The 51,934-nt window shown below is 72.7% G+C and carries 45 protein-coding genes and 1 riboswitch (1 of these 46 cut by a window edge); of the genes, 27 read left to right on the forward strand and 18 right to left on the reverse strand.

The window, feature by feature from the left end; genetic code table 11:
- The 5 genes from ACFWM2_RS32375 to ACFWM2_RS32395 all read left to right on the forward strand — a co-directional run.
- Positions 1-1,051 carry the 3' portion of an MFS transporter gene (locus ACFWM2_RS32375; RefSeq protein WP_383287331.1) on the forward strand. The gene continues 695 nt to the left of window position 1, outside the view, so 1,051 of the gene's 1,746 nt are visible here — the last part of the coding sequence; the start codon falls outside the window, past its left edge; the stop codon is at positions 1,049-1,051.
- Positions 1,052-1,374: 323 nt separating this feature from the next.
- Complete coding sequence (locus ACFWM2_RS32380; protein WP_383287333.1) at positions 1,375-2,025, forward strand: class I SAM-dependent methyltransferase; 651 nt, start codon at positions 1,375-1,377, stop codon at positions 2,023-2,025.
- Positions 2,026-2,047: 22 nt separating this feature from the next.
- Positions 2,048-3,010, forward strand: a complete 963-nt coding sequence (locus ACFWM2_RS32385; RefSeq protein WP_383287335.1) for an N-acetylmuramoyl-L-alanine amidase — start codon at positions 2,048-2,050, stop codon at positions 3,008-3,010.
- A 158-nt stretch (positions 3,011-3,168) separates the two neighbouring features.
- The gene (locus ACFWM2_RS32390) at positions 3,169-4,035 is read left to right on the forward strand and encodes a hypothetical protein (RefSeq protein ID WP_383287337.1); all 867 of its coding nucleotides are present in this window, start codon (positions 3,169-3,171) and stop codon (positions 4,033-4,035) included.
- Positions 4,036-4,145: 110 nt separating this feature from the next.
- Positions 4,146-5,156 (forward strand): LLM class F420-dependent oxidoreductase, encoded by a 1,011-nt coding sequence (locus tag ACFWM2_RS32395; RefSeq protein ID WP_383287339.1) that lies wholly within the window; start codon positions 4,146-4,148, stop codon positions 5,154-5,156.
- Between the two features lie 282 nt (positions 5,157-5,438).
- Here the strand turns inward: ACFWM2_RS32395 and ACFWM2_RS32400 are convergent, their stop codons facing one another.
- Positions 5,439-6,062: a hypothetical protein gene (locus ACFWM2_RS32400; RefSeq protein ID WP_383287341.1), complete on the reverse strand. Its 624-nt coding sequence runs from the start codon at positions 6,060-6,062 to the stop codon at positions 5,439-5,441.
- A gap of 159 nt (positions 6,063-6,221) precedes the next feature.
- Here ACFWM2_RS32400 and ACFWM2_RS32405 point away from each other — a divergent pair, with 159 nt between their 5' ends.
- On the forward strand, positions 6,222-6,515 hold the full coding sequence (locus ACFWM2_RS32405; RefSeq protein ID WP_383287343.1) for a hypothetical protein: 294 nt from the start codon (positions 6,222-6,224) through the stop codon (positions 6,513-6,515).
- A gap of 84 nt (positions 6,516-6,599) precedes the next feature.
- On the opposite strand, the gene ACFWM2_RS32410 is transcribed toward ACFWM2_RS32405, so the two are convergent.
- Genes ACFWM2_RS32410 through ACFWM2_RS32420 form a run of 3 tightly spaced genes read right to left on the reverse strand, consistent with a single transcriptional unit; the run spans position 6,600 to position 9,813 of the window.
- Positions 6,600-7,670, reverse strand: a complete 1,071-nt coding sequence (locus tag ACFWM2_RS32410; protein WP_383287345.1) for a prenyltransferase — start codon at positions 7,668-7,670, stop codon at positions 6,600-6,602.
- A complete protein-coding gene (locus ACFWM2_RS32415; RefSeq protein ID WP_383287347.1) occupies positions 7,667-8,401 on the reverse strand; it encodes a class I SAM-dependent methyltransferase in 735 nt (244 codons plus the stop codon). The genes ACFWM2_RS32410 and ACFWM2_RS32415 overlap by 4 nt, the downstream gene beginning before the upstream one ends.
- Positions 8,395-9,813 carry a glycosyltransferase family 4 protein gene (locus ACFWM2_RS32420; protein WP_383287349.1) on the reverse strand — a complete coding sequence of 473 codons (1,419 nt, stop codon included), beginning with the start codon at positions 9,811-9,813 and terminating at the stop codon, positions 8,395-8,397. The genes ACFWM2_RS32415 and ACFWM2_RS32420 overlap by 7 nt, the downstream gene beginning before the upstream one ends.
- Before the next feature lie 277 nt (positions 9,814-10,090).
- Here ACFWM2_RS32420 and ACFWM2_RS32425 point away from each other — a divergent pair, with 277 nt between their 5' ends.
- On the forward strand, positions 10,091-10,840 hold the full coding sequence (locus ACFWM2_RS32425; protein ID WP_383287351.1) for a TetR family transcriptional regulator: 750 nt from the start codon (positions 10,091-10,093) through the stop codon (positions 10,838-10,840).
- Here ACFWM2_RS32425 and ACFWM2_RS32430 read toward each other — a convergent pair.
- From ACFWM2_RS32430 to ACFWM2_RS32440, 3 genes are read right to left on the reverse strand one after another with little or no spacing between them, the layout of a single operon-like run.
- The gene (locus tag ACFWM2_RS32430) at positions 10,818-11,393 is read right to left on the reverse strand and encodes a hypothetical protein (RefSeq protein ID WP_383287353.1); all 576 of its coding nucleotides are present in this window, start codon (positions 11,391-11,393) and stop codon (positions 10,818-10,820) included. The genes ACFWM2_RS32425 and ACFWM2_RS32430 overlap by 23 nt on opposite strands.
- Positions 11,394-11,426: 33 nt before the next feature.
- Positions 11,427-11,660 carry a ferredoxin gene (locus ACFWM2_RS32435; RefSeq protein ID WP_383287355.1) on the reverse strand — a complete coding sequence of 78 codons (234 nt, stop codon included), beginning with the start codon at positions 11,658-11,660 and terminating at the stop codon, positions 11,427-11,429.
- Between the two features lie 2 nt (positions 11,661-11,662).
- Positions 11,663-13,120 carry an aldehyde dehydrogenase gene (locus ACFWM2_RS32440; RefSeq protein ID WP_383287357.1) on the reverse strand — a complete coding sequence of 486 codons (1,458 nt, stop codon included), beginning with the start codon at positions 13,118-13,120 and terminating at the stop codon, positions 11,663-11,665.
- 172 nt (positions 13,121-13,292) lie between these two features.
- Here ACFWM2_RS32440 and ACFWM2_RS32445 point away from each other — a divergent pair, with 172 nt between their 5' ends.
- On the forward strand, positions 13,293-14,321 hold the full coding sequence (locus ACFWM2_RS32445) for an MBL fold metallo-hydrolase (protein ID WP_383287359.1): 1,029 nt from the start codon (positions 13,293-13,295) through the stop codon (positions 14,319-14,321).
- 130 nt (positions 14,322-14,451) lie between these two features.
- On the opposite strand, the gene ACFWM2_RS32450 is transcribed toward ACFWM2_RS32445, so the two are convergent.
- A complete protein-coding gene (locus ACFWM2_RS32450; RefSeq protein WP_383287361.1) occupies positions 14,452-16,872 on the reverse strand; it encodes an AAA family ATPase in 2,421 nt (806 codons plus the stop codon).
- A gap of 244 nt (positions 16,873-17,116) precedes the next feature.
- Positions 17,117-17,183: riboswitch (cobalamin riboswitch) on the forward strand.
- A gap of 129 nt (positions 17,184-17,312) precedes the next feature.
- Here ACFWM2_RS32450 and ACFWM2_RS32455 point away from each other — a divergent pair.
- The 6 genes from ACFWM2_RS32455 (at position 17,313) to ACFWM2_RS32480 (ending at position 23,794) form a co-directional block, all read left to right on the forward strand.
- Positions 17,313-18,542: a prenyltransferase/squalene oxidase repeat-containing protein gene (locus tag ACFWM2_RS32455; protein ID WP_383287363.1), complete on the forward strand. Its 1,230-nt coding sequence runs from the start codon at positions 17,313-17,315 to the stop codon at positions 18,540-18,542.
- Positions 18,539-19,189: an SCO2322 family protein gene (locus ACFWM2_RS32460; RefSeq protein WP_383287365.1), complete on the forward strand. Its 651-nt coding sequence runs from the start codon at positions 18,539-18,541 to the stop codon at positions 19,187-19,189. The genes ACFWM2_RS32455 and ACFWM2_RS32460 overlap by 4 nt, the downstream gene beginning before the upstream one ends.
- Before the next feature lie 135 nt (positions 19,190-19,324).
- Positions 19,325-20,449: an energy-coupling factor transporter transmembrane component T gene (locus tag ACFWM2_RS32465; RefSeq protein WP_383287367.1), complete on the forward strand. Its 1,125-nt coding sequence runs from the start codon at positions 19,325-19,327 to the stop codon at positions 20,447-20,449.
- On the forward strand, positions 20,446-22,149 hold the full coding sequence (locus tag ACFWM2_RS32470; RefSeq protein WP_383287369.1) for an ABC transporter ATP-binding protein: 1,704 nt from the start codon (positions 20,446-20,448) through the stop codon (positions 22,147-22,149). The genes ACFWM2_RS32465 and ACFWM2_RS32470 overlap by 4 nt, the downstream gene beginning before the upstream one ends.
- Positions 22,146-23,006: an ECF transporter S component gene (locus ACFWM2_RS32475; RefSeq protein WP_383287371.1), complete on the forward strand. Its 861-nt coding sequence runs from the start codon at positions 22,146-22,148 to the stop codon at positions 23,004-23,006. Before ACFWM2_RS32470 ends, ACFWM2_RS32475 begins: the two co-directional genes overlap by 4 nt.
- A 374-nt stretch (positions 23,007-23,380) precedes the next feature.
- Entirely contained in the window at positions 23,381-23,794 is a 414-nt protein-coding gene (locus tag ACFWM2_RS32480) for a transglycosylase SLT domain-containing protein (RefSeq protein ID WP_383287373.1), read from the forward strand.
- 112 nt (positions 23,795-23,906) lie between these two features.
- Here ACFWM2_RS32480 and ACFWM2_RS32485 read toward each other — a convergent pair whose 3' ends face one another.
- Complete coding sequence (locus ACFWM2_RS32485; protein WP_383287375.1) at positions 23,907-25,214, reverse strand: alpha/beta hydrolase family protein; 1,308 nt, start codon at positions 25,212-25,214, stop codon at positions 23,907-23,909.
- A gap of 104 nt (positions 25,215-25,318) precedes the next feature.
- Between ACFWM2_RS32485 and ACFWM2_RS32490 the strand changes: the two genes are divergently transcribed.
- Positions 25,319-26,002 carry a YoaK family protein gene (locus ACFWM2_RS32490; protein WP_383287377.1) on the forward strand — a complete coding sequence of 228 codons (684 nt, stop codon included), beginning with the start codon at positions 25,319-25,321 and terminating at the stop codon, positions 26,000-26,002.
- Between the two features lie 166 nt (positions 26,003-26,168).
- Here ACFWM2_RS32490 and ACFWM2_RS32495 read toward each other — a convergent pair whose 3' ends face one another.
- Positions 26,169-27,338, reverse strand: coding sequence for a steroid 3-ketoacyl-CoA thiolase (locus tag ACFWM2_RS32495; protein WP_383287379.1), 1,170 nt, complete (start codon positions 27,336-27,338; stop codon positions 26,169-26,171).
- Positions 27,339-27,845: 507 nt separating this feature from the next.
- Between ACFWM2_RS32495 and ACFWM2_RS32500 the strand changes: the two genes are divergently transcribed.
- Both ACFWM2_RS32500 and ACFWM2_RS32505 read left to right on the forward strand, forming a co-directional pair.
- The gene (locus ACFWM2_RS32500) at positions 27,846-29,090 is read left to right on the forward strand and encodes a cytochrome P450 (protein ID WP_383287381.1); all 1,245 of its coding nucleotides are present in this window, start codon (positions 27,846-27,848) and stop codon (positions 29,088-29,090) included.
- 184 nt (positions 29,091-29,274) lie between these two features.
- A complete protein-coding gene (locus ACFWM2_RS32505; protein WP_383287383.1) occupies positions 29,275-30,912 on the forward strand; it encodes a hypothetical protein in 1,638 nt (545 codons plus the stop codon).
- Here ACFWM2_RS32505 and ACFWM2_RS32510 read toward each other — a convergent pair.
- Complete coding sequence (locus tag ACFWM2_RS32510) at positions 30,872-32,920, reverse strand: bifunctional glycosyltransferase 87/phosphatase PAP2 family protein (protein WP_383287385.1); 2,049 nt, start codon at positions 32,918-32,920, stop codon at positions 30,872-30,874. The two genes, ACFWM2_RS32505 and ACFWM2_RS32510, sit on opposite strands and share 41 nt — an antisense overlap.
- Before the next feature lie 370 nt (positions 32,921-33,290).
- Here ACFWM2_RS32510 and proP point away from each other — a divergent pair, with 370 nt between their 5' ends.
- Together proP and ACFWM2_RS32520 are read left to right on the forward strand one after the other, a co-directional pair.
- Positions 33,291-34,694: a glycine betaine/L-proline transporter ProP gene (proP, locus tag ACFWM2_RS32515; RefSeq protein ID WP_383287387.1), complete on the forward strand. Its 1,404-nt coding sequence runs from the start codon at positions 33,291-33,293 to the stop codon at positions 34,692-34,694.
- 229 nt (positions 34,695-34,923) lie between these two features.
- On the forward strand, positions 34,924-35,595 hold the full coding sequence (locus tag ACFWM2_RS32520; RefSeq protein WP_383287389.1) for an O-methyltransferase: 672 nt from the start codon (positions 34,924-34,926) through the stop codon (positions 35,593-35,595).
- A gap of 22 nt (positions 35,596-35,617) precedes the next feature.
- On the opposite strand, the gene ACFWM2_RS32525 is transcribed toward ACFWM2_RS32520, so the two are convergent.
- Positions 35,618-36,013 (reverse strand): hypothetical protein, encoded by a 396-nt coding sequence (locus ACFWM2_RS32525; RefSeq protein ID WP_383287391.1) that lies wholly within the window; start codon positions 36,011-36,013, stop codon positions 35,618-35,620.
- A 128-nt stretch (positions 36,014-36,141) separates the two neighbouring features.
- On the opposite strand from ACFWM2_RS32525, the gene ACFWM2_RS32530 reads away from it, so the two are divergent.
- Complete coding sequence (locus tag ACFWM2_RS32530) at positions 36,142-36,546, forward strand: DUF1992 domain-containing protein (protein WP_383287393.1); 405 nt, start codon at positions 36,142-36,144, stop codon at positions 36,544-36,546.
- 491 nt (positions 36,547-37,037) lie between these two features.
- Here ACFWM2_RS32530 and ACFWM2_RS32535 read toward each other — a convergent pair whose 3' ends face one another.
- Together ACFWM2_RS32535 and ACFWM2_RS32540 are read right to left on the reverse strand one after the other, a co-directional pair.
- Entirely contained in the window at positions 37,038-37,904 is an 867-nt protein-coding gene (locus ACFWM2_RS32535; RefSeq protein WP_383287395.1) for a hypothetical protein, read from the reverse strand.
- A gap of 5 nt (positions 37,905-37,909) precedes the next feature.
- On the reverse strand, positions 37,910-38,626 hold the full coding sequence (locus ACFWM2_RS32540) for a hypothetical protein (protein ID WP_383287397.1): 717 nt from the start codon (positions 38,624-38,626) through the stop codon (positions 37,910-37,912).
- Positions 38,627-38,819: 193 nt separating this feature from the next.
- On the opposite strand from ACFWM2_RS32540, the gene ACFWM2_RS32545 reads away from it, so the two are divergent.
- Entirely contained in the window at positions 38,820-39,329 is a 510-nt protein-coding gene (locus ACFWM2_RS32545; RefSeq protein WP_383287399.1) for a GNAT family N-acetyltransferase, read from the forward strand.
- Between the two features lie 261 nt (positions 39,330-39,590).
- Here ACFWM2_RS32545 and ACFWM2_RS32550 read toward each other — a convergent pair whose 3' ends face one another.
- On the reverse strand, positions 39,591-41,657 hold the full coding sequence (locus ACFWM2_RS32550) for a DHA2 family efflux MFS transporter permease subunit (RefSeq protein WP_383287401.1): 2,067 nt from the start codon (positions 41,655-41,657) through the stop codon (positions 39,591-39,593).
- A 168-nt stretch (positions 41,658-41,825) separates the two neighbouring features.
- Between ACFWM2_RS32550 and ACFWM2_RS32555 the strand changes: the two genes are divergently transcribed.
- Complete coding sequence (locus ACFWM2_RS32555) at positions 41,826-42,893, forward strand: peptidoglycan-binding protein (RefSeq protein ID WP_383287403.1); 1,068 nt, start codon at positions 41,826-41,828, stop codon at positions 42,891-42,893.
- A 188-nt stretch (positions 42,894-43,081) separates the two neighbouring features.
- On the opposite strand, the gene ACFWM2_RS32560 is transcribed toward ACFWM2_RS32555, so the two are convergent.
- Positions 43,082-43,741: an HAD-IA family hydrolase gene (locus tag ACFWM2_RS32560; RefSeq protein WP_383287405.1), complete on the reverse strand. Its 660-nt coding sequence runs from the start codon at positions 43,739-43,741 to the stop codon at positions 43,082-43,084.
- A 293-nt stretch (positions 43,742-44,034) separates the two neighbouring features.
- On the reverse strand, positions 44,035-44,616 hold the full coding sequence (locus tag ACFWM2_RS32565) for a TMEM165/GDT1 family protein (RefSeq protein WP_383287407.1): 582 nt from the start codon (positions 44,614-44,616) through the stop codon (positions 44,035-44,037).
- 471 nt (positions 44,617-45,087) lie between these two features.
- On the opposite strand from ACFWM2_RS32565, the gene ACFWM2_RS32570 reads away from it, so the two are divergent.
- From ACFWM2_RS32570 to ACFWM2_RS32585, 4 genes are all read left to right on the forward strand, one after another.
- Positions 45,088-45,732, forward strand: a complete 645-nt coding sequence (locus ACFWM2_RS32570; RefSeq protein ID WP_383287408.1) for an HNH endonuclease family protein — start codon at positions 45,088-45,090, stop codon at positions 45,730-45,732.
- A gap of 80 nt (positions 45,733-45,812) precedes the next feature.
- A complete protein-coding gene (locus ACFWM2_RS32575; protein ID WP_383287410.1) occupies positions 45,813-47,453 on the forward strand; it encodes an alkaline phosphatase D family protein in 1,641 nt (546 codons plus the stop codon).
- A gap of 248 nt (positions 47,454-47,701) precedes the next feature.
- Positions 47,702-49,630 carry an FAD/NAD(P)-binding protein gene (locus tag ACFWM2_RS32580; RefSeq protein ID WP_383287412.1) on the forward strand — a complete coding sequence of 643 codons (1,929 nt, stop codon included), beginning with the start codon at positions 47,702-47,704 and terminating at the stop codon, positions 49,628-49,630.
- Between the two features lie 85 nt (positions 49,631-49,715).
- Positions 49,716-50,171, forward strand: coding sequence for a DoxX family protein (locus ACFWM2_RS32585; RefSeq protein WP_383287414.1), 456 nt, complete (start codon positions 49,716-49,718; stop codon positions 50,169-50,171).
- A 65-nt stretch (positions 50,172-50,236) separates the two neighbouring features.
- On the opposite strand, the gene ACFWM2_RS32590 is transcribed toward ACFWM2_RS32585, so the two are convergent.
- Positions 50,237-50,797 carry a superoxide dismutase family protein gene (locus tag ACFWM2_RS32590; RefSeq protein WP_383287416.1) on the reverse strand — a complete coding sequence of 187 codons (561 nt, stop codon included), beginning with the start codon at positions 50,795-50,797 and terminating at the stop codon, positions 50,237-50,239.
- 250 nt (positions 50,798-51,047) lie between these two features.
- Here ACFWM2_RS32590 and ACFWM2_RS32595 point away from each other — a divergent pair, with 250 nt between their 5' ends.
- A complete protein-coding gene (locus tag ACFWM2_RS32595) occupies positions 51,048-51,662 on the forward strand; it encodes a DedA family protein (protein ID WP_383287418.1) in 615 nt (204 codons plus the stop codon).
- The last annotated feature ends 272 nt before the right edge of the window (positions 51,663-51,934 follow it).

Consider the following 51,934-nt stretch of genomic DNA (forward strand, 5'->3'; position numbering starts at 1 on the left):
CACACTCGGCCTGTTCGGCGCGGCGGCCGTCGTCCTCCTGCTGTGGGGCGTGATGGAGCTGCGCATGAAGGCTCCGCTGGTCGACCTGCGCACCACGGCCCGCCGCTCGGTGCTCTTCACCAACCTCGCCTCGATCATGGTCGGTGTCGCGTTCTACGCTGTCTCCCTCGTCCTGCCGCAGCTGCTCCAGCTGCCCAGGTCCACCGGGTACGGCCTCGGCCAGTCGATGGTCGTCGCGGGTCTGTGCGTGGCGCCCCTCGGCCTGACGATGATGTTCACCGCCCCCGTCTACGCCCGCCTGTCGGCGAAGTACGGCCCCAAGGTCACGCTGATCCTCGGCATGCTGATCATCGCGATCGGCTACGGCGCGGGCCTCGGCCTGATGAGCGCCGCCTGGCAGACGATCGTGATCGCGGTGATCCTCGGCGCCGGCATCGGCCTCGCCTACTCCTCGCTCCCGGCGCTGATCGTCGGCTCCGTCCCGGCGTCGGAGACGGGCGCCGCCAACGGCCTCAACACCCTGATGCGCTCCATCGGTACGTCCGTGTCGAGCGCCGTCATCGGCATGGTGCTCGCCAACACGGCGAACCACGTCGGCGGCGTCGCGATCCCGACCATGCACGGCTTCCGGGTGTCCTTCCTGATCGCGACGGGCGCGGTGGCCGTCGGTCTGCTCATGGCGCTCTTCCTCCCCCGGCAGCGCCAGGCGGCCAAGCCGCAGCTGCGCGCGAGCAGCGAGGAGGACGCGGCACTGGAGCGGGCGCACGAGGTGCTCGGCGGCTTCCGCGGCCGGGTCGTGGACGTCGAGGGCGCTCCGGTTCCCCGCGCCAAGGTCACGCTGATCGACCGCCGCGGCCGGCAGGCGGGCGCCACGCTCTCCGCCGAGGACGGCAGCTACGCGCTGGCCGTGCCGGCCGAGGGGGCGTACGTCCTCGCCGCGAAGGCCGCAGGCCACGGTCCGCTCGCCTCGTCGGCGACCCACGCCGGCGACGACCGCCCGGTCGAACTGGACCTCGCGCTGCCGGCCCGGAGCGCGGGCGTCCCGGCCTGACCTGCCCGCCCCTCCCGCCGTCCCGAACACCCCCGTCGCCCACGCGACGGGGGTGTCGTGCGTCGTGGAGCGGCGACGGACCCGTGCACCACTATCGAGCGCGACGGGGTGGCACCGGCGGTCGCGTACCCGACGGGGCGCACGCGGTCGTGTTCCGGAGGTGGCGCACGACAGGGTGCCCGCGGTCGCGTACCGGACGTGGCGCACCACGGGGCGCCCGCGGTCGCGTACCGGACGTGGCGCACCACGGGGCGCCCGCGGTCGCGTACCGGTGGTGGGGCACCATGGGGCGTCCACAGGTTCGTACACGATGGAGGACCCCCATGCCCGCGGCACCCAAGCCGGAGATCCTCGCCGCCTTCGAGGCCGCGAAGGGGTTCATGCCCGTCGGCGAAGGGCTGGCGCTGTACGAGGCCGCCGTCGAGGCGGGCCGGCTGGGGCTGCCGCTGCTGGAGGTCGGCACCTACTGCGGGCGCTCCACGATCCTGCTCGCCGGCGCGGCCCGCGAGGCCGGGGTCACGGCCGTCACGGTCGACCACCACCGCGGCAGCGAGGAGCAGCAGCCCGGCTGGGAGTACCACGACCCCGAGACGGTCGACCCCGAGGTCGGCCGCATGGACACCCTGCCCGCCTTCCGCCGCACGCTCCACCGGGCGGGCCTCGAGGACCACGTGGTCGCGGTCGTCGGCCGCTCGCCGCAGATCGCCGCCCTCTGGCGCACGCCCGTCGGCCTCGTCTTCATCGACGGCGGCCACACCGACGAGCACGCGAACGGGGACTACGAGGGCTGGGCGCCCCATCTGGCCGAAGGCGGTCTGCTGGTGATCCACGACGTGTTCCCGGATCCGGCCGACGAGTTCACGGGGCAGGCGCCCTACCGCGTCTACCTCAGGGCCTTGGAGTCCGGTGCGTTCACCGAAATCACGGTGGCGGACTCGCTGCGCGTCCTGCGGCGAACGCGGGCGGGGATCTGAGGCCGCGGATAGAGTCACTGACGTGTCGTACGTAGGTCCTGACTTCGAACCTCCCCGGCCGCGCCGCTCGCGGCGGGGCCCGTTGACCGTCGCCGTCGCCGCGCTGGTCCCCGGCGCGCTGGCCGGCTGGCTGGTGTGGCAGGCGGTGGGCGACTCGGGAGACGGGGGCGGGTCGGACAAGACCGCGCCGCGGTCGCCCTCCTCGTCCTCCGCGCCCGCGACGGCGTCCCACAAGGCCGACGGCAAACCGAGCACGCCGGCCACATCGACGCCCACCAGGAAGCCCTCCGCGTCGCGCCCCGCCGGTTCCGGCCCCCTCACGGGCAAGGTCGTCGCCATCGACCCCGGCCACAATGCCGGCAACTTCCAGCACACGGCCGACATCAACCGCCAGGTGGATATCGGTACGAACTGGAAGGAGTGCGATACGACCGGCACCTCCACCAACGCCGGGTACACGGAAGCCGAGTTCACCCTCGACGTCGCGCGCCGGGCGCGCACTCTGCTTCAAGAGCAGGGAGCCACGGTCGTGTTCACCCATGACGGCGACCGGCCCTGGGGGCCCTGCGTCGACGAGCGGGCGCGGATCGGCAACAAGGCACACGCCGACGCCGCGGTCTCCGTGCACGCGGACGGCGTGGCGGCCGGCAACCGCGGATTCCATGTGATCCTGCCCGGTTCCGTGCACGCGGGCGCCGCGGACACCCGGCCGATCGTCGGCCCCTCCAAGGATCTGGGTGAGCGGATCGCGGGCAACTTCGTCCGCGTCACGGGCAGCGCGCCCGCCAACTACATCGGCGACGGCACCGGGCTGGTCACGCGTGAGGACCTGGGCGGTCTCAATCTGTCAACGGTTCCGAAGGTGTTCATCGAGTGCGGCAACATGCGCGATAGCAAGGACGCGGCGCTGCTGACCAGCGGCGCCTGGCGGGAGAAAGCGGCGCGGGGGATCTCTGAGGGAATCGTGAGTTTCCTGCACGGGTAGCGATCAGTGAGTTGCACCCGGCGGACAGCCCGGCAGAGCGGGCGATAGTGTCGTCCCTACGATGAGGGGCCACCCCCGCGCTTCGACCTGCCGCTTGAGGGCGGCAGGGAGACAGCGACGCCTCCACCGACGACGAGACGACTGACGAAGGACCTGAAGTGAATATCCGCTCCCTCACTCGAGGCGACGGCGTGGTGATCGGAGCAGCGGTATTGCTGTTCATCGCGTCGTTCCTCGACATCTACTCGGCCGACGGAGCCCCCAGCAGCTACGACTTCCCCAGCGCTTGGGGAAGCGGGGGAATCCTGCTGAGCGTCACCCTCGCGGGGATCATCGGCGCCGCGCTCATCGTCGTCTCCCGGCTGCTGCCGCAGGTCCCGAAGGTCGCCGGTCTTGACCTCGGCCAGTTCGGTGTCGCCTTCACGGTCTTCGCCGCCTGGAGCGGACTGGGCAACCTCGCCGACCCCTCGAGCGCGGTCGACAACATGCCGCAGTTCGGTGACTCGATCGACGCGGGCACGGGCCTGATCCTCAGCTTCATCGCCGCGCTCATCCTGGCGGCCGCGGCGATCACCAGCCCGCTGCTCCCCTTCCTGAAGGTCGCCCTCATCGGCGCCCCCAAGCCCGCCGCCCCCCAGCCCTACGGCGCCCAGCCGCAGGGCGGTTACGGCTACCCGGGCGCCCCCGGACAGCCGGGTCAGCCCTACGGGGCGCACCCGCAGCCGGGTCCGGGCCAGCCGTACGGCGGCCAGCCGGGTCAGCCCGGTCAGCCGCAGCAGGCGCAGGCTCCGCAGGCGCATGCCCCGCAGGCGCAGCAGCCCGCCGGTGACTTCTCGCCGTTCTGGTTCGCCGTTCCGGTGGCCCGGCCGCTGTACGGGGAGGACGGTTCGCCGGCCCCGATCGCCGAACTGGCGCCGGGCACCTGGTACCTGGCGGTCGAGCAGCGCGGTCCGAGCCTGGTGGCCCAGACGCAGGACGGCCGCCGCGGCGTCCTGCAGGACACGACGGGAATCCAGCGCGGCTGACGCCCGCTCTCCGTACGGCCCCTCGCCCTTCCAGGCGGGGGGCCGTTGTCGTACAGTCGCCCTTCGGCAAGAATCTGACGGTCAGTCAGAACACGGATGCTGGAGGGGACATGCGGCTCGGTCTGGCGCTCGGCTACTGGGGGCGTGGCCCCTCCGCGGACCATCTCCCGCTGGCGCAGGAGGCGGAACGGCTCGGCTACGACTCCGTGTGGACCGCCGAGTCCTGGGGCTCCGACGCCTTCACCCCGCTCACCTGGATCGCGGCGCGGACGTCCCGGATCAAACTCGGCACGGCCGTCGCGCAGATGGCCGCGCGGTCCCCCACCACGACCGCGATGCACGCCCTCACCCTCGACCATCTCTCGGGCGGCCGGATGATGCTCGGCCTCGGCCTGTCGGGGCCGCAGGTCGTCGAGGGCTGGTACGGCCGCCCGTTCCCGAAGTCCCCGCTCACCGCGACCCGGGAGTACGTCGATGTCGTACGCCAAGTCCTCCGGCGCGAGGCCCCCGTTGCGCTGGACGGCCGTTTCCACGCCCTCCCCTACCGGGGCGCCGACGGCACGGGCATCGGCAAACCGCTGAAACCGATCACCCATCCCCTGCGGGCCGACCTGCCCGTCCTGCTCGGCGCCGAGGGCCCGAAGAACATCGCACAGACCACCCGGATCGCCGACGGCTGGCTGCCGCTGTACTGGTCCCCCCTGCGCCCGGAGGTGTACGAGGCCTCGCTGGCGGCGGCCCCGGCCGGCTTCCTGATCGCCCCCATGGCCCGCGTCCACGTCTGCGACGACGTCTCCAAAGGCCTGCTGCCCGTGAAGGCGATGCTCGGCTTCTACATCGGCGGGATGGGGCACGCGGCCCGCAACTTCCACGCCGACCTGATGGGGCGGATGGGCTTCGAGGAGGCGGCGCGGACGATCCAGCGGCTGTTCCTGGAGGGGCGCAGGGAGGAGGCGGTGCGCGCCGTGCCGGACGCGTTCGCCGACGAGATCTCGCTCGTCGGCCCGCGCGAGCGCATCGCCGAACGGCTGGAGGCATGGCGCAAGGGCCCGGTGACGGACCTGCTGGCCCTGTCCCCGGACCCACACACCCTGCGGGTACTGGCGGAGCTCAACTCCTAGGCCACGCAGGGCCGATGAGCCAGCGTGTCCGCCGTCCCAGCCACCGAAAGCCGGGAGGCGGACGGGACCCGGTGGCCGCCCCAGCCCCGGAAGCCGGGAGGCGGACGGACCGGACGGCCGTCACCCGCACACGCGGCGCGCGCCGGACGACCTCAACTCCTGGACCACGTACGGCCGATGAGCCCGCGTGCGCAGCCCCCAGCCGCCCGAAACCGGGAGGCGGACGGGACCCGGTGGCCCCCCAGCCGCCGGAAACCGGGAGGCGGACGGACCGGGCGGCCGTCACCCGCACACGCGGCGCGCGCCGGACGACCTCAACTCCTGGGCCCCGTAAGGCCGATGGGCCTGGCCGGTCGGCCTACCCCCGGACAGCTGGGACGCCGACGGCACCTTGTCCGTGACCTCCGCGCCCGCGCTCTTACCGGCGCCCTTGACCTGGTTGATGATGTCGTCGAAGGTCCCGGCGACCGAGTCCGTCGAGTCGCCCTTGCGCAGCTTGGACGGCAGGTCCTTGAGTCCGTCGATGCCCGCCGTGAGCGGGGCGACGGCCCTGGCGAGGGTCGGGTCGCCCTCGGCGTTCTTGCGGGCCGCCTTGAGCCGGTTGTACGTGAAGGTGCCCGCGAGGCCGGCCTTGACCAGGGCGAGCTTGCGCCCCTTCGCGCCCTTCTTGAACTTGCCGGCCCGCCAGGGCTTCACGATCCACTGGTACGTGGCCCCGGCGGCGAGCCCCGCGTTCGCCACGAAGCGCGTCTTGGCGAACTTCTGCTTCTCGGCGGAGCTGCTCGGACTCGGGGTCGCCGCGACCGCGGCGGTGTCCTGGGTGTCGCTGCCACAGGCGGTGGCGCCGGCGAGCAGGGCGCAGCAGAGGGTGACGGCCACGAGCAGGCGGCGTATCGGTACGGGCACGGGGGCCTCCGGGTCAACTGCCTCCCAGGGTCCGGGAGTGCACGGCTCTCCCGGCAGCCTCACCCCGGTCCGGCAGCCGCGCCACCCGGGGAAATCCGTTCGGGTGCCAGTTCGAGGCTGTACAGGTTTCAAACAGGAATTCGGGGCCATCCGTAGGTCATGTCCCCTCGATATCGCAACGGTTCCAATCAGGCGGGGACGGTCATCGCGATCGTCGCGGACATCATGGCCGTCATCCTCGGTCTCTGGATCCTCATGTATCTCCTGGACGCGAACCGGGCCAATGACCTGGTGCAGTTCGTCCATGACGCGGCAGCCTGGCTGGCCGGCTGGTCGCGTGACCTGTTCACCTTCGACGAGGCATGGGCTCGCGTGGTAGCGGGCTACGGTCTGGCAGCCGTCGTGTACCTGTTCATCGGGCACGCGATCGCCAACCGCATGCACCGGCACTGAATCGACCCCCCGGTCGGCATTCAGCCGGCCCGGAACCGGCTCCCGCCGGTTCCGGGCCGGCTGCGCGCGTGCGTACCCCGGTCGCTACCGGCAGCAGTCCGGGTCGAGGCCGGTCGGCAGGCGCTCACCGCTGAAGACCGCGCAGGTCGGTTCGTCGCCGCCGAGGGCGGCCACCGCGAGGAGCAGTGAGCCGGCCGTCCAGCTGGTGAGCTCCTCGGGCCAGATCGCGCCGTCCTCGAAGACGTAACCCGTCCAGTACAGACCGGTCTTCGGATCACGCAGGTGCTGGATGGACTGGAGGATCTCCAGGGCGCGGTCGGACTCGCCCACCACCCAGAGGGCCAGGGCGAGTTCGGCGGACTCGCCGCCGGTCACCCACGGATTGGGGACCACGCAGCGGACGCCGAACCCGGGCACCACGAAGCGGTCCCAGCCCTCCTCGATACGGGACTTGGCCTCGCCGCCGGTCAACGCGCCGCCGAGCACCGGGTAGTACCAGTCCATCGAGTAGCGGGCCTTGTCGAGGAACCGCTCGGGATGCCTGCGGATCGCGTGCCGCAGCGCGCCCACCGCCAACTCCCAGTCGGGCTGCGGCTCTTCGCGCTGCTCGGCGATGGCAAGGGCGCAGCGCAGCGCATGGTGGACCGACGAACTCCCGGTCAGCAGCGCGTCGTTGACGGGCGTGCCGTCGTCCTCGCGCTTCCAGCCGATCTGCCCGCCGGGCTGCTGGAGCCGGAGCACGTACTCCACGGCGGCGTAGACGGCCGGCCACATCCGGTCCAGGAACGTGTCGTCGCCGGTGGCCAGGTAGTGGTGCCAGACACCGACGGCGATGTAGGCGCAGAAGTTGGTCTCGCGGCCGCGGTCGGTGACGTCCTCGTGGTCCCCGTCGGCGTAGGCCGCGTACCAGGATCCGTCGCCGTTCTGATGGCGCGCGAGCCACTCGTAGGCGCGCTCCGCCGCCTCGTGCTCCCCCGCCGCGTCCAGGGCCATCGCGGCCTCGGTGTGGTCCCACGGGTCGAGGTGGTGACCGCGGAACCACGGTATGGCGCCGTCCGGGCGCTGCACCCCGAGGATCCCGCGCACCGTGGCGGCAGCCTGCTCGGCGGTGAGGACCCCGGGCAGGACGAGGTGTTCTGTCCGGGGTGTCGTCACCGGGTGGCCGCCTCGGGCAGGTGGGGCTTGGTCGCGTACGCCACGAAGCTCTTGCCGATCAGCGGGTTCAGCGCCTGTTCGGCGACCCGGGTCGCCAGCGGCTTCTTCATGATGTCCCAGACCAGCAGCTTGTGGTACGCCCGCACCGGCAGCGCCTTGTCGTTGTCGACGCCGAACGCGCACTTCAGCCACCAGTACGGCGAGTGCAGCGCGTGCGCGTGGTGGGTGCCGTACGGCTTGAGCCCGGACTCCCGGATCTTCGTGAGGAGTTCGTCCGCCTTGTAGATGCGGATGTGGCCGCCCTCGACCTCGTGGTACGCGTCGGACAGCGTCCAGCAGACCTTCTCCGGGCCGTAGCGCGGGACGGTGATCGCGATGCGGCCGCCGGGCTTCAGCACCCGGACCATCTCCGCGAGGACACCCTTGTCGTCCGGGATGTGCTCCATGACCTCGGAGATGATGACGACGTCGAAGGACTCGTCGGGGAAGGGCAGCGCGAGCGCGTCGCCCTCCATCGCTGTCGCGGTGGCGCCGGCGGGGGCCTCACCGGCCTCCTTCATCGCCGCGAACCACTTCGCGACCTCGCTGATCTCCTCGGCGTTCTGGTCCAGGGCGACGACCTGCGCGCCCCGTCGGTAGCACTCGAACGCGTGCCGACCGGCACCGCAGCCGAGGTCCAGAACACGGTCGCCCGCGGCGAGCGGGAACCGGGAGAAGTCGACGGTCAGCACGTAGCCCTGCTTTCGCGATCGAGGGTGTCAACGGCGGGTACGGGGGTGGCGCCCCGGTCCGGTGTGGCCGCGAGGGGGCTCGGTCCGCCCGAGCGGAGGGGGGCCGGGGCGACGCCGATCGCCTCGCGGTAGCGGGCCACGGTGCCCTGGGCGGCCCGCGCCCAGGTGAAGCGCTCCAGGACCCGCGCCCGTCCCGCGGAGCCGAGCCTCGCCCGCAGCAGCGGGTCGCCGAGGAGCCGGTTGAGTGCGGTGGCCAGGGCTCCCGGGTCGCCGGGCGGTACGGCGAGGCACGTCTCGCCGTCGCGGCCCGCGACCTCCGGGATCGCTCCGCCGGTCGTCGCCACCAGCGGTGTGCCCGTGGCCATCGCCTCGGCGGCGGGCAGCGAGAACCCCTCGTACAGGGACGGCACGCAGGCGACTTCGGCCGACCGTACGAGGTCGACGAGCTCGGCGTCCGAGATCCCCTTGACGAACTCGACGGCGCCTTCGAGGCCGTACCGCTCGATGGCCTGGGCGACCGGGCCGTCCTCGGCGCGCTTGCCGACGACGACGAGGTGCGCGCCCGGGTGCTCGGCCCGCACCTTCGCGAGCGCCTCGACGAGGAAGACGAGGCCCTTCAGCGGGACGTCGGCGCTGGACGTCGTGACGATCCGTCCGGGGATCTGCGGAACGGCCGGATCCGGCGAGAAAAGATCGGTGTCGGCGCCGATGTGGACGACATGGATGCGGTCGTCGCGGACGCCGAGGTGGTCGACGATCTCCTGGCGCGAGGTGCCGGAGACGGTGAGCACGGAGGGCAGCCGGCGTGCGACGCGCTTCTGCATGCGCGTGAAGGCGTACCAGCGGCGGACGGACATGCGGCGCCGCCATCCGGCGGCGGCGTCCAGCTCCAGCCCGCGGTCCACGGTGATGGGGTGGTGGATGGTGCTGACCAGCGGGGCGCCCACGTCCCCCAACAGCCCGTATCCCAGGGTCTGGTTGTCGTGGACGACGTCGAAGTCGCCGCGGCGGGCACGGAGATGGCGCCGGGCGCGCAGCGAGAAGGTCAGCGGCTCGGGGAAGCCGCCGGTCCACATGGTGCCGACCTCGAGGGCGTCGATCCAGTCCCGGTACTCGCCGCGCTTCGGGGTGCGAAAGGGGTCCGGCTGGCGGTATAGGTCGAGGCTGGGCAGCTCGGTGAGGGAGAGCCCGCCGAGGCCCTCGCCCTCGTCGAGCACGGGGTAGGGCTGGGAGCCGATGACCTCGACCTGGTGACCGAGGCGGGCGAGCTCGCGCGAGAGGTGTCGTACATAGACGCCCTGGCCGCCGCAGAACGGGTTGCCCTTGTAGGTCAGGAGCGCGATGCGCAGGGGTCGGTCACCGTCGGCGGCCGAGCCCTTCTGGGGCCCCGCCTCCCTGGCCTCAGCGGTCACTCCCGGCCCCCTTCTGCCTGCACTGTCCCGCGAGATTACGCCGGGACGCTAATCTAGAACAAGTTTCAGACTTGATCGTTCAAGGAGCACTGAATTTACCGGCAGGTAAGGCCGGCGTGAGACGTGGATCAGGTGATTCACGCCACGACCGACCGACCCGGTCACCGACTCGCGCAGGGACCAGCCCTGTTCGGCCGGGGACGGGACTTGGGGATTGCCCGGGGCCCTGCCATGCTGACTCCTCGCTCCCCCAGCCGAATGCCACGGAACGGGACTTATGCCTGCGGAAGCCAAGGCGGAAGCCACCACGGCGCGGGACGGCGCGCAGCCCGCGCACCCGAACGCGCGCGCCGCCGAGCGCCCCGCGCACCCCCGTCCGCGCGCCGACGCACAGGCCGTGCACCCGAACCCGCGCACCCTCGCGCAGCCCGCCTCGCCCCCGCTCACCGAGCGGCAGGAGGCGCGCCGCAGGCGCATCCTGCACGCGAGCGCGCAACTGGCCAGCCGGGGCGGCTTCGACGCCGTGCAGATGCGGGAGGTCGCCGAGTCGTCGCAGGTCGCGCTGGGCACGCTGTACCGCTACTTCCCCTCCAAGGTGCATCTGCTGGTCGCCACGATGCAGGACCAGCTGGAGCACATGCACGGCACCCTCCGCAAGAAGCCGCCGGCCGGGGACACCGCGGCCGAGCGGGTCGCCGAGACGCTGATGCGGGCCTTCCGCGCCCTGCAGCGCGAGCCGCACCTGGCCGACGCGATGGTCCGCGCGCTCACCTTCGCGGACCGCAGCGTCAGCCCCGAGGTCGACCAGGTCTCCCGGCAGACCACGGTGATCATCCTGGACGCGATGGGCCTCGACGACCCCACCCCCGAGCAGCTCTCCGCGGTCCGCGTCATCGAGCACACCTGGCACTCGGCCCTCATCACCTGGCTCTCCGGCCGCGCCTCCATCGCCCAGGTCAAGATCGACATCGAAACGGTCTGCCGTCTGATCGACCTGACGGAGGTCAGGGGGCCGGACTCGGCGTGACCGCGCCGCAGCCCTTCCGGAACCCGTAGAACGAGACGCCGCTGAAGTCGTCCACCTCGCCCTCTTCAGCCGTCTTCCGTGCCGTGGGCAGTTCGGCGGTGATGCTGTCCGCGCTCGCGGTTCCCGCGATGAGGGACACCGTCCAGCCGTCCTTCTCGAAGGACGAGCCCTGACCGCTCCCGTCCCGCCAGACCTCCCCCTCCCGCTTCCACCGCCGCGCCTTCATCTCGGCCGCCGCCGCATCGACGGGCCCCCGGTCGGGCTTGTCCGCGGTACGGATCGTGACGCTCAGCTCGCAGACGGCGCGGCGCCCCTCGGAGAACCCCTCGCCGTACTCGGCCCGGCCGAAGTCCCCGGCGGCGACGGCCGCCCGGATGTCCTTCTCGACCGCCTGCCGGCTCGTCAGGTCGTCCCTCTTGCCCGCCGGCGCGCCCTTCCCGGCCGCGCCGTCGTCGTCAACCGCGCCGCACCCCGCCAGCAGCACCGCCGCCATGACGGCCACCGCCACTCTCCCCACCCCGCGCATCGGTCTCCCCACCTCGTGTTTCCGCATGTGGGGCGGAGTGTGGCACGGGTTCCGGTGCGGTCACTCCTCGGGTGGGAACACCGGCTCCCCCGAGCCCAGCAGGGTGATCATGATGGCCTCCACCGGGCAGCCCTCCGCCGCCTCCAGGATCTTCTCGTTGGCGTCGGTCTCGGGGTCGGCCGGGTGCGACTGGCGGGCGGAGTCGAGGCGGAAGGCGGCGGGGGCGTGGTGGGTGCACTGGGCGGAGCCGATGCAGACGGAGCGGTCGACCTCGAGGTGCCAGCGGTCGCCCATCCCTACGCCTCCCAGCCCGCGGGCAGGTGGATCATCTTGTGCTCGAGGAACTCGCCGTACCCCTCGGGCCCGAACTCCCGCCCCAGGCCGGAGTTCTTGTAGCCGCCGAACGGGCCGAGCATGTCGAGGCTGAAGGTGTTGACGGAGTAGGTGCCGGTACGGACCCGGCGGGCGACGTCGATGCCGCGCCCCACGTCCGCCGTCCAGACGCTGCCGCTCAGCCCGTACTCCGAGTCGTTGGCGATCTTCACCGCCTCGCTCTCGTCGCCGTACGGGAGCAGGCAGATGACCGGGCCGAAGATCTCCTCGCGGGCGACCCGCATGGAGTTGTCGACGTCGCCGAAGAGGGTGGGCTCCACGTACCAGCCGCGGTCCAGGCCGGGCGGACGGCCGCCACCGGTGAGGATCTTGGCGCCCTCCTCCTGGCCGATCCGGATGTAGTCGAGGCTGCGCTGCTGCTGACGCCTGGCGACCAGCGGGCCCACCTGCGTCGCCGGATCCAGCGGGTCGCCGACCACCAGCGCGCTCGCCGCCGCCGCGAAGGCGTCCGCGAACTCGTCGTAGCGCGAGCGCGGTACGAGGATGCGGGTCTGGGCGACACAGGCCTGGCCGTTGTTCATCCACGCCGCGGAGACGATCCCGGGGACGGACGTGTCGATGTCGGCGTCCGGCAGGACGACCGCCGCCGACTTGCCGCCCAACTCCAGTGTCACGCGGGTGAGGTTGCGCGAGGCGACCTCCATCACCCGCCGGCCGGCCGCGACGGATCCGGTGAAGGAGACCTTGTCGATGCCGGGGTGCCCGACCAGGTACTCGCTGACCTCGCGGTCGGCGGGAAGGATCGACAGGACGCCCGCGGGCAGCCCGGCCTCCTTCGCGATCTCGCCCAGCAGATACGCGTCCAGGGGCGACTCGGGCGACGGCTTCAGTACGACGGTGCAGCCGGTCAGCAGCGCGGGCGCGAGCTTGGCCGCCGCCACGAACTGCGGGACGTTCCACGGAACCACGGCCGCCACCACGCCCACCGGCTCGCGGCGGACGAGGATCCTGCCGAGGACTCCGTCGCGCGTCTCCTCGTACGTGAAGTTCCGCGCGACCGTGATCGCGGTGTCCCACACCATCATCGCGCCGAGGGCCTGCGCGAGGATGCTCCACGAATACGGGGAGCCGTTCTCGGAGGAGATCACGCGGGCGATCTCCTCGTGGCGCACGGCGATCGCGTCCTTGATCCGGGTGACGACCTCGATCCGCTCGTCGAGGGTCATGCGCGGCCAGGGCCCTTCGTCGAAGGCCTCTCGGGCGGCGGCGACGGCCCGGTCGACGTCCCCGGCCGAGGCGTGCGGCACCCGCCCGATGACCTGCTCCGTGTGCGGCGAGATCACCTCGATGACGTCCTTGCCGAGGGGGTCCGTCAACTCCCCGCCTATGAACAGCTGTCCGTGTTCCACGAGCTCGGTCATGGCCGACTGCCTTCCGGAGGACGTTCCCTGACGCATCATCAGATACGAGAACTGATACCAGTTCCCGTCGGTGGAGTCCACGGGACGGACACGGCACCCGACGGTCGACTCGGGCTCCCAATGGAACTGGTTCTAGTTATAGTGACCGCAACACGGCGATTGGTGGGAGCCCATGGCGCAGGTGACCGATCACGGCGGCGGCGTACGGTCGATCGAGGTCCCCATCCCGGACAACCCGCTCGGACACACGCTCGTCTACGTCGTGGACACCGACCGCGGTCCTGTCCTGATCGACACGGGCTGGGACGATCCGGCGTCCTGGAACCTCCTGGCCGAGGGGCTCATCGGCTGCGGCACCTCCGTCACCGAGGTGCACGGCGTGGTGATCACCCACCACCACCCCGACCACCACGGCCTGTCCGCCAAGGTCAGGGAGGCGTCCGGGGCCTGGATCGCGATGCACGCGGCGGACACGGCGGTCGTCCGGCGCATGCGGGAGAACCGGCCCGAGCTCTGGTTCGCGTTCATGGCGGAGAAACTGAGGGCCGCCGGCGCTCCCGACGAGCACGTGGCCCCGCTGCGCACCACCACCCGCCGCCGCGCCCTTCCCGGCCTCTCCCCCGCCCTCCCCGACCGCGAGATCGTCCCCGGCGACCTCCTCGACCTCGCCGGCCGGCGGTTGCGCGCGATCTGGACCCCGGGACACACACCCGGGCACGTCTGCCTGCACCTGGAGGAGGACCATCCGGCCCGACTCCCCGGCCACGGACGCCTGTTCTCCGGCGACCACCTGCTCCCGGAGATCACCCCGCACATCGGTCTGTACGAGGATCCGGACGACGCGACGGTCACCGACCCCCTCGGGGACTACCTCGACTCCCTGGAGCGGGTCGGCCGCCTCGCCCCGGCCGAGGTGCTCCCGGCCCACCAGTACGCCTTCACCGACGCCCCCGCGCGCGTACGGGAGTTGCTCGTCCACCACGAGGAGCGGCTCACCGGTCTGCTCGCCCTGCTCGCCGTCCCGCTCACCCCGTGGCAGCTCGCCGAGCGCATGGAGTGGAACCGGCCCTGGGCCGACATCCCCTACGGATCCCGGACCATCGCGGTCTCCGAGGCCGAGGCCCATCTGCGCCGCCTGGTGAAGCTGGGCCGGGCGGAGGCGGTGACGGGGAGCGATCCGGTGACGTACCGGGCCGTGTAGGCGTCGCACGGGGAGGACTGCGAGGACCGCGAGGGCGGCAGGCGTCAGGCGGTTTCGGTGGCCGTCCCGGCATGGGACCGCCCGGTGTCAGCCGGCTCCGGTGGCCGTCCCGGCGTCGGACCGCCCGGTGTCAGGCGGCTCCCGTGGACGCGTAGTCCAGCCCCTGCTCGTACGGCATCGAGCGGCCCTCCTCGTACGCCTTCTCGTACGCGGCGTCACCGATCTCGCCGCGGACCCGGAGTTCGTGGGCACGGCGGGTGGCGAGGAGGTCGGGCGAGTTCATCTGGGCGCGTCCGGTGAGTTCCCAGACGCGTGCGCCGATGCCGAGGAGACGGGCCGCACGGTCGCCGTCGCCGGCCGCGACGACCGCGGCGGCGAGCACGTCGAGTGCCATGGCCGCGCCCACGGTGTTGTGCAACAGCCCGTGGCCGGCCAGGGCGGTCCTGGCGTTGCGCACGGCCGCACCGACATCGCCGCGCGCCAGGTCCACCTGGGCCACGAAGCATTCGGCGAAGGCGCCAACCCAGCACTCGCCGCGTTCCGCACTCGCGGCCCGCACCTCGTCCGCCACCGCCCGCGCCGCGTCGAGGTCTCCGCGCAGCAGGTGGGTGAAGGAGAGCGCGAGGCGGACCTGGAGCTGGGCGGAGCCGAACGCGTCCTCCCGGACGGGAAGCCGGGCGGCCGAGGAGAGCAGGTCGGTCGCCTCGGTCAGATGACCGCTCAGGGCGAGTTGGCCGCCCGCGATGGACGCCGCGGCCACCACCGCCACGGGGTCGCCCTCCGCCTTCGCCGCGTCCGCGCACCGCAGTGCCCAGTGGGCGCCGACGTCGAGGTCGCCCTGGAAGAGGGCGACCGCACTGCGTGTCCACAGCGCCTGGAGGTGTCCCGGGCCCGGCGACGGTGCGGGGTGCCGGGACTCCGGGACGAGCGCCCGGTCGAGGAAGTGCTGGGCGTCGCGCGGATAGCCGCAGTGCTGCCAGAGGAATCCGACGTCCGCCGCCATCTCCAGGGCGGTGCGGCGGTCCTGTCCGGCGAGCGCGTGGTCCAGGGCCGCACGGAGGTTGGCGTGCTCGGCGAGCGTGCGCTCGCACCAGCCGACCTGGCGCCCGGTGTTCCACTCGGCGCAGCCGAGCCGGGCCAGCCGCCGGTAGTGACCGCGGTGGCGCAGCCGTACGGCCTCCTCCTCACCGAGTTCGCGCAGCCAGTCGGCGCCGAACTCCCGCACGGTGTCCAGGAGTCGGAGGCGCCCCGGGTCGGTGCGATGGCGTTCCACGATGGACTGCTCGACGAGCCGGTCCAGCAGGGCCGCGACGTGCCCGGCGGGCAGCGGGCCGCCGGAGCAGACGTCCTCGGCGGCCGTCACACAGAAGCCGCCCGCGAAGACCGAGAGCCGGGCCCACAGCAACCGCTCCAGCGGGGCGCACAGTTCATGGCTCCAGCCGATGGTCGTCCGCAGGGTATGGTGCCGCGGGGGCCCCTCGTCACCGCGCGCGGTGAGCAGGTCGAGCGGGGGCGGCAGCCGCTCGCCGAGCCGGCCGTGCAGGTCGTCGAGGGAGAACTCGCCGAGGCGGGCGGCCGCGAGTTCGATGGCGAGCGGGCTGCCGTCCAGCCGGCGGCAGACGGCGACGGCGGCGGCCCGGGTGTCCTCGTCCAGCACGAAGGAGGGGTCGGCCGCGGCCGCGCGGTCGGCGAACAGGGTCACCGCGTCGTCCCCCACCGGCAGCGGGTCCAGGCGCAGCACCCGCTCACCGGGCATCCCGAGCGGCTCCCGGCTGGTGACCAGGATGTCCACCCCGGCCCTTCCCTTCGCGGGCCCTCCCCGTGGAGTCGACTCCGGCGCGGGGTCCTGGCGATGTCCCCTCGATGCCGGGTACAGGGGGTGCGGTCCCGATGCCGGGGACGGGCGGTGCAGTCCCGCTCCGGGGTACGGGGGGTGCGCTCCCGCCCCCGGGCGGTCCTCGTGGGCGGGCTGGTCCGGGAGGCCGAGAGCCGGCTGGTCGGGGAAGCCGGGGACGGGCCGGTCCGGGAAGCCGGAGACCGGCCGGTCCGGGAAACCGACAGCGGGCCGGCCCGGGAAACCGGACGCCGGCTGCTCCGGGAAACCGAGAGCCGGCAGCAGCGCGTCGACCAGTTCGGCGCAGTCCGCGAGGACGTGTTCGCAGGAGTCGAGGATCAGCAACAGCCTTTTGCCCTGCGCCCATTCGGCGACCACGTCGGTGACCGGGGCCGTGGACCGGTCGGCGAGGCGCAGCGCCTCCACCACGGCGAGGCCGACCAGCCCGACGGTGTGCAGCGGGGACAGCTCGACCAGCCAGACGCCGTCCGGGTAGACGCCGTCCGGGTGAGCCTCCCGGGCGGCGCGGGCCGCGGCATGCAGGGCGAGCCTGGTCTTGCCGATGCCGCCGGCGCCGACCACGCTCACCAGCCGACCGGCACCCGACGCGGGATCCAACTCCCGTGCGAGCCGGTCGAGTTCGGTCCGGCGTCCGACGAAACTGCGGATCTCGGGCGGGAGATTGCCGGGTCGGCCACCGGTTGTCTGCTCGGACACACCGACCAGTCTGGCGGCATCGGGACAGGACCGTGCTCAGCTCCCCGCACTCGGACACAAAGACGGCACGACAGTGTCATTTGCAGGCACATTCCGAAGCTGTTCGATCAACCCCGCGCCGGTACCGCGTGCGGCGTCAGGGGGCCCGCTCGACCGCGGGCGACGGCGGCGGTCGCACAGGTGTCCCACGGACCGTCGGCCATGGGCCGGTAGAGTGAGCGGGTCGTCATCACGCCCGTACGGGGGGAAGCCGGTGCAATTCCGGCGCTGACCCGCAACCGTGAACCGCCCAGGCGGTGAGCCGGATCGCCACGCACGGGACGTGACCGGCTCGTGCCATCGGCAGTCCGCCGCTGGCAGGCACCGTCGAGGGATACGGAGCCGGAGCCGCCCGGGGTCCAGAGTGTGCCCGCGCTGCCCGGCTCCCCGCAGGGAGAGTCATGATTGTTCGCCGCAGCGCCGCGGTACTGGCCGCCACCGCCGTGATCGGCTCGGCCTTCGCACCGAGCGCACTCGCCGACGACTCGTCCCCGTCCTCGTCACCGTCCCAGGCGCTCCCCTCCGGTCTCTACGGTTCCAGCGACCCGACGTACGACGGTGTCTGGCGCCAGTCGCTCGCGCTGCTCGCCCAGCACACCGCGGGCGTGCGGCCCGCGGCCAAGGCGGTCGACTGGCTCGCGGGGCAGCAGTGCGCGAACGGCGCGTTCGCTCCGTACCGCGCCGACGCGACCGCGAAGTGCGGCGCCAGGACGATGGTCGACACGAACAGCACGGCGGCCGCGGTGCAGGCCCTCGAAGCGCTGGGCGGCCACGACTCCGTGACCGGCGCGGCCGTGAAGTGGCTGAAGTCCGTACAGAACAAGGACGGCGGCTGGGGGTACGCCGCGGGCGGTGCGAGCGACACCAACTCGACCGCCGTCGTGATCGGCGCGCTGGACGCGGCCGGCACCGACCCGAAGGCGGTGTCGTCGAAGGACGACAAGACGCCGTACGACGCCCTGCTCAGCCTGTCGATCGGCTGCGGGAAGAAGGGCAGCGGCGCCTTCGCGTTCCAGCCGGACAAGAAGGGCGGCCTCGCGGCGAACGCGGACGCCACCGCGGCAGGCGTGCTCGGCGCCCTGGGCAAGGGGTTCGTGACGAAGGCCGGCAAGTCGTCCGGGGACTTCACCTGTGCCGGCGGTGACACCTTCGACCCCGCGGACGCGGCGCACAACGGCGCCTCCTTCCTCGCCGAGTCGCTGAAGAAGTCCCCCTACCTGAAGTCCGCCCTGGCCGGTGCCGAGGACCAGCCCGACTACGGCAACACCGCCGACGCCGTCGTGGCGCTCGCGGCCGCGGGCTCGGCGTCGGCGGCGAAGCAGCCCCTCGCCTGGCTGGAGAAGAACTCCGGCGCCTGGGCGGCGAAGGCCGGCCCGGCCGCGTACGCGCAGCTGATCTTCGCGGCGCACGCCACCGGCACGGACCCGCGCGACTTCGGCGGCGCGGACCTGGTCGAGCGGCTGGGCGCGACGGGCCCGGCGGCCCGGGCCGCCGGCGACTCGGCCACCCTTGACACCGAGCAGAAGGACGACAGCGGTCTCGGTGTCTGGTGGATCGTCGGTGTCGGCCTGGTCGCCGGTATCGGCGTCGGCTTCCTGATCAGCGGCCGCAACAGGAAGCGTCAGCTGTGAGCCGGCGCGGTACGGCCGCCCTGGCCGGCGTCCTCGCCGGCCTGCTGCTGCTCGTCCTCGGCGGAGCGGGCCAGGCCCAGGCCGTCGGCTACCGCTACTGGTCCTTCTGGGACCTGACCGGCGGGAAGTGGACGTACGCGACGCAGGGGCCGTCGACCGCGCGGCCGTCCGACGGCGAGGTGCAGGGCTTCCGCTTCGCGGTGAGCGAGGACTCGCGGCAGGCGGTGCAGCCCCGCGGGAAGACGGACTTCGCCGCCATCTGCGCCGGGACCCCCGCCCGGACGAGCAAGAAGCGGATCGCTCTCGTCCTCGACTTCGGTACGGCGGCGGACGCGCCGTCCGGCGAGGCGCCGCCGCGGACCCGTACCGCCTGCGCACGTGTCCGCGCCGACGCCACCACGGCCGACGCGCTCGCCACGGTCGCGAAGCCCCTGCGCTACGACACCAACGCGCTGCTGTGCGCCATCGCGGGATACCCGCGGACCGGCTGCGGCGAACAGGTCGCGGCCGCCGAGCCGCAGACGTCCGCCCGCCCCGGAACCGGAACCGACGACGACGGCCCGTCCGTGGGACTGCTCGGGGGCATCGCCGCGGTGGTGCTGCTGGGCGGGGCCGCGGTCTGGCAGTCCCGGCGCCGTCGGAGTTGAGCTGAGGTGGACGCGTTGACCGTCCGCGCCGGAGCAGGCCGTACGCGCGCGGGAGGAACCCTTGGCCGGTGGACAGCCCTCCGCTCGGCCGAAGCCGGCAGGGGCGGGCGGCGGCAGCGGCCGGCGCGCGCTGTCGTGACGGAGCGGCGCCGTACCCGCGCGCCCGAGGCGAACCGGGCCAACGCCCTGCACCCGGGCGCCTGGTGGATCTGGGCCCTCGGCCTCGGTACCGCCGCGTCGCGAACCACCAATCCCCTCCTGCTCGCGCTGCTCATCGGCACGGCCGGATACGTCGTGGCGGCCCGCCGGAGCGACGCCCCCTGGGCCCGCTCGTACGGCGCGTTCGTGAAGCTGGCGATGGCGGTCCTCGGCATCCGTCTCGTGTTCGCGGTGTTCCTCGGCTCGCCGATCCCGGGGACGCATCTCGTCGTCACACTCCCCGAAGTGCCGCTCCCCCACTGGGCGCAGGGCATCCGCATCGGCGGCCGGGTCACCGCCGAGGGCCTGGTCTTCGCCCTGTACGACGGCATGAAACTGGCCACGCTCCTCATCTGCGTGGGCGCCGCGAACGCTCTCGCGAACCCGACGCGGCTGCTGAAGTCGCTGCCGGGCGCGCTGTACGAGGCGGGCGTGGCGGTCGTCGTCGCGCTGACGTTCGCGCCGAACCTGATCGCGGACGCCCAGCGGCTGCGGGCCGCCCGCCGGCTGCGCGGCCGCCCCGACCGTGGCCTGCGCGGACTGCTGCACGTCGGACTCCCGGTCCTGGAGGGCGCATTGGAGCGCTCGGTCGCCCTGGCGGCGGCCATGGACGCGCGCGGCTACGGCAGGACCGCCGAGGTACCGCCCGCCGTCCGCCGCACCACCGCCGTGCTGACGCTGGGCGGCCTGCTCGGCGTCTGCGTGGGCACGTACGGACTGCTGACCGCGGAGGGCGGGAGCTACGGCCTGCCGCTGCTGCTCGCCGGGCTGGCCTCGGCGCTCGGCGGTCTCGGCCTCGGCGGCCGGCGCTCGCTGCGGACGCGCTACCGGCCGGACGTCTGGGGGGTGCGGGCGTGGCTGGTCTCGGCCTCGGGGGTCGCGGTGGCCGCGCTGCTGATCGTGTCCGGGTCCCACGACCCGGCCGCCCTGCAACCCGGTGTCGTACCACTGACCGCTCCGGCCCTCCCGCTGTGGCCGGCCGCCGCGATCCTGCTCGGTCTGCTCCCCGCCTTCGTCGCCCCCGCCCCGGCCGGGGCCCCCTCAGCCAAGGAGTCCTCATGATCCGCTTCGCGGACGTCTCCGTGACCTACGAGGGAGCGGCCCGACCGACCGTCCAGGGGCTGGACTTGGAGGTCCCGGAGGGTGAACTGGTGCTCCTCGCCGGGCCGTCCGGGGTGGGCAAGTCGACGGTGCTCGGCGCGGTGAGCGGTCTGGTGCCGCACTTCACGGGCGGCACCCTGCGCGGCCGGGTCACCGTCGCCGGGCGGGACACGCGCACGCACAAGCCGCGCGAGCTCGCGGACGTCGTGGGCACAGTCGGCCAGGACCCCCTTTCACACTTCGTCACCGACACGGTCGAGGACGAACTCGCCTATGGAATGGAGTCGTTGGGCCTCGCGCCGGACGTGATGCGGCGCCGGGTGGAGGAGACCCTGGACCTGCTGGGTCTGGCGGAGCTGCGCGACCGGCCCATCGCCACGCTGTCCGGCGGCCAGCAGCAGCGGGTCGCCATCGGCTCGGTGCTCACCCCGCACCCCGAGGTGCTGGTCCTCGACGAGCCGACGTCCGCCCTTGACCCCGGCGCGGCCGAGGAGGTCCTCGCCGTCCTCCAGCGCCTCGTCCACGACCTCGGTACGACCGTCTTCCTGGCCGAGCACCGGCTGGAGCGGGTGATCCAGTACGCGGACCGGGTCGTCCTGCTGCCCGCGCCGGGTGCCGCGCCGGTGCTCGGCACGCCCTCCGAGGTGATGGCCGTCTCCCCGGTTTTCCCGCCGGTGGTGGACCTGGGCCGGCTGGCGGGCTGGTCGCCCCTGCCGCTGACGGTCCGCGACGCCCGGCGCGCCGCGGGCCCCCTGCGCGAGCGCCTCGCGCCGCTCACACCGGACCCTTCGGCGGCAACCGCCCCGGCCCCCGGGATCACGCCGGATGCCGGAGCGGCCCCCGGGCCCTCGGTCTCCCGCCTCCCCCGCTTCCTCCGTCGGCGCGGCACCCACGACGCCTCGCCCCCCGCACGGACAGCGGTGGTCGAGGCGCTGGCCGTCCGGCGCGGCCGGGTCGAGGCGCTGCGGCGGGTCGATCTCACGGTCGTCCCCGGCGAGACCGTCGCGCTGATGGGCCGGAACGGCGCCGGGAAGTCCACCCTGCTCGGCGCCCTCGTGGGCCTGGTCGAGCCCACCGCCGGGTCGGTGCGGGTGGGCGGCGCGGCCCCGCACCGGACCGCATCACGGGACCTCGTACGCCGTGTCGGTCTCGTACCGCAGGAACCACGCGATCTGCTGTACGCGGACACGGTGGCCGGGGAGTGCGCGGCGGCCGACGGGGACGCCGGGGCCGCGCCCGGCACCTGCCGCGGCCTGGTCTCGGAGCTGCTGCCGGGGATCGGCGACGGGACGCATCCGCGCGATCTGTCGGAGGGGCAGCGGCTGGCGCTGGCGCTGGCCGTCGTCCTGACCGCGCGCCCTCCGCTGCTGCTGCTCGACGAGCCGACCCGGGGTCTCGACTACGCGGCGAAGGCCCGGCTGGTGGCCGTGCTGCGGGGGCTGGCCGCCGACGGTCACGCCATCGTGCTGGCCACCCATGACGTGGAGCTGGCCGCCGAGCTGGCTCATCGGGTGGTGATCCTCGCGGACGGCGAGGTCGTCGCCGACGGCCCCACCGCCGAGGTCGTCGTCGCGTCCCCGTCCTTCGCACCGCAGGTGACGAAGATCCTCGCTCCGCAGCGGTGGCTCACGGTCGCCCAGGTCAGGGAGGCCCTCGCGTGACCGCCCCGCAGGCCGCCCGGACCCGGCCGGAGCTCCCGTCCGCACCGCAGCGCCAGGCCCGCGCCGTCCGGCTCGGGGCCCGTTCCGTCGCCGCTCTCGCCCTGGTCAGCGCGGTGGGCGTGGCGGGCTTCGCCTGGCCGCTCGTGGCCGGACCCGGCTCGCAGGTGAACGCGCACAGCCAGGACGCGCCCTGGCTCTTCGCCGGGCTTCTGGTCCTGCTCGTCGGGGTGGTCGCCGCGACGATCTCCGAGTCGGGGCTCGGGCCCAAGGCCGTCGCCATGCTGGGCGTGCTGGCCGCCACCGGGGCCGCGCTGCGGCCGATCGGGGCAGGCACCGCCGGGATCGAGCCGATGTTCTTCCTGCTGGTGCTGAGCGGGCGGGTGCTCGGGCCCGGCTTCGGGTTCGTGCTCGGGGCGGTGACCATGTTCGCGTCGGCGCTGCTCACCGGCGGGGTCGGGCCGTGGATGCCGTTCCAGATGCTGGCCATGGGGTGGTTCGCGATGGGGGCCGGGCTGCTGCCGGGACCCGACCGGCTGCGTGGGCGCGGGGAGCTGCTGATGCTCGCCGGGTACGGCTTCGTGGCCGCCTTCGCCTACGGCACCGTCATGAACCTCGCCGGCTGGCCCTTCATGGCCGCCCTGACCTCCACCGTCGCCTTCGACCCGGACGGCGCGGTCCCGGCCAACCTGGCCCGTTTCCTCGCGTACTGCATGGCCACCTCGCTCGGCTGGGACCTGGGCCGGGCCGTCGTCACCGTCGTACTGACGCTCACGCTCGGCGCGACCCTCCTCAAGGCACTGCGCAGAGCGACCCGGCGGGCCGCTTTCGAGACCCCCGTCACGTTCCGGGAGCCCTGAGCTGCGACCCGGGTCACAGCCGCCGAACGCACCCGGTTGACTCCCGTGCGCCTGCTGTTACATGCGGGGTGAACCAGCCCACAGGACCTTGGTCCTCTACGAAGCCCGGCCGTAGACCGAAAGTGCTGACATGTACGCGTCCTCAACCCCTCTGACCTGGGAATTGAGAGCCAGATCACAAAAGGCACTTTCGCCCCCGATGCGACCACAACTAGTAAAAGGGGTCATTGCGGACGCGTCTCAAGCCTGTTTCTCTGGAGGAGTCGCCAGGCGCCGACGTGCCCTCCCGGGCCTCGGCGCCGCTGTATGCCCCCGCCACCAGCGTGTGGTCACGGCGTACCGGCGCACCCCCGTCCCCGAAGAAAAGGTTCTCCGTGTCCGTCTCTGTCATCCGCCGCATCGCTTCCCCGAAGAAGGTCCTCACCACCGCCGCCGTGGCTGCCGCCACGACCGGCATGGTCCTGGCCGCGTCCCCCGCCCAGGCCGCCACCACCTCGACCTCCTCCGCCCAGTCGATCGCGCACAAGATGATCCCGGACGCCTCGCAGTACACCGCGTTCAGCAAGATCGTCGAGCACGAGAGCGGCTGGAACGTCAAGGCCACCAACTCCTCGTCCGGTGCCTACGGTCTGGTCCAGGCGCTGCCCGGCTCGAAGATGGCTTCGAAGGGCTCCGACTGGAAGACCAACCCCGAGACGCAGATCAAGTGGGGTCTGGACTACATGAACTCCCGCTACGGCAGCCCGGCCGCCGCCTGGAACTTCTGGCAGGCCAACGGCTGGTACTGACCGGCGTGACCGGTGCACACCGGCACCACCCGGCAGTCCCCTGTACGCGAAGGCGGCGGCCCCCGATCCCCGGGGCCGCCGCCTTCGTCCTGTTGTACGGCCGCTTCCGCGGTCAGGAACCGCTCACGGCGTCGAACCACCGCACCACCTGCGGCGCGGACACCTGGAACGTCCCGAAGTGGTCCAGGTCCCCCTGGTCCAGCACGGAAGCCCGGGCCCCCCGCTCCGCCAGCCGCGCGGCACAGCCGCGCGCGTTCGCCATCGGTACGTCGGTGTCGGCCGCCCCCGCGTACAGCCGCACCGGCGCGGCCGGCTTCCAGTCGCAGCCGTGGTCGTTCACCCGCATCGCCGCCAGCAGGTCGCCCGCGGGGTGCCGCAGCTTCTCGTAGAAGGCGGGCGTGAGCAGCTCCTTCACCGAGGCCGGCAGCGCCCGCACGATGTCCTCCTCCTCGTGCTTCCCGTCGTACAGCCCCTCGACCCGGTTCGCGTAGGGGGCGCGGAAGACGTCGGCCGGGTCCTTGTAGAGGGGGTGCAGCCGGTTCTGGGCGACCAGCCAGTACGAGGTGTAGAGGACGCCGCTCGTGTCGTTGACCCGGCCGTCGAAGAGCGCCGGGATCTCCACGCCCTCCAGGTCGTAGGGGCCACTGACCGGGGCCAGCGCCTTCAGCCGGAAATGCCGGTCCGCCCCCTCCTCCAGCGCCCGGCCGAGCGCCATCGCCACCTGCCCGCCCTGCGAGAAGCCGGTCGCGTAGACGTCCCCGGTGAGCGGTCGGTCCAGCTGCCGGGCCGCCGTACGCGCGGCGCGCATCATGTCGACGGAGGCGGTCACCGAGGAGCGGGTGTCCATGTAGGGGTGGCGGCCGGGGCCCCCGCCCAGACCGAGGTAGTCGGGCGCGGCGACCGCGCGGCCGGCGCCGGCGTGCAGATAGGACGGGATGCGCCCGAAGTCCTCCTCGGCGGAAGGGGCGTAGCTCCGGTTGACCATGGTGCCGTGGGTGTCCGAAACCAGGTCGAGGCGGTGGTCGCCGCCCGTGGGCAGCGTGAGCAGCCCGGTGGCGGTGGTGGGCTCGCCGTACGGGCCGACGGTCCGGTACGTGAGCCGGTACGCGCGGACGCCGTACCGCACGGAGTCCGCCGCCGTACCGCGCTCGGCCAGGAAGGCCTTGACCTGGGCGGTGTCGCGCACGGCGACGAGGGTGACGGAGACCAGGGCACCGCGCCGCGCACCGGCATCCACTCCGGCCGAGGGAGCGCGGACCGATACCGCACCGGCCGGCCCCGGGCGGTCCAGCGCGGTGGCGGCCGGTGCCGCGGCGATCCCCGCGAGCAGGAGGGCCGCCGTCGCGGCGAGCCCCTGCCGCGTACGCCAATTGCGCCGTGTTTCAATGGATTTGACGGACTTGCACGTGTCGTCGCTCATGCCCCTGACGCTACGGACGCACGGTTCGCCCGGACATCCGAGAGCCCCCCGCGCCCGTGGTGGACCTGAGTGCACCCCGACCATCCCGCTGACCGGAGGCCGCCATGACCACAGACGCCCCGACCCATGATCCGGAGGCGCGCGGACTGCGGCTGCCGGTCGTGCTGCTGGCGCTGACCGTGGTGAGCGGATTCATCGACGCGGTGAGCTATCTGGGGCTCGGGCACGTCTTCACCGCGAACATGACCGGCAATGTCGTGGTGCTCGGGTTCGCGGCGGCGGGCGCGCCCGGCTTCTTCGCGCCGCACTCGCTGACGTCCCTGGGGGCGTTCCTGGTGGGGGCGGCGGCGGGTGGCCGGATCGCGGTGCGGCTCGGCGGGGGCTCGCGCCGCGCCTGGACCCGGATCACGCTCGCCGCCGAGGCGGTCCTGGTGGGTGTGACCGCCGTGGTCGCCTTCGCGGCGCCGGGCGCGGTCGGCACGACGTACACCCTGATCGCGGTCACCGCCTTCGCCATGGGGCTGCGCAACGCGACGGTCCGCCGGCTGGGCGTGCCCGATCTGACGACCACCGTGCTGACGATGACCCTGACCGGGCTCGCCGCCGACTCCCGGCTGGCCGGCGGCGTGGGCCCCCGTTCCCCGCGCCGTTCGGCCTCGGTGGTCGCGATGCTGGCGGGCGCCCTGCTCGGCGCGTGGCTGGTGCTCCACCACGGCCTGGGCGTCCCGCTGCTGGTCGCGGCCGTGGCCACCGCGGTGCTGGCCGCGACGGCCTCGGGCCGCGAGTGAGCGCGTGACGGCCTCGGACCACGAGTGAGCGCGTGACGGCCTCGGACCACGAGTGAGCGCGTGACGGCCTCGGACCACGAGTGAGCAAACCGCGGCAGCCTCGGGCCGCGCATGAGCACCGTAACGGCCTCGGGCCGCGAGTGAACGCCGGTCCGGGCCGGCTCCGTCACAAGCGCTGAATGATGGTCCCGGTGGCCAGCCCGCCGCCCGCGCACATCGTGATCAGCGCGAACTGCTTGTCGCGGCGCTCCAGTTCGTGCAGGGCGGTGGTGATCAGCCGTGCTCCCGTCGCCCCGACAGGGTGCCCGAGGGCGATCCCGCCGCCGTTGACGTTGACCTTCTCCAGGTCCTGTTCGAAGACCTGGGCCCAGCTCAACACCACCGACGCGAAGGCCTCGTTGATCTCGACGATGTCGATGTCCCTCAGTGACATGCCCGCCTTGCCGAGGACCGCGCGCGTCGCGTCGATCGGTCCGTCGAGGTGGTAGTGCGGATCCGCGCCGACCAGCGCCTGGGCGACGATCCGGGCACGCGGCCGCAGTTTCAGCGCCCGCGCCATCCGCTTGGACGCCCACATGATCGCGCAGGCGCCGTCGGAGATCTGCGAGGAGTTGCCCGCCGTGTGGACGGCCGTCGGCATCACCGGCTTCAGCCGGGCCAGCGCCTCCATGGACGTGTCGCGCAGCCCCTCGTCCCGGTCCACCAGGCGCCACATGCCCTGGCCGGCCCCCTGCTCCTCCTCGGTGGTGGGCACCTGGACGGCGAACGTCTCGCGCTTGAAGCGCTCCTCGGACCAGGCGTTCGCCGCCCGCTCCTGGGAGATGAGGCCGAGGGAGTCGACGTTCTCGCGGGTCAGCCCGCGGTTGCGCGCGATGCGTTCCGCCGCCTCGAACTGGTTCGGCAGGTCGACGTTCCACTCGTCGGGGAACGGCTTGCCCGGACCGTGCTTGGATCCCGAGCCCAGCGGCACCCGGGACATCGCCTCGACACCGCAGCTGATCCCGACGTCGATCACCCCGGCCGCGACCATGTTGGCGACCATGTGGGAGGCCTGCTGCGAGGACCCGCACTGGCAGTCGACGGTCGTCGCCGCCGTCTCGTACGGCAGGCCCATGGTGAGCCAGGCGACCCGCGCGGGGTTCATGGACTGCTCGCCGGCATGGGTCACGGTGCCGCCGACGATCTGCTCGACGCAGTCGGCGTGGATGCCGGTGCGGCCGAGGAGTTCACGGTAGGTCTCGCCCAGGAGATAGGCGGGGTGCAGATTGGCGAGCGCGCCACCGCGCTTGCCGATGGGCGTGCGAACGGCTTCGACGATCACGGGTTCCGCGGCCATGGGGGCATCGTCCTCTCCTAGGGTCTGTCCGGCGGATCTTGCGGTTCCGTCCCACGGTGCTCGGAAACCGGGTTGAGCGGGGTGTGGTGCGTGCAGCTGCAAGGCGGAGGAGGGAGTCATGGCGGAGCCATGGCGACCGACGACAACGCCGCAGATGTGCGTGCCACACCCCGCGACCTACCGCCCGATCCGCCGGACAGACCCTGGGGCCTGTCCGGCGGATCGGGCCCTGCTGATCCGCGCAGCGCGGGGCGTCCCGGCCCACCCACCGCGCAGAACTAGAACGCGTACTAGTTCTGCGTGCAGTGTGCTGAGCGGAGACCCCGCGCCGCAAGGGTCGTGCAGCCCTCGAAGTCGCGATCTGCACGAGTTCCGCACGCAATTGAGCCTGCCGCACCCCTTGCCACTTGTAGAACCCGTTACTACCTTCACGGCAATTCCCGGTTCCTGATGGGCCGTCAGAACCCGCACCGCCAGAACAAGTAGGCGCGAGATCTGGAGTTGCCGATGCCCTGTCCAGCGCTGCCCGACGGGTTCGATTTCACCGACCCCGATGTGCTGCACCACCGCGTTCCCCTCCCGGAGTTCGCCGAGCTGCGCCGGGCCGAACCGGTCCACTGGATCCCGCAACAGCCCGGCATCGCCGGGTTCGAGGACGACGGCTACTGGGCCGTCACCCGGCACACGGACGTCAAGTACGTCTCCACGCATCCGGAGTTGTTCTCCTCGTTCCTCAACACCGCGGTCATCCGCTTCAACGAGCGCATCCAGCGCGAACAGATCGAGGTCCAGCGGCTGATCATGCTCAACATGGATCCGCCCGAGCACACCCGGGTCCGCCAGATCGTGCAGCGCGGCTTCACCCCGCGCGCCATCCGCTCCCTCGAAGCCACCCTGCGCGCACGTGCCCACTCGATCGTCGAGAGCGCCCTCGCCGGCGCCGCACCCGACGGCTCCTTCGACTTCGTCACCCAGGTCGCCTGCGAACTGCCCCTCCAGGCGATAGCCGAGCTCATCGGCGTCCCCCAGGACGACCGCACCAAGATCTTCGACTGGTCCAACAAGATGGTGGCGTACGACGACCCGGAGTACGCGATCACCGAGGAGGTCGGCGCCGAGTCGGCCACCGAACTCATCTCGTACGCGATGAACATGGCCGCCGACCGCAAGCAGTGCCCGGCCAAGGACATCGTCAGCACCCTGGTCGCGGCGGAGGACGAGGGCAACCTCGCCTCCGACGAGTTCGGCTTCTTCGTGCTGCTGCTCGCCGTCGCGGGCAACGAGACGACCCGCAACGCCATCACGCACGGCATGCACGCCTTCCTCACCCACCCCGACCAGTGGGACCTCTACAAACGCGAGCGCCCGAAGACGACCGCCGAGGAGATCGTCCGCTGGGCAACGCCGGTCGTCTCCTTCCAGCGCACCGCGACCCAGGACACCGAACTGGGCGGGCAGCAGATCAGGAAGGGCGAACGCGTCGGCATCTTCTACTCCTCCGCCAACAACGACCCGGAGGTCTTCGAGGGCCCCGAGGTCTTCGACATCACCCGCGACCCGAACCCGCACCTCGGCTTCGGCGGCGGAGGCCCGCACTTCTGTCTGGGCAAGTCCCTGGCCACCCTGGAGATCGACCTCATCTTCAACGCCATCGCCGACGCGATGCCCGATCTGCGTCTGGCCGGCGACCCGCGCCGGCTGCGCTCGGCCTGGCTGAACGGGGTCAAGGAGCTCCAGGTCACCCGCGGCTGACCCACTCGGGCCGGCGGCCTCCCGGCACCGCCGGCCCGTTCCGAGGGAGGCAGGGGCACCCCCCTACGCCCGCCCCTGCCTCCCCCGCGAGCGGTGGTGCGGAGTTCCCGACAGTGAACCGACCTTCTACGGTTGGCGTCTTCACGGTGACTCCGCTCAACCGCCCGGAACGGAAACGCGATCTGTGCCGCCCACCATCGAGACCACTGCCGGGCCGGCCGCCCGGCAGCCCGCAGCACGCCGGACCGCTCTCCGCTCCTGGCGGCCGCACCCCGTCCCGCTGCTCGCGCTCGCCCTCGCCGTCCCGCTGTACGCGCTGTGGGCCGCGTATCTCGGGACGGGCGGCGGTGACCTCGCGGCGCAGGTGGCATGGCGCGACTTCACCGGGCAGCACCCGGGCACGCCGTACAACCTCTCCTGGTACGGCGGGATCCACGTGGCGAGCTACAGCCTGCTGTCGCCCTATCTGATGGCGGCCCTCGGGGTGCGGACCGTCACGGTCCTGGCCGGGCTCGCCGCGTCGTGGCTCGCCGCGTGCCTCCTCGTCCGCAGCGGGATGCGGCGACCGCTGTGGCCCGCGCTGCTGGCCACGCTCACCCTCTGGGCCAACGTGGCCTCCGGGCGGTCGACCTTCGCGCTGGGCACCGCCGTCGGGCTCGCCGCCTGTCTGGCGGTGACGGGCCCGGCCCGGCGGCCTGCGGTGGCCGCGGTGTGTGCCGCGCTGGCCACCATGGCGAGCCCGGCTGCCGGGCTGTTCCTGCTGGTCGTCGGCGCGGCCCGGCTGCTGACGCGGGAGTTCGCGACCGCCGCCGCACTCCTTGCGCCCCCGGTCGTGGTGATCGGGGCGACAAGCCTGCTGTTCCCCCTCGACGGTGTGCAGCCGATGCAGACCGACGACATCTGGAAACCGCTGCTCTTCGGCGCCGTCCTCGCCGTGGCGGGACCACGCGAGTGGCGCGCGCTGCGGTGGGGCGCCCTGGTCTACATGGCGGGGATCGTGCTGACGGCGCTGATCGACTCGCCGGTCGGCTCGAACGTCGTACGCCTCGCCGAGCTCTTCGCCCCGCCCGTGCTGCTCGCCGCGCTCCTGGCGCCGGGGCTGCACGCCGTACGGCGCGTCGACGCATTACGCCGTGCCGCCCTGGCGCTCGCGCTCGCCCTGTCGGTGAACTGGGTGGCCCAGCACACGGTCCAGGTCCTGAGGATGTCGACCCCGGTGCCCGTCTGGGCGACGCACACCGAGGGCGTGGTGGCGGCGCTCGACCGGCTCGGGGCCGACCGCACCCGCGTCGAGGTCGTCCCGGCCGTCAACCACCGCGAGACCACCGCCCTGGCCCCTTACGTCGACACCGCGCGGGGCTGGAACCGCCAGGTGGACGTGGAGCGCGGCGCCCTCTTCTACGACGGTTCGTTCTCCGCGCACACGTACCGAGACTGGCTCGACCGCTGGGCGGTGGGGTTCGTCGTCCTGCCGGCGGGCACCCCGGACTGGGCCGCCGAGGACGAGGCCGCCCTGGTGCGATCCGGCCCTGACTGGCTGGAGCCCGTCTGGCGGGACGCCCACTGGCGGGTCTACCGCGTCCGGGACGCGACCGCGCTGGTCTCGGGCCCCGCCTCCGTCGTACGGGCCGGCGCCGCGGCGCTGACCGTGCGCGTCGAGAAGGCGGGACCGGTCACCGTCCGGATCGCCTACTCGCGCTGGCTGCGCGCGGACGGCGGGTGTCTGGAGCGGGCCGGTCAGTGGACCCGGCTCCGGGTGAGCGAGCCGGGCGAGTACCGGATCAGCTCTTCGTACCGACTGCCGTGGCAGGGGGGCTGCTGACCGAAGGGTCCCGCTCCCGTTCCGGCTCGGCGGCGACGGCCGCCGCCCGGGGCCCGGACAGCAGATAGGTGAGCCCGAAGCCGGCGCCGATCACGGCCGCCCCGCCGACCGCGTCCAGCACCCAGTGGTTGCCGGTCGCGACGATGGCGGACACCGTCAGCAGCGGATGCAGCACGCCCAGCGCCTTCATCCACCACTTCGGGGCCAGTACGACGATGACGATGCCGCACCACAGGGACCAGCCGAAGTGCAGCGAGGGCATCGCCGCGTACTGGTTGGTGACCGCGGTCATCGTCCCGTAGTCCGGCTTGGCGAGGTTCTGCGCGCCGTGCACGGTGTCGATGAAGCCGAGGCCGGGCATCAGCCGCGGCGGCGCCAGCGGGTACAGCCAGAAGCCGACCAGGGCGAGCAGCGTGCCGAGGCCCAGCGCGGACCGAGCCCAGCGGTAGTCCGCGGGCCGGCGGGCGTAGAGCACGCCGAGGATCGTCAGCGGCACCACGAAGTGGAACGACTCGTAGTAGAAGCTGAAGAAGTTCTCCAGCCACGGGACCTGCACGACCGCGTGGTTGATGCCGTGCTCGACGTCTAAGAAGAGCGCCTTCTCCAGCGAGTGGATCTCGTGGCCGTGCTTCTCGGCGGCGGCGCGCCCGCCGGTCGCCGCGAGCCGCACGGAGGAGTACGCGGAGTAGAAGACGCGGATCAGCAGCAGTTCGAGCAGCAGGCTCGGCCGGGTGAGCACCCGGCGCCAGAACGGGAACAGCGGCACCCAGTGCAGCCGGGCCGGACGGGCGGGCGCGTACTGGGTGGGGGTGGGCGCGCGGAACGAGGGCGACTTCAAGGACAGGAACGGGACGGCGCAGGAGGCGGCGAGGGCCACGATCAGCAGGACGTTCTCACGGACCGGGTACATCACCGGCATGTTCGGCAGCAGCGCCTTGGCGGGCAGTGTCATCGCGAGGACGACGGCCACCGGCCAGACGAACCGGTCCGAGGTGCGCCGGCCGGCCCGGCCGACCACCGCGAGCAGCACCCACAGCAGCTGGTGCTGCCAGGTCGTCGGGGAGACCGCGACCGCGACACAGCCGGTGACGGCCACCGCGAGCAGCAGCTGCCCGTCGCGTGCGTAGCGCACGGCGCGGCGCAGGCCGACGACCGCGACCGCCACCCCGAGGACCAGGAACAGGCCGATCTCCAGCGGCCCCGCCAGGCCGAATCGCAGCAGCGCGCCGTGCAGGGACTGGTTGGCGAGATCGTCGGCCTGACCGCCGAGCCCGACGCCCGCCAGGTGGTGCACCCAGTAGGTGTACGAGTCGTGCGGCAGCGCGGCCCAGGCGAGCAGGGTGCTCGCGGCGAACGTGCCACCGGTGGCCACGGCGGCACGTCTGCGCCCGGTGAACCACAGCAGCGGCGCGAAGAGCAGCACGGTCGGCTGGAGCGCCGCGCCGACCCCGATCAGGACACCGCTCGCGCGCTCCCCGCGGGCGGCGAAACAGCCGAGCAGGACGAGCAGGACCGGGATGATGCTGGTCTGGCCGAGGTAGAGCGTGTTGCGCACCGGCAGGGAGAGCATCAGCAGGCTGATCACCACGGGCGCGGCCAGCAGCCGCGAGCGCCGGGTCACCGGCTGCGGCAGGGCGCGCGCCACGATCAGGCCGAGCGCCACGACGAGCAGCAGCGTGCCGAAGGTCCAGCCCCAGCCGAGGGCCTGTTCCGCCGAACGAGTGAGGGGCTTGAGGACGAGACCGGCGAACGGGGTGCCGGTGAACTGCGTCGAGTCGTACAGCGAGCCCTTCACATGCAGGACGCCGTCCGGGCCGACCCAGGTCTCCAGGTCCGTCAGCCGATCGCCCTTCGGCGTGCCGAGGACGGCGGTGACCTGCCGTACGGCCAGGACGGCGGCGATCAGCCAGAGGCCTGCGCGGGCCGCTTCCAGCCGTGCCCGGGCCGTCCCGGCGGCCCCTGTCCCGAAGGCATCCCCCGGTCGCCCTCTGCGCTCCGCATTCGCCACGCCGCGTCGGCCCTCCCGCCCCGTCAGTCACGCCCGTATGTCCGTGTCCGAACCCTATGAGGCTCGCATTCCCCCTGGGGAGAGACGCAGGCAACCCGTGCTTCACCTGGCGTCCGCCCACCTTTTGTCCGGATGACGATAGTGGGCGGACGGTTCGGTTCCTTCCACGGGCCGCGACAAAGATCACAACCAGCCGTCCGGAAAGTGCCCCTCGGGCCCGCCGTCACGCCTGCATACGCGGCATTTATGTGCACTGTGCGGTGGGTCGTGCACGGCACGTGAGAGCGGTGAGTGCCCCTATCGTCGGTTTTCGGCCCGCTTCGTCAGGGGCGCTGTCCTTGTCCCCGTCGAAAGGCAGGCGAGCGGAATCTTGCCGACCGTCACCCCCGTCGCTCCCGTCGTATCCGCCGCGCCACCGGCCCCCGCAGGACCGGAGGTCACGGTCACCGACCCCGCCCTGGTGAAACGAGCCGTCAAGGCCGCCGCACTCGGCAACGCGATGGAGTGGTTCGACTTCGGTGTCTACAGCTACATCGCGGTGACGCTGGGCAAGGTGTTCTTCCCGTCGGGCAACCCCACCGCGCAGCTGCTCTCCACGTTCGGCGCGTTCGCCGCGGCCTTCCTGGTCCGCCCCCTCGGCGGTCTGGTCTTCGGCCCTCTCGGTGACCGCATCGGCCGCCAGAAGATCCTCGCGCTCACCATGATCATGATGGCTGCGGGCACCTTCGCGATCGGCCTGATCCCGTCGTACGGGACCATCGGCGTCGGCGCTCCCCTGCTGCTGCTCGCGGCCCGCCTGGTGCAGGGCTTCTCGACCGGCGGCGAGTACGCGGGCGCCTCCACCTTCATCGCCGAGTACGCGCCGGACAAGAAGCGCGGATTCTTCGGAAGCTGGCTGGAGTTCGGCACGCTCGCCGGATACATCGGCGGTGCCGGCCTGGTGACCCTGATGACCGCCCTGCTGTCCAGCGACGACCTGCTGTCCTGGGGCTGGCGCATCCCGTTCCTGATCGCCGGCCCGATGGGCATCATCGGCCTCTACCTGCGGATGCGCCTGGAGGAGACCCCGGCGTTCGCCGCGGAGCTGGCGAAGGCCTCGCGCAAGGAGAAGGACCGCCCCAGGGTGCCGCTGCGCGCGATGGTGAGCGGCCAGTGGAAGGCGCTGCTCCTGTGCATGGGCCTGGTGCTGGTCTTCAACGTCACCGACTACATGCTGCTGTCGTACATGCCGAGCTATCTGACCAGCGAGCTGAAGTACGACGAGACGCACGGTCTGCTCGTCGTCCTCGGCGTGATGGCGCTGATGATGGTCGTGCAGCCCTTCGCGGGCGCCCTGACCGACCGCATCGGGCGCCGTCCGGTGATCGCGGCCGGCTGCGCGGGCTTCCTGGCGCTGTCCGTCCCGGCCATTCTGCTGATCCGCCAGGGCAGCCTGCTCGCCGTCGCCCTCGGCATGGGCGCGCTCGGTCTGCTCCTGGTCTGCTTCACCGCCGCGATGCCGGCGGCGCTGCCCGCGCTCTTCCCGACGAAGGTCCGCTACGGATCGCTCTCCATCGGCTTCAACGTCTCCGTCTCGCTCTTCGGCGGCACGACCCCGCTGGTGGTCACGGCGCTCATCGGGGCGACCGGGAACATGATGATGCCCGCGTACTACATGATGGCCGCCGCCGTGATCGGCGGAGCGGCGGTGTGGTTCATGACGGAGTCGGCCGGCAAGCCGCTGCCCGGGTCCGCGCCCGCGGTGGAACCGGCCGCGGACGCGCAGGCCCGCTGACCCACGGCCCCGCCGCCCCGGAACCGCGGCCTCCGTCGCGCGCCGTCCGGTGGTGCCATCACCGCTCGCCATCCAGAGGTGCCCGCGTCGCCCGCGCGGGCATCTCCGCCGATCGGCTGACCCGGTGCGATCGACCGGGCAAGACGCTGACAAGCGCCCATGTGCACGACTATATTCCTTAGCGGAACTAGTTAGCTCCTCTAACTAGATACACGAAAGGCATTGGTGCATGAGCGAGTCGCAGCTCTGGAACGACGTCGACGACTACTTCACCACCCTCCTCTCCCCGCCCGACGAGACGCTGTCCGCGGCCCTGCGCGACAGCGAGGCGGCCGGGCTGCCGCCCATCAACGTCGCGCCGAACCAAGGCAAGTTGCTCCAGCTCCTCGCCCAGATCCAGGGCGCCCGCCGCATCCTGGAGATCGGCACGCTCGGCGGCTACAGCACGATCTGGCTGGGCCGCGCGCTCCCCGCCGACGGCCGGCTCGTCACCCTGGAGTACGACACCACGCATGCCGAGGTCGCCCGCCGCAATCTCGCGCGCGCGGGCCTCGACAAGATCTCCGAGGTGCGGGTGGGCCCGGCCCTGGAGTCGCTGCCCAAGCTGGCCGACGAGCAGCCCGAACCCTTCGACCTCGTCTTCATCGACGCCGACAAGGTCAACAATCCGCACTACGTCGAGTGGGCGGTCAAACTCACCCGCCCCGGCAGCCTGATCGTCCTCGACAATGTCGTCCGCGGCGGCAGGGTCACCGAGGCGGGCAGCGACGACCCGAGTGTGCGGGGCACCCGGGCCGCGCTCGAACTGTTCGCCTCCCACCCGAAGTTGACCGGTACGGCGATCCAGACGGTGGGCAGCAAGGGGTACGACGGGTTCGCGCTGGCGCGGGTGCTGGCCTGACGGTCCGAAGCGGCGCCGGGGCTCATGCCTCGTGGTAGAAGCCGACGTTCACGCTGCGCGGACCGGTGCGGTCCTGGATGACCAGCTCCCCGGAGCCGCCCTGCGGCAGCTTGGCCGTTCCGCCGTACGGAAGGGTCTGCGGCGGGAATCCGGCCAGCGTCAGCCGCACCTCGGACGACGGGTCGGGGTGCGAGCCGCGCAGCCAGCTGACCTGCCAGGTCCCGTCGGGTCCGCACAGGAACTCCAGGTGGACCCGGGAGACGAACAGCCAGTCGTCCGGCGTGGCCAGCCGGCACACGGCCTTGTCCCGGCCCAACCGCAGCACGGCGCCCGGGTCGCTGGGCGCGTCGGCCATCAGCATGCCGGCCGTCGCCCCGGCGTCCGCCCCGGAGACCGAGGCCATGGTGAGTTCGAGCACGTGCGCTCCTTCGGGTCCAGCGGGTCGTGACCATCCAAGTGTCCATGCACGGAGCGTGGTTGGCGCGCCGCCGCCGCATGATAGATCGCACCATCGTGCTGGCGGGTGAAGTCCGGCACAATGGACACATGACCGAGCGCAAGCCACCGGGCGTCAGCTTCGAGACCTGGATCGACAAACAGATCCGCGAGGCCGAGGCGCGCGGGGAGTTCGCGGAACTCGCCGGCGCGGGCAAGCCGCTGCCGAGCGTCAGCGCCACGTCGTACGACGAACTGTGGTGGATCAAGCAGAAGATGGCCCGCGAAGGACTGTCGGTGCTGCACCCGACGCTGGCTCTGCGCAAGGAGGCCGAGGACGCGCTCGCCGCGGCGGCCGCCGCCCCCTCGGAGCGCGTCGTCCGCCGGATCGTCGAGGACATCAACGCCAAGATCCGCGAAGTGATGTTCAAGCCGCCGCCGGGACCTCCGCTCGGCCTCAAGCCGTACGACGTCGAGGAGATCGTCCGCGACTGGCACGAGCGCCGCGCCGGCTGACACCGCGCGCCACACGGCGAGGCCGCGCCCCGGGACATGGTCCGGGGCGCGGCCTCGCTTCGCACGGGGGCCCGGCCGAGCGGGCCACCGCGACCGCCGCGGGCTCACGTCACCGCGGGCTCACGTCGCCGCGGGCGTTCCTCGCCTCGCTGCATACGTGCTTCGCCTCGCCGGGTGCGGTGCCGCATCGCCGTGAGGCCGCAGCGTGCAGTGCGGCCTCACCGTCGGCGGTCCGCCCCGCTGCGTGCGGTGCCGCATCGCCGTGAGCCGCACCGCGTGCAGTACGGCCTCACCGTCGGCGGTCCGCCTCGCTGTGTGCGGCGCCGACCGCCGCGCGCGGCACAGACCGCCATGCGCGGCACAGGCCGCCGTATGCAATGGCGCAAGCCGCCGTGTGCAGTGGCGCTCGCTGTGCGTACGACGGCCCGCCCGTGGGCGGGTGTGGGCCGCCGTACGCGCTGCGGGCCGCCGTGCGCCGGGTGTGCCCGGCGTCAGGTGTGCAGCAGCCGTTCCGCCATCTCGCGGTAGTCCCGCAGGGCCAGCCGCAGTTGTTCGGTGTCGGTCTCGGTGCCCTTGTCGTCGCCGGCCCGCTGCCAGGACGCCTGGAGCGTGCGGCGGCGCTGGGTGATCGCGTTCGTGAAGCGCGCGGCCACCTCCTCCAGGACGTGGTCGGCCTCCTCGACGGCCGTACGGGGCCCGTCCACGAAGCCGCCGACGGCGTGCTGGAGCCGCAGGGCGAGCTTGTCGGACTCGTCGTGCGCGAGCAGCGGCGCGCCGTGCCCGTGGCTGCCCTCGCGGCCGGCCGTACGGGTGCCCTCGCGGGGGACCCGGGTGATGCCTTCGCCGCTCGCCGGGGAACCGGCGTCCACGCCGAGCCCCGTGCCGGTGCCCTCACGGACTCCGGGGGTGGCCCCTTCGGCGGTCCTGGCACGACCGTCCTCACCGAGACCTGTTCCGGTGCCCTCGCGGACCCCGGGGGTGGCGCCCTCGGCGGTCCCGGCGCGAGCGCCGTCCTTGCCGAACCCCGTGCCGGTGCCCTCGCGGGCGGCCCTGGCGCGTCCTTCACCGGCCGCGCCGGCGCTCTCGCCGACGCCCGTCGCGGACCGTCCCGCGATCGGGCCGGTGCCCTGCGGCCGGGCGCTCGCCGCGCTCCCGCGATCCGTGGTGCCGCGACCCTCGTCGCGCGCCGCGGTACCGGAGCCCGGAGTGCCCGGAGTCCCCGGAGGGCCCGCCGTACCCGCGGCCTCGTGCGCGGCGGCGGCCTCCCGTGTCTCGGCGGTCTCGCGTCCCGTGGCCGCCTCGGCCTGCCGTGCCTTCTCCCTGCGGTCCGCGCCGCCGTCTGATGTCACATCTGGCATGTCCGTCAACTCCCCTTGGCGTGACGCCTGTTGAACGTCCACGGCGCATGGCCGCGGGAACCGGACGTGGCCGACTCCGGGCCGTCCGCGGCCCGCTCCGTCTCCTGCGTACCGGTGTCCGCGCCGCGCTGGACGGTGTCCTTGCGGTGGGTTTCCTTGCGGTGGGATGTCACGAGGTCCTCGAAGAGCGCGCGGCCCTCGATCAGGGCCTCACGCAGCTCCTCCGTACCGGAGCCGTTCTCGGGCACGGCGGAGTCGGCGCCGGCGTGCGCGGCGGAGTGCACCCGGCGGTAGCCGTGGACGTGCCGCGCGTGGTGCACGGAGAGGGCCTCGACCTGCTCCTCGTAGCGGCCGCCGTCGGGGAAGCCGCGGGCCCCCGCGAGTTCGCCGATCAGCCGGTCCGCCTCGGTCACCGCGTCCCGCGGTGAGTCGACGAAGCGTTCCTGGACGGCGGCCCAGCGGGCCTCGTACTGCTGGCGGGCCGCCGGCTCCAGCGGCGTCTCGCGCAGCGAGCCGTGCCGCTTCACCCGCTCGGTGAGGTCGCGCTCGGCGGCCTTCGCGTCACCGTCGTGCCGGGCGACGGCACGGTCGTACTCGGGCCCGAAGCGCCGCTGCAGGCTGTGCCCGCCCTGCGGCCTGCGGGCTCGGAGGGTCAGGGCGGCCGCGACTAGGGCCACGGCCGCCACGATCACGATCAGAGCGATGATCACGCCTGTGGACATGGGTGCCTTCCGGAGTTCTCGACCCAACGGGCCGGTTCTCCGTCCGGGTTGCCCGCGAGACGCTCCTCAAACGGCGACCGGCCCCCGGGCGCGGTGCGCGACACGGACGAGGGTCGCTCTCGCCGCCGCGGGGCGCCGCCCGGAGGCAAATCCGGTTGCGGGCGGGGTGCGGGGCGTCGCGAGAATGACCGGCATGAACCGGACCACCGCCTCCTGGACCGTCGCCCCCGAACCCTTCGACTCACCGGTCGCCGCCGCGCTGTGGCGGGCGTACTACACGGAGGTCAGCGACCGCTGGTACCAGCTCCACGAAGGCCGCCCGACCGAACCCGGCGAGCTGGAACGGGAGATCGCCGCGGACACCGGGAAGTACCTGGCACCACCCGGTGGCCTGCTGCTGGTGGGCCGGTACGAGGGTGAGCCCGTCGGCAGCGCGGGCTTCCGTCTGACGGAGCCGGGCACCGCCGAGCTCACGCGGGTCTTCGTGCATCCGGAGATGCGCGGCAGGGGCGGTGCCGCGCTCCTGGTGCGGGCGGCGGAGGACGCGGCCCGCGGGCTGGGCGCCGAACGGATCGTGCTCGACACCCGCACCGACCTGGTGGAGGCCCGCGCCCTGTACGCGCGCCTGGGCTACGAGGAAACCGCACCGCGGCACCACCGCGACTACGCCGAGCACTGGTTCACGAAGCTGCTGACGACCTGAACCGACTCAGACGAAACCGCCGCACGACCGCCGGAACCGGCTCGGGCTTCGAGGCCACCGCGGGACCACCTGAACCAGGGCACGCGAAGCCGCGCCACGACCGCCGGAACCGACCGGACTCCGAAACCGCCGCACGACCACCGGAACCGGCTCGGGCTTCGAGGCCACCCCGGGCCCGCCGGAACCAGGGCACGCGAAGCCTCCCCACGACCGCCGGCACCGACCGGACTCCGAAGCCACCGCGGGACCACCTGAACCAGGTCACGCGAAGCCGCCGCGCGACCGCTTCACCTCACCGTCGTGCGGGCGCTCCGCGTCGGAACCGCACAGCTCGGCGTTCAGCTCCTCGACGAGCTGGACCAGGTCCGTGGGGCGGTCCGGGCCCCACCAGTCCCCCAGCAGCTCGGCCAGGGACTCCTCACGGGCCTTGGCCAGCTTCCCGGCGACCTCGCGACCCCGGTCGGTGAGGATCAGGTCCACGCCCTCGCGGGCGGCGAGGCCCCGCTCCTCGACCTGGCGGGCCGCGGCGAGCACGACGTTCAGCGGCACCGGGCTGCGCTCGGCCAGCAGGCCGGGCTCGACCCGGCCGTACTTCTTCACGCGCAGGAGCACCCAGCTCGCGGCCGGCAGCAGGTCGTACCCGGCCCGCGCGGTGATCTTCTCGTAGATCTCCCGGCGCCCCTCCCGGGTGCCGAGGACCGACAGCGCCCGGCACACCTCGTCGTGCGAGGACCGCTCGACCGGGTTGCTGGCCAGCGTCTGCGTCACGTCCGGTGCGGTCACGGAGGCCCGCAGCCGGTCCTCGCGCAGGAACCAGGCGAGTACGAAGCCGACGAACGCGACCGGAGCCGCATACAGGAACACGTCGGTGATCGACGAGGCGTACGCGTGCAGCACGGACGGCCGCAGCGAGGCCGGGAGCCCGGCGATGACCTTCGGGTCGGACTTGAGCGCGTTCGCATCGAGGCCCGCGGGCAGCTGCTGCCCCCTGAGCGCGGCCGTCAGCTTGTCGCCGAGGCGGCTCGCGAAGATCGTGCCGAAGATGGCCACGCCGAACGAGGCGCCGATGGAGCGGAAGAAGGTGGCGCCGGAGGTGGCGACGCCCAGATCCTCGTACGAGACCGCGTTCTGCACGATCAGGACCAGGACCTGCATGACCAGGCCGAGACCGAGACCGAAGACGAAGAAGAAGGCGCTCATCGTGCCGGTGCTGCTGTTCTCGTCGAGCTGGTGCAGCAGGAGCAGCCCGAGGGTCGTGACGCCGGTGCCCGCGATGGGGAACACCTTCCAGCGGCCGGTGCGGCTGACGATCTGGCCGGAGGCGGTGGAGGAGATCAGCAGGCCGAACACCATGGGCAGCATGTGCACGCCGGACATGGTGGGCGAGATGCCCTGGACGACCTGGAGGAACGTCGGCAGATACGTCATCGCGCCGAACATGGCGAAGCCGACGACGAAGCTGATGACGGCGGCGAGCGTGAAGGTGCGGATGCGGAACAGCTTCAGCGGCAGCACCGGTTCGGCCGCCCGGCGCTCCACGGCGGCGAAGGCCACCGCCAGTACCACCGCGAGGACGGCGACACCGATCAGCTCCGGCGAACTCCAGCCCCAGGTGGAGCCGCCGAGCGAGGCGACCAGGATCAGACAGGTCGCGACCGCGGCGATGAGGAAGGTGCCGAGGTAGTCGATGACGTGCTGGGCGCTACGCCGCGGGATGTGCAGGGCGGTGGCGATCACGGCGAGTGCGACCACACCGACGGGCAGGTTGATGTAGAAGACCCAGCGCCAGCTCAGGTGCTCGGTGAAGAACCCGCCGAGCAGCGGCCCGAGCACGCTGGTCGCGCCGAAGACGGCACCGAACAGGCCCTGGTACTTGCCGCGTTCACGCGGGGAGACCAGGTCGCCGACGATCGCCATGGACAGCACGATCAGCCCGCCACCGCCCAGGCCCTGCAGGGCACGGAAGGCGATCAGCTCGGTCATGTTCTGCGCCATGCCGCACAGCGCCGACCCGATCAGGAAGATCACGATCGCCGTCTGGAAGAGCTTCTTGCGGCCGTACTGGTCGCCGAGCTTGCCCCACAGCGGGGTCGCCGCGGTCGACGCGAGCAGGTACGCGGTGACGACCCAGGACAGGTGCTCCAGGCCGCCGAGATCGCTGACGATGGTCGGCAGCGCGGTCGACACGATCGTCTGGTCGAGGGCGGCGAGCAGCATGCCGAGCAGCAGCGCGCCGATCGACACGAGGACGCTGCCGTGCACCTGGCCCTCGGGCGCCGGGCCCTGGCTCGCCACCGCCGCGTCCGTGCCCTGCACGTCCCCGGTCATACGGACCTCCCATGGGCCCCTGGATCTCGGTCAGCTTCCATCCTGGTCGGTGTGTCCAGTTATGGCCTGTTGAGTCCTCCACAGAGGCCGGTAATGCCGGGGTGCCGAGGAGATCCTGTGAGGGACGTCCGGATAATCTCGGGAGTCCGTGAGGGGGAGGGACCACACGTGAGCGGACCGAAGGGACCTGTCTGCCCGGAGTGCGGAACGCACCGGGAGCCGGACGGCACACCGTCCTGCGCATGCACCCAGCGCGCCTCCGACGCCCTCCGCGACGCCCGCACCGCGGACGCCGCGGCAGCGGAGGACTTCGATCCGCTGCGCATACGGCCCTACGTGGACGTCGGCGGTACGGCCGACGCGGACCTCGCCGGCCCGCCCCACGCAGACCTCGGCGGAGCACCTCACGCGGGCCGCGCGGACCGTGACGAGACGGGCCGGGGTGAGCCGGCCCGTGACGAGACAGGCCGCAGCCAGACGGCCCGTGACGAGACGCGCCGCGGTGAGTCCGCGCGGACGATGCCCCTGCCGAGGGCGATGCCCGGACCGGAACCCGAGGAAGTCCGCCTCCCCCAGGAACAGGGCCATGCCACCGAGGCCCCCGGCTCGGCGTTCCCGCCCTCCGGCAACCGACCCCGGCGCCGACGCCGTATCGCACTCGTCGGAGCCGCCGGAGCGGTCGTGGGCGTCCTGGCCGCCGCGGGATTCGCGACCGGACTGCTGTCGTACGACTCCCCCGAGCGGGACGGCGCACTGCCGGACGCCGTCCGGGAGAGCGTGCCGGAGGAGTCGCCGGACGGGACCGCCTCGGCGCCGGCGTCCAGGAGCGCGAGTCCGACGGCCCCGGCCCGGGAGACGGCGTCGGCAGGCGGCGGCCCGTCACCCTCCGCGTCGTCGTCCGGCAGGTCGGCCAAGCCCTCCCGGCCCGCCACTCCGACCGAGGCACCGCCGACCGCCCGCGCCACGGGTTCGATCGGACCCCCCGACGACTCCGGCCAGGACAAACGCGGCGCCCAGGTCCTGCGCCCCGGCGACCAGGGCCCCGAGGTCACCGAACTCCAGCTGCGGCTGACCCAGTTGGCCCTCTACATCGGCACCGCCGACGGCACCTACGACAGCCAGGTCGAGGAAGCCGTCCGCCGCTACCAGGTGGCCCGCGGCATCACCACCGACGAACAGGGCGTGTACGGCCCGTCCACCCGAACGAGCCTGGAGTCGGAAACTACGGAGCCGTGAGCGAATCCCAGCAGTCTCAGCCCGTCCGGCGTTTGAGGACGAGGCCGCAAGGCCGATGACGGGGGCCCGGGGGCGGAGCCCCGGAAGCAGGACGGATACGGGACGGGCAGGGGTGGAGGAGCCGAAAACAAGGGGCCGGAACCCCGGCGCACCCCACGAACGCGCCCCGACGCCCCCCAGAACCGGCGTCAGCCGATCCGCAGCCGAATCTCCCCGCCCTCCAGGGCATCCACCCGCACCTGCGTGAGGTCGTACACCAGCGCATCGGGCCCGTGCAGCGCGGCCCGAGACCCCACCCCCACCACCCGCATCCCCGCGGCCTTCCCGGCCGCGATCCCCGCCCCGGAGTCCTCGAACACGACACAGTCCTCGGGCGCGATCCCCAACTCGGCGGCGCCCTTGAGGAACCCCTCGGGGTCCGGCTTGCTGGCCCCGACGGACTCGGCGGTCACCCGCACGTCCGGCAGCGCCAGCCCCGCGGCAGCCATCCGCGCCGTGGACAGCCCCACGTCCGCGGAGGTCACCAGGGCGTGCGGCAGCCCGGCGAGCGAGGCGAGGAAGCCCGTGGCCCCGGGCACCTCGACGACGCCGTCCATGTCGGCGGTCTCCTCCGCGAGCATGCGCGCGTTGTCCGCGTGGTTCTGCTCCATGGGCCGGTGCGGCAGCAGGACGGCCATCGAGGCGTAGCCCTGCCGGCCGTGGACGACCTTCATGACCTCGTCCCCGTCGAGCCCGTGCAGATCGGCCCAGCGCCGCCAGCAGCGCTCGACGACGGCGTCCGAGTTGACGAGGGTGCCGTCCATGTCGAGCAGGAGGGCGCGGGCGGTCAGAACGGTGGTGGCCGTCATCGGCAGGCTCCAAAGCGCGGGATAGGGGGCCGGGAGCCGTCGTCCGGTGGACCGGGACGGTGTCCCCGGGGAACAAGGCGGCCCCGCCCGCCGGTCAGGGAGTGCGGGCGGGAGCCACTTTGTTCCTTCACGATACAAAACGAGGGGACCTCGGCGCCACCGCCGCCGACCAGGGCTTCCTCACAGCGGACGGAAGCGGGCCAGGGAGCGCCCTCCGAGCCGGGCGGGATCGGGCCGGACCGAGCCGAGCCGGACCGGACCGACACCCCCTGGACTCGGCTGACTCGGCCGACTCAGCTCGCCACCGCCTCGTACAGACTCCACACGCCCAGCCCCAGCATCAGCAGGGCCGCGACCTTCGTGATGAGTTCGAGCGGCACCCGCTTCATCAGGGCCTTGCCGCCGACGATGCCGAGCCCGGCGACCGCCCACAGCGCGAGGACCGCGCCCAGGCCGACGGAGAGCGGGTCGTCGTACCGGGCGGCGAGGTTCGCCGTCATGATCTGGGTGAGATCGCCGAACTCGGCAATCAGGATGAGCATGAAGCCGGCCCCCGAGACCTTCCAGAAACTCTGGTTCTCGGGCTTGCGGACCTCGCCCTCGTCCTCGTCCTTCTTCATCAGCAGCACCGCGGCACCACCGAGGAAGAGCACACCCGTGATCGCGTGCACGATCTGCTGCGGCAGCAGGGTCAGCACGCTGCCCGCCGCGACGGCGAGCGCGACATGGAGGGCGAAGGCGGCGGCGACACCGGCGAAGACGTACGAGGCGCGGTAGCGCGTGCCGAGCACGAGCCCGGCGAGCGCGGTCTTGTCCGGCAGCTCGGCCAGGAAGACGACGCCGAAGACGAGCGCCATCACACTGAAGCTGATCAAAATTCCTCAATCGGTCGGGGCCGCCCCACCGAGAGTGCTGTGACTGCGCTGCGACACCTCGGCACGGCAGCACACATAGGCACCCGCACGAGGACGCACGGGCGGTGCACTGCTTGCCGAAGGTCTCGCTGGCCGGCCTCGCGAACGAGGTCTGCCTCCGGGCGCCGGCTCAGACGAGCTGAGCAGTATGTCGACGGTCCGGCGAAGAGCTACTCCCCTTCTGCGCCATCCATCGTACGGGACGCCCGTTCGGACCACGAGGGCCCCTGGTCCCGGACCGCCGGTCACCCACCACAAACCGCGGCACGCGGGGCGGGCCGCGCCCGGCCCCTCCCGTAACAGGTCCCGTCACACACCTTGTCGTGTCATGAACACGTCACTAGGTTCTCACCCGACGCACACCTGCTGGAAACACACCGCCCGGAGCATGAGCTCGCTCGCCCAACGGCACCCCACTGCAAGGGAGTTCGCATGCCCAAGGTCTACGCGCGTCGACGGCTGAGCATACTCGCCGCCGTCACGGGTCTGATAGCCCTGGCCGGGATTTTCAACAGCCCGGCCGCCTCAGCCGCGTTGCCGACCCCGGTCAGCGCCGCCACCGCCCGCACCTACCTCGCCTCCCTCACCGTGGCGACGGAGGACCGTACCGGCTACAACCGCGATCTGTTCCCGCACTGGATCACCATCAGCGGTGCGTGCAACACCCGCGAGACGGTCCTGAAGCGGGACGGCACGAACGTCGTCACCGACTCCGCCTGCGCCTCCACCAGCGGCAGTTGGTACTCCGTCTACGACGGTGCGACCTGGACCGCCGCCTCCGACCTGGACATCGACCACCTCGTGCCGCTGGCCGAGGCGTGGGACTCCGGCGCGAGCAAGTGGACCACCGCCCAGCGCCAGGGCTTCGCCAACGACCTGACCCGCCCCCAGCTCATCGCCGTCACGGACAACGTGAACCAGGCGAAGGGCGACCAGGACCCGGCCACCTGGATGCCGTCCCGCACCGCCTACGCCTGCACCTACGTGCGCGCCTGGGTCCAGGTGAAGTACTACTACGACCTCTCGGTCGACTCCGCGGAGAAGTCCAAGCTGTCCTCGGTGCTCAGCGGCTGCTGAGCCCTCGATTCTTCTCCGGAACCTCCCCACCGGCCTCCGTCGTTCCGTACCGTACGGGGCGACGGAGGAAGGTGATCGACATGGCGGCGCTGCGTCTGGGCCCCCTGCTGAGGTATGTCGACGACTCGTCCGCGACCGTCTGGGTCGAGACGAGCCGTCCGTGCACCGCCGAGGTACGGTGCGCCGGGGGCGCCGGAGGGGAGACCCGCACCTTCCAGATCGTCGGCCACCACTACGCGCTGGTGCCGGTCACGGGCCTGGCGCCGGGCACGGATTCCGCGTACGAGGTGCTGCTGGACGGCACCCCGGTCTGGCCGCCCGCCGACTCGCGTTTCCCGCCCCCGGCGATCCGGACCCCGGACGGGGGCAGCGTGAAGGTCGCCTTCGGCTCCTGCCGCTGGGCCGCCCCGCCCGGGGACGAGAAGGACCCGGTGGGCCCGGACGCCCTGGACACCCTGGCGGCGCGCCTCGCCTCCTCCCCCGAGGCGGAGCGACCGGACGTGCTCCTGCTGCTGGGCGACCAGGTGTACGCGGACGAGACCTCCGAGGCCACCCGCCGCTGGATCGCCGCCCGCCGGGGACTGGACGAGCTCCCCGGCACGCAGGTCGCGGACTACGAGGAGTACACCCACCTCTACCGTGAATCGTGGCTGGACCCCGAGATCCGCTGGCTGCTCTCCACGGTCCCCAGCTGCATGATCTTCGACGACCACGACATCATCGACGACTGGAACACGAGCGACGCCTGGCTAGCCGACATCCGGACGACGCCGTGGTGGCGCGAGCGCATCCTCGGCGGCCTGATGTCGTACTGGGTCCATCAGCACCTCGGCAATCTCGCCCCCGCCGAGCTCGCCACCGACCCGCTCTACGCCGCCGTCCGCGAGACACCCGACGGCACGGACGTCCTGCGCGCCCACGCCGCCCGGTCCGACGCCGACCCGTCCTCCGTCCGCTGGAGCTACCGCCGCGACTTCGGCCGCGTGCGCGTGGTGATGGTCGACTCACGGGCGGCCCGGGTCCTCAAGGAGGACAACCGCTCGATGCTGGACAGCGGGGAGGCGGAGTGGCTGCGGGAGCAGGTGTGGGACCACCGCGACGCGTACGACCACCTGCTCATCGGGACCTCGCTGCCCTGGCTGCTGCCGCATCTCATACACGACGCCGAGACGTGGAACGCCGCCCTGTGCCGGGGCGAGCGCGGAGCACGCTGGGCGCGGATCGGGGAACGGGTGCGCAGGGGCGCCGACTTGGAGCACTGGGCCGCGTTCCCGGAGTCGTTCGAGGAGCTGGGGCGGCTGGTCGCCGAGGCGGGGACCGGGGCGCAGGCACCGGCGACGGTGTGCGTGCTGTCCGGGGACGTGCATCACGCGTACGTCGCCGAGCCGCGGTGGCCCGCCGACGCCACCCCCGACGCCCGCGTCCTCCAGCTGACCTGCTCGCCGGTCCACAACTCCATCCCCCTGACGATGCGGCTCGGCTTCCGCTTCGGCTGGAGCGGGCTGGGGCGGGCGATCGGCCGCCGGCTCCTGCGGCACGGGCGCGCGGACCGTCCGGCCGTGGACTGGCGCCGGACGGGCGGCCCCTGGTTCGGCAACCAGCTGATGACGCTGACCATGCGCGGGCGGGAGGCGACCCTGCGGCTCGAACAGGCGCAGTCCGTACGCGGTGGCAGTCCCCGTCTGACGACCGTGGAGGAGTCCGTGCTCACACCCCGATAACCCCCTTCGCGCACCCCGACAGCCCCCTTGTTCACGCCCCGATGAGCCCCTACTCGCGCCCCGATTGACCCTTTCCGTCCCCCTGTTGCCCGCGTTGTCCCTGATGCTCGTGACGCATCCCACACCCGGTGCGGATCACTCGCCCCGGGGGTCGGCTCGCGCACCGTACGACGGCATGATGAGGCGGACCGTCCGCTTCCAGTAGGCGGTTTGCTGCCCTGCGCCCCACATGCCCGGGAGTCACACCTTTGTCTGCAGCACCCGCGCAATCCGTCCACGTCTCCGTCGCCGTGATCGGCGCAGGACCCCGCGGCACCAGCGTCCTGGAGCGCCTGTGCGCCTCCGCACCCGAGCTGCTCCCGCGCGGGGCGCGCCTCACGGTCCATGTGATCGATCCGTCGCCGCCGGGTGCCGGCCGCGTCTGGCGGACCGCGCAGCCGCCGGAGCTGCTGATGAACACGGTGGCCTGCCAGGTGACGCTGTTCACCGACGAGAGCGTGGAGTGCGCGGGCCCGATACGTCCCGGGCCGAGCCTGTACACCTGGGCCGCCGAGACCGGCGCCGACGGGGTCGGTCCCGACGACTACCCGACCCGGGCCCAGTACGGGCGCTATCTGGAGTGGGTCTTCGCCGAGGTGGCGGACCGCGCACCGGAGGGTGTCCGGGTCGAGGTGCACCCGGCCCGGGCCGTCCGCCTCGACGACGCCCCGGACGGCCGGCAGACGGTCACCCTCTCCACCGGCCGCGCCCTGACGGACCTGTCCGCCGTGGTCCTCGCCCAGGGCCATCTGCCGGTCCTCGCGGACCCCGCGCACCAGCGCCTGGCCGCGTACGCCGACCGGCACGGCCTGCGCCATGTCCCGCCCGCCAACCCGGCCGATGTCGACCTCGCCGCCGTCGCTCCCGGGGAGCCGGTCCTGCTGCGCGGTCTCGGCCTCAACTTCTTCGACCACATGGCCCTGTTGACGACGGGCCGCGGCGGCCGCTTCGTGCGGACCCGCCAGGGCCTGCGCTACCGGCCCTCGGGCGCCGAGCCGCGGCTGTACGCCGGGTCCCGGCGCGGCATCCCCCACCAGGCCCGCGGCGACAACGCGAAGGGTCCGTACGGCCGTCACACTCCGCTCGTCCTCACGGACGGGGTGATCTCCCGCTTCCGCAAGCGGGCCGACTCCGGGGACGCGCCCGACTTCCTCGGCGAGATATGGCCCCTGGTCGCGAAGGAGGTCGAAACGGTCTACTACGAAGGCGTGTTGCGCCTCCTGGACCCCGAAAACGCCGTACGGGGGGCCGACTTCCGGGACCGGTTCCCGGCCACCGCGCACCGGAGCCCCGAAGAGGCGGCGCTCCTCGACGAGTTCGGCATCCCGGAAGCCGACCGCTGGTCCTGGGACCGGATCTCCCGCCCGTACGGCGGACGGGTCTTCGCGGGGCCCGGCGCCTGGCGCGACTGGCTGCTCGCCCATCTCCGCGAGGACGCGGCCCAGGCGGCGCTGGGGAACGTGAACGGCCCACTGAAGGCCGCTCTCGACGTACTGCGCGACCTCCGCAACGAGCTGCGGCAGATCGTGGACCACGGAGGGCTGTCGGGCGCCTCCCGACGGGAGCATCTGGACCGCTGGTACACCCCGCTCAACGCCTTCCTCTCCATCGGGCCGCCCCGGCGGCGCATCGAGGAGATGGCCGCACTGATCGAGGCGGGTGTCCTGACGGTGGTGGGCCCGCGCATGGAGGTGCGGGCCGAGGACGGGGCGTGGGTCGCACACTCCCCCGAGGTGCCGGAGTCTGCGGTCCGGGCGACCACGCTCGTCGAGGCGCGTCTGCCGGAAGCGGACTTGCGCCGGACGGCCGACGAGCTGCTCGTCCGGCTGCTGAAGACGGGCCAGTGCCGGCCGCACACCGTTGACGGTTACGAAACCGGTGGCCTGGACGTAACACCGCGCCCCTATCGTCTGATCAACCGTCAAGGTCGGGCCCACGCACGGCGGTTCGCCTTCGGCGTGCCGACGGAGGGGGTGCACTGGGTGACCGCGGCGGGGGCTCGGCCGGGGGTGGATTCGGTCACCCTTTCGGACGCGGATGCGGTGGCGCGAGCGGTTCTGCGTGCGGCGGGGGCCCAGGCTGAACCGGAAGCGGAAGCGGAACCTTGGCCTAATGTTGAACTTGCAAGCATCGATTAGGTCCGCCTAGCGTTGGCGGCTCACTCGGTTCCGTCCCCCAGGACCGGTCCGCTCGCGGACCGGCCGACCGAAGGAGTCCCCCACCATGACCGGACGCCTCAACAGAGCCCAGCCCTATGCCGTCGGACTGTTCCGCATCGTCGTCGGCCTGCTCTTCGCCTGCCACGGCGCCGCCTCCATCTTCGGCGTCCTCGGTGGCGCGATGGGCGGCGGCACCATCCCCGCCGGCACCTGGCCCGGCTGGTACGCGGGCGTGATCCAGCTCGTCGGCGGCACCCTCGTCCTGCTGGGCCTCGGCACCCGCGCCGCGGCGTTCATCTCGTCGGGCTCGATGGCGTACGCGTACTTCGACGTGCACCAGTCGCAGGCCCTGTGGCCGATCCAGAACAGCGGCGAACTCTCCGTCGTGTTCTGCTGGTCGATGTTCCTGCTCGTCTTCACCGGTTCCGGCGCGCTCGGCGCCGACCGCTACCTCGGGGGCCGTACGTCCCCGGCCGCCGAGGACAAGTCCTCCTCGGAGCAGACCCCGGTCGCGGCCTGACCCACCGCACCACGGCGCCCGTCCCCTTCATCCGGGGGACGGGCGCCTCTGTTTGTGCGGACTGCTCAGCCGGTGCCCGCGCCCCAGCCGAACGGGACCGTGAAACAGGCCACGCGTGAGCCGCTCATGCCGGGCTGGTCGTGCAGCACCACGGAGGCGGCCTCTCCGCGCCGGAACCCCCAGTCGTGCTCGGCCCCCGCACCGCCGCGGCCCCGTTCGTCAGCGGTGAAGTCCAGCCAGATCTCGTTGTCCGGGTTCGCGTACTCGGGGTCCGTCGAGGGCTGGACCGGGTCCTTGCGGTGCTGGTAGTGCCCGCCCGCGTCGGCCGGGTTCGCGCCGCAGGGCTTCTGGTGCACATGGACGCCGTACGTGTGCCCCGGCTTCACACCCTTGACCCGCAGCCGTACGGCGGTGCCGCCGCGCTCGTCGATGTGCTGGCCGACCTCGATCCAGGCGCCCGCCGGCACGAGCTTTCTGTCGTACGTCAGCGCCGCCGACGAGGCGGAGCCGGCCCGCGCGAACTGCCCGTCCGTCTTCATCCAGTAGCCGTCCGGAGCCGCGCCCGCGCTTCCGCCCGCCGCGAGTACAGCCGCCGCCACAGCGCCGGAGAGTATTCCTGCCACCATCGTCAATCCCGCTTCCTCGGTTTCACCCCCGCCGGATTCACTTCGTCCGTTTCGTTCGTACGGGAAGTCCGGGTCGTCCGCCCTGCTGACGGCGCAGCCGGGTGAACATCTCGTGGCGAACACATGAGCCCCCCGTGGATCTCCCGACACGGTCCAGGCGTACGCTGTATGGCTGTCACAGGCCGCCCTGCCGCTCCCCCCGACGTCGCGGCGTGGTCGTGCCCACGGGGGAGTTCAGGGGAGTTTTTCAGTGCTTGAGAGTGTGGGGTCGCTGACCGGCAGCCCATGGATCTACGTCGTTGTGGCCGGGTCCGTGCTGCTGGACGTCTTCCTGCCGGTCCTGCCCAGCGGCGTCCTGGTCATCACGGCGGCCACCGCGGCCGCGGCGGGCTCCGCGACGGGAGCGGGGGTGCCGCACGAGGTCCCCGACATCCTGGCGCTGACGCTGTCCGCGGCCACCGCCTCGGTCCTCGGCGACCTGGTCGCGTACCGCCTCGCCTGGCGCGGGGGTGCCCGCCTGGACCGCGCGATCGCCCGTTCCCGGCGTCTGACCAGCGCGCAGGAACGTCTCGGCACGGCGCTGTCCCGGGGTGGCGGCCCCCTCGTCGTGATCGCCCGCTTCGCGCCGGCCGGCCGTTCGGTGGTCTCCCTCGGCGCCGGCGCCGCGCACCGGCGGGTCCGGGAGTTCCTCCCCTGGTCCATCCTCGCGGGGGTCGCGTGGGCCGTGTACAGCGTCGCCCTCGGCTACTTCGGCGGGCAGTGGCTCGGCGCGACGTGGATCGCCACGGCGGTGTCCGTCGCCGCCCTCTTCGCCGCGGGCGCCGGCGCCGCCTTCCTGGTCCGCCGCCCAGCCCTCCAGGACTAGCCGCGCCGCCCCTACCTGCCCGGGTGGGCTGACTCCGCTACCTGCATGGGCACCCGGCGCCTACGGGGCGACGCCCGGGTGGGCTCACTCCCCCACTTGCATGGCCCCCGGCGTCGGGGCCGGCGCGGCGGTGGGTCGACGAGCCTGGCGCCGCGGGGGTGCCGCTGCGCCCACCCTCCCCCATCGCCCCTAGCGGCACGCATGCCCGCAGCTAGAGCGGCGGAGTGCCGCTGCTCGCAACCCCCACGCACCCGCAGTCGCGAACCGGCCGA

Origin of the sequence: Streptomyces sp. NPDC058371 (assembly GCF_042723265.1) — a bacterium.
GTDB lineage: Bacteria > Actinomycetota > Actinomycetes > Streptomycetales > Streptomycetaceae > Streptomyces.

Excerpts from the sequence above, each read along its gene's own strand:
- ACFWM2_RS32585 (WP_383287414.1), top strand. The coding sequence starts at position 49,716 with ATGACCGGACGCCTCAACAGAGCCCAGCCCTATGCCGTCGGACTGTTC.
- ACFWM2_RS32570 (WP_383287408.1), top strand. The coding sequence starts at position 45,088 with ATGCCCAAGGTCTACGCGCGTCGACGGCTGAGCATACTCGCCGCCGTC.
- ACFWM2_RS32500 (WP_383287381.1), top strand. The coding sequence starts at position 27,846 with ATGCCCTGTCCAGCGCTGCCCGACGGGTTCGATTTCACCGACCCCGAT.
- ACFWM2_RS32470 (WP_383287369.1), top strand. The coding sequence starts at position 20,446 with ATGATCCGCTTCGCGGACGTCTCCGTGACCTACGAGGGAGCGGCCCGA.
- ACFWM2_RS32550 (WP_383287401.1), bottom strand. The coding sequence starts at position 41,657 with ATGACCGGGGACGTGCAGGGCACGGACGCGGCGGTGGCGAGCCAGGGC.
- ACFWM2_RS32435 (WP_383287355.1), bottom strand. The coding sequence starts at position 11,660 with ATGGGCGACCGCTGGCACCTCGAGGTCGACCGCTCCGTCTGCATCGGC.
- ACFWM2_RS32405 (WP_383287343.1), top strand. The coding sequence starts at position 6,222 with ATGTCCCCTCGATATCGCAACGGTTCCAATCAGGCGGGGACGGTCATC.
- ACFWM2_RS32520 (WP_383287389.1), top strand. The coding sequence starts at position 34,924 with ATGAGCGAGTCGCAGCTCTGGAACGACGTCGACGACTACTTCACCACC.
- ACFWM2_RS32490 (WP_383287377.1), top strand. The coding sequence starts at position 25,319 with ATGACCACAGACGCCCCGACCCATGATCCGGAGGCGCGCGGACTGCGG.
- ACFWM2_RS32545 (WP_383287399.1), top strand. The coding sequence starts at position 38,820 with ATGAACCGGACCACCGCCTCCTGGACCGTCGCCCCCGAACCCTTCGAC.
- ACFWM2_RS32440 (WP_383287357.1), bottom strand. The coding sequence starts at position 13,120 with ATGACCGAGCTCGTGGAACACGGACAGCTGTTCATAGGCGGGGAGTTG.
- ACFWM2_RS32380 (WP_383287333.1), top strand. The coding sequence starts at position 1,375 with ATGCCCGCGGCACCCAAGCCGGAGATCCTCGCCGCCTTCGAGGCCGCG.
- ACFWM2_RS32445 (WP_383287359.1), top strand. The coding sequence starts at position 13,293 with ATGGCGCAGGTGACCGATCACGGCGGCGGCGTACGGTCGATCGAGGTC.
- ACFWM2_RS32590 (WP_383287416.1), bottom strand. The coding sequence starts at position 50,797 with ATGGTGGCAGGAATACTCTCCGGCGCTGTGGCGGCGGCTGTACTCGCG.
- ACFWM2_RS32430 (WP_383287353.1), bottom strand. The coding sequence starts at position 11,393 with ATGCGGAAACACGAGGTGGGGAGACCGATGCGCGGGGTGGGGAGAGTG.
- ACFWM2_RS32535 (WP_383287395.1), bottom strand. The coding sequence starts at position 37,904 with ATGCCAGATGTGACATCAGACGGCGGCGCGGACCGCAGGGAGAAGGCA.
- ACFWM2_RS32575 (WP_383287410.1), top strand. The coding sequence starts at position 45,813 with ATGGCGGCGCTGCGTCTGGGCCCCCTGCTGAGGTATGTCGACGACTCG.
- ACFWM2_RS32530 (WP_383287393.1), top strand. The coding sequence starts at position 36,142 with ATGACCGAGCGCAAGCCACCGGGCGTCAGCTTCGAGACCTGGATCGAC.
- ACFWM2_RS32560 (WP_383287405.1), bottom strand. The coding sequence starts at position 43,741 with ATGACGGCCACCACCGTTCTGACCGCCCGCGCCCTCCTGCTCGACATG.
- ACFWM2_RS32540 (WP_383287397.1), bottom strand. The coding sequence starts at position 38,626 with ATGTCCACAGGCGTGATCATCGCTCTGATCGTGATCGTGGCGGCCGTG.
- ACFWM2_RS32425 (WP_383287351.1), top strand. The coding sequence starts at position 10,091 with ATGCCTGCGGAAGCCAAGGCGGAAGCCACCACGGCGCGGGACGGCGCG.
- ACFWM2_RS32485 (WP_383287375.1), bottom strand. The coding sequence starts at position 25,214 with ATGAGCGACGACACGTGCAAGTCCGTCAAATCCATTGAAACACGGCGC.
- ACFWM2_RS32395 (WP_383287339.1), top strand. The coding sequence starts at position 4,146 with ATGCGGCTCGGTCTGGCGCTCGGCTACTGGGGGCGTGGCCCCTCCGCG.
- ACFWM2_RS32455 (WP_383287363.1), top strand. The coding sequence starts at position 17,313 with ATGATTGTTCGCCGCAGCGCCGCGGTACTGGCCGCCACCGCCGTGATC.
- ACFWM2_RS32495 (WP_383287379.1), bottom strand. The coding sequence starts at position 27,338 with ATGGCCGCGGAACCCGTGATCGTCGAAGCCGTTCGCACGCCCATCGGC.